Annotated in this window: 60 protein-coding genes and 2 pseudogenes (1 of these 62 running past the window's edge); all 62 read right to left on the reverse strand. The window is 40.8% G+C overall.

The window, feature by feature from the left end:
- Positions 1–267: pseudogene (locus tag ACFX4L_RS05140) on the reverse strand (hypothetical protein); the annotation flags it as partial.
- A gap of 304 nt (positions 268–571) precedes the next feature.
- Positions 572–1,330 carry a FliA/WhiG family RNA polymerase sigma factor gene (locus ACFX4L_RS05145; RefSeq protein WP_377383697.1) on the reverse strand — a complete coding sequence of 253 codons (759 nt, stop codon included), beginning with the start codon at positions 1,328–1,330 and terminating at the stop codon, positions 572–574.
- 132 nt (positions 1,331–1,462) lie between these two features.
- Positions 1,463–1,966, reverse strand: coding sequence for a chemotaxis protein CheD (locus ACFX4L_RS05150; RefSeq protein WP_377383694.1), 504 nt, complete (start codon positions 1,964–1,966; stop codon positions 1,463–1,465).
- Positions 1,959–2,597, reverse strand: coding sequence for a chemotaxis protein CheC (locus ACFX4L_RS05155; protein ID WP_284471266.1), 639 nt, complete (start codon positions 2,595–2,597; stop codon positions 1,959–1,961). The genes ACFX4L_RS05150 and ACFX4L_RS05155 overlap by 8 nt, the downstream gene beginning before the upstream one ends.
- A gap of 4 nt (positions 2,598–2,601) precedes the next feature.
- Positions 2,602–3,057 (reverse strand): chemotaxis protein CheW, encoded by a 456-nt coding sequence (locus ACFX4L_RS05160; protein WP_377383691.1) that lies wholly within the window; start codon positions 3,055–3,057, stop codon positions 2,602–2,604.
- Between the two features lie 111 nt (positions 3,058–3,168).
- Positions 3,169–5,211, reverse strand: coding sequence for a chemotaxis protein CheW (locus ACFX4L_RS05165; protein WP_377404102.1), 2,043 nt, complete (start codon positions 5,209–5,211; stop codon positions 3,169–3,171).
- A 20-nt stretch (positions 5,212–5,231) separates the two neighbouring features.
- Positions 5,232–6,330, reverse strand: a pseudogene (locus tag ACFX4L_RS05170) (protein-glutamate methylesterase/protein-glutamine glutaminase).
- Positions 6,331–6,340: 10 nt separating this feature from the next.
- Positions 6,341–7,207, reverse strand: coding sequence for a MinD/ParA family protein (locus ACFX4L_RS05175; RefSeq protein ID WP_377383683.1), 867 nt, complete (start codon positions 7,205–7,207; stop codon positions 6,341–6,343).
- Positions 7,191–8,339 carry a flagellar biosynthesis GTPase FlhF gene (gene flhF / locus ACFX4L_RS05180; RefSeq protein ID WP_377404105.1) on the reverse strand — a complete coding sequence of 383 codons (1,149 nt, stop codon included), beginning with the start codon at positions 8,337–8,339 and terminating at the stop codon, positions 7,191–7,193. Before flhF ends, ACFX4L_RS05175 begins: the two co-directional genes overlap by 17 nt.
- Complete coding sequence (gene flhA / locus ACFX4L_RS05185; RefSeq protein WP_377383677.1) at positions 8,336–10,372, reverse strand: flagellar biosynthesis protein FlhA; 2,037 nt, start codon at positions 10,370–10,372, stop codon at positions 8,336–8,338. The genes flhF and flhA overlap by 4 nt, the downstream gene beginning before the upstream one ends.
- Positions 10,373–10,412: 40 nt before the next feature.
- A complete protein-coding gene (gene flhB, locus ACFX4L_RS05190; protein ID WP_377383674.1) occupies positions 10,413–11,495 on the reverse strand; it encodes a flagellar biosynthesis protein FlhB in 1,083 nt (360 codons plus the stop codon).
- 1 nt (position 11,496) lies between these two features.
- Positions 11,497–12,273, reverse strand: a complete 777-nt coding sequence (gene fliR / locus ACFX4L_RS05195) for a flagellar biosynthetic protein FliR (RefSeq protein WP_377404108.1) — start codon at positions 12,271–12,273, stop codon at positions 11,497–11,499.
- A 3-nt stretch (positions 12,274–12,276) separates the two neighbouring features.
- Positions 12,277–12,546 carry a flagellar biosynthesis protein FliQ gene (fliQ, locus tag ACFX4L_RS05200; protein WP_061462420.1) on the reverse strand — a complete coding sequence of 90 codons (270 nt, stop codon included), beginning with the start codon at positions 12,544–12,546 and terminating at the stop codon, positions 12,277–12,279.
- Positions 12,547–12,560: 14 nt separating this feature from the next.
- Positions 12,561–13,226 (reverse strand): flagellar type III secretion system pore protein FliP, encoded by a 666-nt coding sequence (gene fliP / locus ACFX4L_RS05205; RefSeq protein WP_089362477.1) that lies wholly within the window; start codon positions 13,224–13,226, stop codon positions 12,561–12,563.
- Positions 13,223–13,882, reverse strand: a complete 660-nt coding sequence (locus tag ACFX4L_RS05210; RefSeq protein WP_377383668.1) for a flagellar biosynthetic protein FliO — start codon at positions 13,880–13,882, stop codon at positions 13,223–13,225. Before ACFX4L_RS05210 ends, fliP begins: the two co-directional genes overlap by 4 nt.
- A gap of 15 nt (positions 13,883–13,897) precedes the next feature.
- The gene (gene cheY / locus ACFX4L_RS05215) at positions 13,898–14,260 is read right to left on the reverse strand and encodes a chemotaxis protein CheY (protein ID WP_125161940.1); all 363 of its coding nucleotides are present in this window, start codon (positions 14,258–14,260) and stop codon (positions 13,898–13,900) included.
- A gap of 17 nt (positions 14,261–14,277) precedes the next feature.
- Positions 14,278–15,495: a flagellar motor switch phosphatase FliY gene (gene fliY / locus ACFX4L_RS05220; protein ID WP_377404111.1), complete on the reverse strand. Its 1,218-nt coding sequence runs from the start codon at positions 15,493–15,495 to the stop codon at positions 14,278–14,280.
- Positions 15,485–16,483 (reverse strand): flagellar motor switch protein FliM, encoded by a 999-nt coding sequence (fliM, locus tag ACFX4L_RS05225; protein ID WP_377383082.1) that lies wholly within the window; start codon positions 16,481–16,483, stop codon positions 15,485–15,487. Before fliM ends, fliY begins: the two co-directional genes overlap by 11 nt.
- A 52-nt stretch (positions 16,484–16,535) precedes the next feature.
- Complete coding sequence (fliL, locus tag ACFX4L_RS05230; protein WP_377383080.1) at positions 16,536–16,964, reverse strand: flagellar basal body-associated protein FliL; 429 nt, start codon at positions 16,962–16,964, stop codon at positions 16,536–16,538.
- The gene (locus ACFX4L_RS05235; RefSeq protein ID WP_284472096.1) at positions 16,961–17,176 is read right to left on the reverse strand and encodes a flagellar FlbD family protein; all 216 of its coding nucleotides are present in this window, start codon (positions 17,174–17,176) and stop codon (positions 16,961–16,963) included. Before ACFX4L_RS05235 ends, fliL begins: the two co-directional genes overlap by 4 nt.
- 48 nt (positions 17,177–17,224) lie before the next feature.
- The gene (locus tag ACFX4L_RS05240; RefSeq protein WP_377404114.1) at positions 17,225–18,490 is read right to left on the reverse strand and encodes a flagellar hook protein FlgE; all 1,266 of its coding nucleotides are present in this window, start codon (positions 18,488–18,490) and stop codon (positions 17,225–17,227) included.
- 75 nt (positions 18,491–18,565) lie between these two features.
- Positions 18,566–18,772: a hypothetical protein gene (locus tag ACFX4L_RS05245; RefSeq protein WP_377404156.1), complete on the reverse strand. Its 207-nt coding sequence runs from the start codon at positions 18,770–18,772 to the stop codon at positions 18,566–18,568.
- 188 nt (positions 18,773–18,960) lie between these two features.
- Positions 18,961–19,596: a flagellar hook assembly protein FlgD gene (flgD, locus tag ACFX4L_RS05250; protein ID WP_284471279.1), complete on the reverse strand. Its 636-nt coding sequence runs from the start codon at positions 19,594–19,596 to the stop codon at positions 18,961–18,963.
- A gap of 8 nt (positions 19,597–19,604) precedes the next feature.
- A complete protein-coding gene (locus ACFX4L_RS05255; protein ID WP_377404117.1) occupies positions 19,605–20,918 on the reverse strand; it encodes a flagellar hook-length control protein FliK in 1,314 nt (437 codons plus the stop codon).
- A 28-nt stretch (positions 20,919–20,946) separates the two neighbouring features.
- Entirely contained in the window at positions 20,947–21,564 is a 618-nt protein-coding gene (locus ACFX4L_RS05260; RefSeq protein WP_377404120.1) for a MotE family protein, read from the reverse strand.
- Positions 21,565–21,568: 4 nt separating this feature from the next.
- On the reverse strand, positions 21,569–22,015 hold the full coding sequence (gene fliJ / locus ACFX4L_RS05265; protein WP_089362467.1) for a flagellar export protein FliJ: 447 nt from the start codon (positions 22,013–22,015) through the stop codon (positions 21,569–21,571).
- A 2-nt stretch (positions 22,016–22,017) separates the two neighbouring features.
- Positions 22,018–23,337: a flagellar protein export ATPase FliI gene (fliI, locus tag ACFX4L_RS05270; RefSeq protein ID WP_089362466.1), complete on the reverse strand. Its 1,320-nt coding sequence runs from the start codon at positions 23,335–23,337 to the stop codon at positions 22,018–22,020.
- Positions 23,327–24,106, reverse strand: coding sequence for a flagellar assembly protein FliH (fliH, locus tag ACFX4L_RS05275; RefSeq protein WP_377404123.1), 780 nt, complete (start codon positions 24,104–24,106; stop codon positions 23,327–23,329). Before fliH ends, fliI begins: the two co-directional genes overlap by 11 nt.
- Positions 24,099–25,118, reverse strand: coding sequence for a flagellar motor switch protein FliG (gene fliG / locus ACFX4L_RS05280; protein WP_377404126.1), 1,020 nt, complete (start codon positions 25,116–25,118; stop codon positions 24,099–24,101). Before fliG ends, fliH begins: the two co-directional genes overlap by 8 nt.
- 13 nt (positions 25,119–25,131) lie before the next feature.
- Positions 25,132–26,727, reverse strand: coding sequence for a flagellar basal-body MS-ring/collar protein FliF (gene fliF / locus ACFX4L_RS05285; RefSeq protein ID WP_377383071.1), 1,596 nt, complete (start codon positions 26,725–26,727; stop codon positions 25,132–25,134).
- 95 nt (positions 26,728–26,822) lie between these two features.
- The gene (gene fliE / locus ACFX4L_RS05290; RefSeq protein WP_377404129.1) at positions 26,823–27,131 is read right to left on the reverse strand and encodes a flagellar hook-basal body complex protein FliE; all 309 of its coding nucleotides are present in this window, start codon (positions 27,129–27,131) and stop codon (positions 26,823–26,825) included.
- A 23-nt stretch (positions 27,132–27,154) separates the two neighbouring features.
- On the reverse strand, positions 27,155–27,613 hold the full coding sequence (gene flgC, locus ACFX4L_RS05295; protein ID WP_284471287.1) for a flagellar basal body rod protein FlgC: 459 nt from the start codon (positions 27,611–27,613) through the stop codon (positions 27,155–27,157).
- On the reverse strand, positions 27,613–28,008 hold the full coding sequence (gene flgB, locus ACFX4L_RS05300) for a flagellar basal body rod protein FlgB (RefSeq protein WP_284471288.1): 396 nt from the start codon (positions 28,006–28,008) through the stop codon (positions 27,613–27,615). Before flgB ends, flgC begins: the two co-directional genes overlap by 1 nt.
- 701 nt (positions 28,009–28,709) lie before the next feature.
- The gene (gene codY / locus ACFX4L_RS05305; protein ID WP_053345318.1) at positions 28,710–29,489 is read right to left on the reverse strand and encodes a GTP-sensing pleiotropic transcriptional regulator CodY; all 780 of its coding nucleotides are present in this window, start codon (positions 29,487–29,489) and stop codon (positions 28,710–28,712) included.
- Positions 29,490–29,592: 103 nt separating this feature from the next.
- Entirely contained in the window at positions 29,593–31,002 is a 1,410-nt protein-coding gene (gene hslU, locus ACFX4L_RS05310) for an ATP-dependent protease ATPase subunit HslU (protein ID WP_061462401.1), read from the reverse strand.
- Between the two features lie 12 nt (positions 31,003–31,014).
- Positions 31,015–31,542, reverse strand: a complete 528-nt coding sequence (gene hslV / locus ACFX4L_RS05315) for an HslVU peptidase proteolytic subunit (protein WP_054396900.1) — start codon at positions 31,540–31,542, stop codon at positions 31,015–31,017.
- A gap of 20 nt (positions 31,543–31,562) precedes the next feature.
- Positions 31,563–32,465 (reverse strand): tyrosine recombinase XerC, encoded by a 903-nt coding sequence (xerC, locus tag ACFX4L_RS05320; RefSeq protein WP_284471289.1) that lies wholly within the window; start codon positions 32,463–32,465, stop codon positions 31,563–31,565.
- Between the two features lie 59 nt (positions 32,466–32,524).
- Positions 32,525–33,832 carry an FADH(2)-oxidizing methylenetetrahydrofolate--tRNA-(uracil(54)-C(5))-methyltransferase TrmFO gene (trmFO, locus tag ACFX4L_RS05325; protein WP_061462399.1) on the reverse strand — a complete coding sequence of 436 codons (1,308 nt, stop codon included), beginning with the start codon at positions 33,830–33,832 and terminating at the stop codon, positions 32,525–32,527.
- Positions 33,833–34,245: 413 nt separating this feature from the next.
- Positions 34,246–36,321, reverse strand: a complete 2,076-nt coding sequence (topA, locus tag ACFX4L_RS05330; protein ID WP_061462398.1) for a type I DNA topoisomerase — start codon at positions 36,319–36,321, stop codon at positions 34,246–34,248.
- Between the two features lie 266 nt (positions 36,322–36,587).
- Positions 36,588–37,454 carry a DNA-processing protein DprA gene (gene dprA / locus ACFX4L_RS05335; RefSeq protein ID WP_377383067.1) on the reverse strand — a complete coding sequence of 289 codons (867 nt, stop codon included), beginning with the start codon at positions 37,452–37,454 and terminating at the stop codon, positions 36,588–36,590.
- A 130-nt stretch (positions 37,455–37,584) separates the two neighbouring features.
- Positions 37,585–38,487, reverse strand: coding sequence for a succinate--CoA ligase subunit alpha (gene sucD, locus ACFX4L_RS05340; protein ID WP_061462396.1), 903 nt, complete (start codon positions 38,485–38,487; stop codon positions 37,585–37,587).
- A gap of 18 nt (positions 38,488–38,505) precedes the next feature.
- The gene (sucC, locus tag ACFX4L_RS05345) at positions 38,506–39,666 is read right to left on the reverse strand and encodes an ADP-forming succinate--CoA ligase subunit beta (protein ID WP_061462395.1); all 1,161 of its coding nucleotides are present in this window, start codon (positions 39,664–39,666) and stop codon (positions 38,506–38,508) included.
- A gap of 494 nt (positions 39,667–40,160) precedes the next feature.
- Complete coding sequence (locus ACFX4L_RS05350) at positions 40,161–40,433, reverse strand: EscU/YscU/HrcU family type III secretion system export apparatus switch protein (RefSeq protein ID WP_318680848.1); 273 nt, start codon at positions 40,431–40,433, stop codon at positions 40,161–40,163.
- Positions 40,430–42,343 carry a hypothetical protein gene (locus ACFX4L_RS05355; RefSeq protein ID WP_377404132.1) on the reverse strand — a complete coding sequence of 638 codons (1,914 nt, stop codon included), beginning with the start codon at positions 42,341–42,343 and terminating at the stop codon, positions 40,430–40,432. Before ACFX4L_RS05355 ends, ACFX4L_RS05350 begins: the two co-directional genes overlap by 4 nt.
- A 12-nt stretch (positions 42,344–42,355) precedes the next feature.
- Positions 42,356–43,141: a ribonuclease HII gene (locus tag ACFX4L_RS05360; protein ID WP_377383063.1), complete on the reverse strand. Its 786-nt coding sequence runs from the start codon at positions 43,139–43,141 to the stop codon at positions 42,356–42,358.
- Positions 43,142–43,329: 188 nt separating this feature from the next.
- Positions 43,330–44,202, reverse strand: coding sequence for a ribosome biogenesis GTPase YlqF (gene ylqF, locus ACFX4L_RS05365; protein WP_061462388.1), 873 nt, complete (start codon positions 44,200–44,202; stop codon positions 43,330–43,332).
- A gap of 17 nt (positions 44,203–44,219) precedes the next feature.
- Positions 44,220–44,780 carry a signal peptidase I gene (gene lepB / locus ACFX4L_RS05370; RefSeq protein ID WP_284471296.1) on the reverse strand — a complete coding sequence of 187 codons (561 nt, stop codon included), beginning with the start codon at positions 44,778–44,780 and terminating at the stop codon, positions 44,220–44,222.
- A 215-nt stretch (positions 44,781–44,995) separates the two neighbouring features.
- On the reverse strand, positions 44,996–45,343 hold the full coding sequence (gene rplS, locus ACFX4L_RS05375) for a 50S ribosomal protein L19 (protein ID WP_034313702.1): 348 nt from the start codon (positions 45,341–45,343) through the stop codon (positions 44,996–44,998).
- 130 nt (positions 45,344–45,473) lie between these two features.
- The gene (trmD, locus tag ACFX4L_RS05380) at positions 45,474–46,208 is read right to left on the reverse strand and encodes a tRNA (guanosine(37)-N1)-methyltransferase TrmD (protein ID WP_061462386.1); all 735 of its coding nucleotides are present in this window, start codon (positions 46,206–46,208) and stop codon (positions 45,474–45,476) included.
- Positions 46,208–46,726, reverse strand: coding sequence for a ribosome maturation factor RimM (gene rimM / locus ACFX4L_RS05385; protein ID WP_061462385.1), 519 nt, complete (start codon positions 46,724–46,726; stop codon positions 46,208–46,210). Before rimM ends, trmD begins: the two co-directional genes overlap by 1 nt.
- A gap of 10 nt (positions 46,727–46,736) precedes the next feature.
- Entirely contained in the window at positions 46,737–47,123 is a 387-nt protein-coding gene (locus tag ACFX4L_RS05390; RefSeq protein WP_061462384.1) for a YlqD family protein, read from the reverse strand.
- Between the two features lie 222 nt (positions 47,124–47,345).
- A complete protein-coding gene (locus ACFX4L_RS05395) occupies positions 47,346–47,576 on the reverse strand; it encodes a KH domain-containing protein (protein ID WP_048684915.1) in 231 nt (76 codons plus the stop codon).
- A gap of 13 nt (positions 47,577–47,589) precedes the next feature.
- Complete coding sequence (rpsP, locus tag ACFX4L_RS05400; RefSeq protein ID WP_034313715.1) at positions 47,590–47,862, reverse strand: 30S ribosomal protein S16; 273 nt, start codon at positions 47,860–47,862, stop codon at positions 47,590–47,592.
- 153 nt (positions 47,863–48,015) lie between these two features.
- On the reverse strand, positions 48,016–49,356 hold the full coding sequence (ffh, locus tag ACFX4L_RS05405; RefSeq protein WP_377404135.1) for a signal recognition particle protein: 1,341 nt from the start codon (positions 49,354–49,356) through the stop codon (positions 48,016–48,018).
- An 11-nt stretch (positions 49,357–49,367) separates the two neighbouring features.
- Positions 49,368–49,700, reverse strand: a complete 333-nt coding sequence (locus ACFX4L_RS05410) for a putative DNA-binding protein (RefSeq protein WP_061462382.1) — start codon at positions 49,698–49,700, stop codon at positions 49,368–49,370.
- Between the two features lie 225 nt (positions 49,701–49,925).
- Entirely contained in the window at positions 49,926–50,942 is a 1,017-nt protein-coding gene (gene ftsY / locus ACFX4L_RS05415) for a signal recognition particle-docking protein FtsY (protein WP_089362441.1), read from the reverse strand.
- A gap of 25 nt (positions 50,943–50,967) precedes the next feature.
- Positions 50,968–54,531: a chromosome segregation protein SMC gene (gene smc, locus ACFX4L_RS05420; protein WP_377404138.1), complete on the reverse strand. Its 3,564-nt coding sequence runs from the start codon at positions 54,529–54,531 to the stop codon at positions 50,968–50,970.
- 24 nt (positions 54,532–54,555) lie between these two features.
- Positions 54,556–55,296, reverse strand: a complete 741-nt coding sequence (gene rnc / locus ACFX4L_RS05425) for a ribonuclease III (protein WP_284472097.1) — start codon at positions 55,294–55,296, stop codon at positions 54,556–54,558.
- Between the two features lie 265 nt (positions 55,297–55,561).
- Positions 55,562–55,795, reverse strand: coding sequence for an acyl carrier protein (locus tag ACFX4L_RS05430; protein WP_034313729.1), 234 nt, complete (start codon positions 55,793–55,795; stop codon positions 55,562–55,564).
- Positions 55,796–55,852: 57 nt separating this feature from the next.
- On the reverse strand, positions 55,853–56,596 hold the full coding sequence (fabG, locus tag ACFX4L_RS05435; RefSeq protein WP_284471299.1) for a 3-oxoacyl-[acyl-carrier-protein] reductase: 744 nt from the start codon (positions 56,594–56,596) through the stop codon (positions 55,853–55,855).
- Positions 56,593–57,540, reverse strand: coding sequence for an ACP S-malonyltransferase (gene fabD / locus ACFX4L_RS05440; RefSeq protein ID WP_089362438.1), 948 nt, complete (start codon positions 57,538–57,540; stop codon positions 56,593–56,595). The genes fabG and fabD overlap by 4 nt, the downstream gene beginning before the upstream one ends.
- Before the next feature lie 24 nt (positions 57,541–57,564).
- Positions 57,565–57,671, reverse strand: partial view of a phosphate acyltransferase PlsX gene (gene plsX, locus ACFX4L_RS05445; RefSeq protein ID WP_061462377.1) — the 3' portion only. It continues 883 nt past the right edge of the window; 107 of the gene's 990 nt are visible here — the last part of the coding sequence; the start codon falls outside the window, past its right edge; the stop codon is at positions 57,565–57,567.

Here is a 57,671-nt window from a genome sequence, read left to right on the forward strand (position 1 = left end):
GAGTCTCGCACTTCCGCTCCAATCAACCTTAAATAGTTTCGTTTTAAAAACAACAATCTTTACGAAAAGAGCCTTTTCATAAAAATGGGCCGGAAGCTTTCGTTCTTCACCTACAACGGTCCTTTGTTTTCGTTCTGAATCCTTTTGGACTTGATGGGCAGCATGATCTTGTTGGATTAACTTCTTTTGTTGATTTTGCTCTTGGATTTTCCCTGCATCCTGTGTTCGTGGGATTGCAATTTGCATCTCAATCGCTTTTAAACTCATATGGAAACCGCCTTTCCATTTCCAATAACCAGACAAAACCGAGCTGAAAGTGAGTTCTCATTGGACTTCTTAATAATATTTATGATTACCTTACAATGGAGTAAGGGACACTTGAACTGCTCTTCGTGACCAAGTTCAGTTCGAAATTCTGTGATTTCGAAACATTTATTGAAGTGATGGGTTCCTAAGTCCTTTCAGGCTGCCCCTGACTTTAAAGAAGGCATTTTTCGTTCAACCGGATCTATGATCAACTGGATGCATCTCTGGCTCCATTCCCTTTTCAAACAAAATATGATTAATTCTTTTAATTTTGCATCGAGTTTCTTAATTTATATATCGCTTTCGAGTGAATCTGGGATATCCGAGACGTAGATAGGCTCATCACTTGTCCGATTTCGGTTAATGTCAGTTCTTCTTTATAAAAAAGTTGTAAAACCAACTGTTCTTTTTCATTAAGCGTTTCTATGACTTTGGCTAATTCCACATTCAGTTCTTCCCTTAAAACATGTTCCTCAGGTAAATCCGCCTTTTCATCTTTAATATGAAAATTCGTGCTTTCTTTGTCGTCTTGTTCTTGGGGATTTTCATCCATCGAAAGTACATTGGCAAAGAAATTCCCATTTAACGCAGCATATACTTCATCTTCCGGAATATTCAATTCCGCAGCAATCTCGTTTGGAGAAAGGTTTCTCATATATCGCTGTTCTAGCTTTTCTATTGCAGATTCAATTTTCTTGGCTTTATCTCTTGCACTCCGTGGAAGCCAATCCTCTTTTCTTAATCCATCTAAAATAGCACCACGAATTCTAAATGAAGCATATGTATCAAATTTCAGGTCACGCTTCGTATCAAAACGTGCCAGGGCATCGAATAATCCCATCATCCCTAAACTCCTTATATCATCCCGGCTCACATTTTTAGGAAGGCTTACTGAAATGCGTTGAACATGATACGATACGAGAGGGGTGTATTTCTTAACTAAAATGTCCCCGGCTTGCGGATCCCTGCAATCAACCCAATTTTTCCAATATATCTGCTCTTCTTCGATGGTCAGACGAGACATTGGACATCCTCCTTACATTATAAACGTCATGTGATCAAAATTGCTCTTAAAGGCCATAAATGCAACAATAATTTGATTGCAAGTGTCCTGTCATATTTTCAGCTGTTCTTTTTAAGTAAAGCCTAATCGTTACTATATGTTTTTTGTCCCTTTATTAGCGGTCCGTATATTCAGTAAACAATCGTTCAAATTGAACTCGATCGTTCTCCCGCTATTACCGCCTAAATCTTCTGCAACGACTTGAATGCGCAAGTCAGATAACTCTTTCCGGACAGCATCCACATTTCGGGGTCCTATTCTCATTAAATCTCCTCCTGAAGCAAATTGAAACATTTGCGCACCACCAGCCAACTTCGCTTTTAGGAATCGAATTCTTGCTCCTTCATTTACTAAAAGCTGCACTAATTCCTTTATCGCCGTATCAGCAAATTTGGCAGCGTTGATCTGTCCTGATTTAGCGAGTGAAGAGTCAGGCAGCATAATGTGAGCCAAACCGGCAATCCCCTTTTTTTGGTCATATACTACAACACCAACACATGACCCCAGCCCTGAAGTGCGAATCGAATATGGAGGTTTTATAATATTCATATCCGCTATTCCAACCTTCACAACCTTGACCTTTATCAATTCAGTCATTAAGTGACACTCCTAAAGCGGAAAAAATGGTATCAAAAAATCCGGGATCAGGTAAAAGAAAGAAATGACCGTCAATGGATTCAGCAAAATGCTGATCTTTTTCAAGTACAGTATCAATGACAATGGCTGCGTCACTTACTTGAGATAATTCCAATAAACCATAACTGATTGTGGCCCCTACCATATCAATGCTCAATGACGGTACGGATGGATAGATATTCAATCGAGTGAAATCAGAAAGTGAAGAAAGATAGGATCCAGATAAAATATTCCCTAATTCCAAAAGGCAGGAGAGTGCCAATTCGGTATAGGGTGTGGAATCTATCAAAAAGGTTCCATCACCAGTCATTTGACGAATCAAGTATTCAGCTACTTGAAGCGAAAGGATAAAAAACATACTCCCGGAAGCATCTCCTTCTATTCTAAGGAAAACGCTGGCAACGACGTGATCGGCCCCGCCAGCCATTTCCATCATTTCATCAAAGGAAACGACCCGAGCATTTGGAACATTCATATCAATTTTCCTATTAAGGATGGCAGAAAGAGCCGTTGCTGCGTTGCCTGCACCTATATTGCCAATTTCCTTCAAAATATCGAGTTGAAGAGGATTGATTTTCTCAATGAACGACATGTGATTATCCTTCTTTTAACATATTTTCAGTCACTTCTAGACTTAAAGCCTTTTCCAAATTAATCAGGACGAGCAGACGCTTTTCAATTTTAGCCACTCCGCTTATGTATTCTGAAGCTAAATGTCCCACAACTTCAGGCTGCGGCTCGATACTATCCACCGGAATATCCAAAACATCATTGGCAGAGTCCACTATCAACCCAACTTCCATATCATCCAAAATGACGATGATGATCCTTGTTGATTCATCATAAGCCACCACTTCGAAACCAAAACGTACCCGTAAATCAATGATTGGAGTGATAACACCCCTTAAATTTATGACTCCCTTAACAAACTGAACAGCCTTTGGAACTCTGGTAATATGCAGAAGCTTTTCGATACCGCTGACCTTTTCCACCGGAATGGCATATTCTTTATCCTTAATTTGAAAAACGATTACTTTCATATCCTGCGACATCCGTTCACCTCCTCTAAAAAAACTTCATGATGACAGGTATAACCTTAATGAGAACCTGAATGCGGCACGGGCGAGCAAACGTCCCATTACCTTGCCCTCTTCATCTATCATTCAATGAATCAATGTGTTGCAATCTATGATTAAAGCAACTTGTCCATCTCCAAGAATCGTTGCCCCCGATATTGCAAATGCACTTGTTAAATAATTCCCCAGTGATTTCAATACAATTTCCAGCTGCCCGATAAATGAATCAACGACTAACCCAGCTAATTTATCTCCTTTTCTTACAATGACCACAGAGAGAAACTCTTCTTCTTCCTGACTGATAGGCACTTCAAAAATATCTTTCAGGAACAGAAGTGGCAGCACCTTCCCCCTGAAGTCAATAACTTGTTGATTATGGGCATTCATGATATCTTCTTTTTTTATGATCGCTGTTTCTATAATGGATGAAAGCGGTATGGCATATTTTTCGTTTTGGATTGCAACCAGCATGACAGAAATAATAGACAATGTAAGTGGAAGCTGAATAAGGAAAATGGACCCTTCGTTCTCCCTGGAATCAATCGTGACAGATCCACCGAGAGACTCAATAGTATTTTTAACTACATCCAGACCCACACCGCGCCCCGATACATCCGAAATGGTTTCCGCTGTTGAGAAACCAGAAGCGAATATCAATTCATAGATTTGCTTATCCGTTAGAGTGGCAGCAGTTTCCTTAGTTAATATCCCATTGGAAAGCGCCTTGTTCAAGACTCGCTCTTTATTGATGCCTGCACCATCATCATCGAATTCAATGAAGACATGATTGCCGCTGTGATATGCTTTTAATAGGATTTTACCTTCTTCATTCTTCCCTTTCGCCAACCGTTCTTCAGGCGTTTCAACTCCATGGTCCATGGCGTTTCTTAATAAATGGACGAGAGGGTCACCGATTTCATCAATGACTGTACGATCAAGTTCCGTTTCAGCTCCGATGATTTCCAAATCGACTTTCTTGTTTAAATCCCTTGCTAATTGACGAACCATTTTAGGAAAACGATTGAATACCGTTTCCACGGGAACCATCCGCATATTCAATACGATTGTTTGTAAATCACTTGTTATACGGGACATTCTTTCAACTGTTTCATGCAATTCTTGATTATCCAAATCACTAGAAATTTGATCAAGCCTGCCTCTATCGATTACAAGTTCCTCGAATAAATTCATTAATATATCAAGCCGCTCAATGTTCACCCGAATGGTCTTGCTTGATTCCGACTTAAAGGATGCCTGTTTTTTCTTCTCATTATTATCAGTTGGGAGCTTTGCATTGGTTGTCTCTTGTTCCTGAACTTCAGCAACTTTATCCTCTTTAGCATTGGCGGTATGTCGCAAGCCTTCAAAATCAATGTCATTTATAACAACGTGACCCACTTCTGAAACCTTCATGATTTTTTTCTTTATCTCTTCACTCGATTCTTTTGATACCATCGTGACTGTAAATTGCTGATCGAACTGCTCTTCTTCCAAAACTTCAACAGGTGGGTGTGACTTGATTATTTCACCTGATTTTTCAAGCACCTCAAATACCATAAATACCCGGGCAGCTTTTAAAAGACAGTCTTCACGCAAAGCTATCGAAATTTCAAAGCTGTTGAAGCCTTGATCTTTGGACTGCTGAAGCACTGTCCATTCAAATTCATCATACTGTCCCGCAGTCATTTCCTCCTTTTCAAGAACGACAGAAGCTGCTGCAATCTCTGCACTGGATGAAGAAACCAGCGACTCTCCTTTTCCAATCAATTCCAGCTGCCGAACAACCCTCTTCACATCTCTCTTTCCATCTCCACCTTCAGCAATGGACATGACCATCGCTTCTAAATCATCAACCGCTAAAAATATCACATCAAACAATTCAGGTGTAAGGATGATTTGACTGTTTCGGATCGCATCCAAAACATTCTCCATTTTATGAGTTAAATTAGCTAAGTCCTCATATCCCATAGTTGCCGACATCCCTTTTAGGGTATGGGCTGAACGAAAGATTTCGTTCACAATCGAGAGGTCTTCCGGGTTCTTTTCGAGTACCAGCAACTGTTCGCTGCACGTTTGAAGATGTTCTTTACTTTCCTCTATAAATACCTCTAGATACTGGTTCATATCCATACAAACTCCACCTCCATATGTTAACAAAAGCTTATTATCGTTTTAGCTATTTTTTCTACATCCTCTATGCAATCTATTAAATTGGTTTTAATTGCCGCTTTCGGCATACCAAAAATGATTGATTTCTCCTGTGATTCGGCTATAGCTTTTAAAGGACCCCTTTGCTTCAGCTTAATAAGCCCCGCCGCCCCATCCATGCCCATCCCGGTCATGATAACGGCTATTTTCGCAAGATCCTTCATTTCACTTACCGATTCAAATAGCACATCAACCGACGGCCGATGTCCATTTCGCAATTCGGATTGATCCAAAAGGACTGCCAAGCTCATTCCGACTTTTTTCACTTTTAAGTGAAAACCTCCAGGTGCGATGTAGGCGACACCTTTTTGTATCAGTTCACCCTCTTCTGCTTCCTTCACTTTAATCTTGCATAATGAATTCAGGCGTGTTGCCAAAGATTTTGTAAAACCGGGGGGCATGTGCTGGACAATGAGTATGGACGCATCAATATCTAGTGGGAGTTCTGTCAAGACGGTCTGAAGCGCTTTTGGACCTCCAGTAGATGTACCAATGACTATTATCTTCCCGTTCCTATAGGACCATGTTTTATTATTTTTTTCTTTTTTTTGTCGTTACTATTGAATCTATTTTACTATATTTTTCCCAAAATGATGGGCTTATCTCCATATTCAACGCATTTTTTTGTAGTTTGTGAACATTTGCCCTGCTGGCAGCCATAACTTTTTCAAGGAGTTCTGTCTTAATTTTATGTAAATCCAATGAAATGGCACCTGTTGGTTTAGCCATAAAGTCAAAGGCTCCACTGTCCATGGCAGCAAATGTATTTTCCGTTCCTTCTTTCGTTGTGCTCGATAACATGACTACAGCGGTTGGACATTCATTCATGATCCGGTTTAATGCTTCCAATCCGTCCATAACCGGCATTTCTACATCCAAAGTCACGACATCGGGTTTTAAAGCCTTTATTTTATCTAAAGCATCTCTTCCATTCCTGGCAGTCCCGATGACTTCAACTCTGCTATCTTCTGTTAAAAACTCTGAAATTAACTTTCTCATAAACGCAGAATCATCCACTATCAGCACTTTTACGATATCCATGAAAGGAGACCTACTTTCCAAGAAAATATCTCTTCATATTTCGGAGGAAATGGCTTCTTTGCAAAGTCAATTCTCCCCCAAATGAATGATTTGCATATCTCGACGCAATGTCCATAATAGCTTTGGAAACATCTGCTTCAGAATCGAAAAGAATGAAGGGCATTTGTTTGGTAACAGATTTTGATACTATTCCATCGTTTGGTAAGTACCCTAGAGCAACTGTTTCCAGACCCAAAAATTTCACTAGTGCATTTTGGAGCCGCTTAATCGCTTCTTTGCCGTCCTTACTCGTGAAAACCCTATTGCAAACAAGGAACAACGGAACCTCTTTATTTACTGAATTAATATATTTCATTGCGGAGTATGCATCCATAATAGAAGTAGGTTCAGTCGTCGTGATAACGACTAATTCATCCACACATAACATGAATTTCATAGAATCCTGAGTAATACCTGCTCCCATGTCAAATAAAATATAATCGTAGTTCGCCAACAATAAACTGAATTCTTCATTAAAACGGGTATACTTATCTTCATCAAGTGAAAAGAGATTCGTCAGTCCCGTTCCGCCGTTAATGATTGAAATATTCCCCGGTCCTGCTGTGATGATATCTTTTAAACTACAATCACTTTCAAAGAAATCAATAATACTGTAGGGGGAGTGTTCCCCAATCAAAATATCAATATTCCCCATACCAATATCCATGTCGAACAACAGGACCTTTTTCCCCCTCTGGGATAAGGCAATGGAAAAATTCAAGGAAAAGTTTGATTTTCCCACTCCTCCTTTACCGCTTAAAACGGCAATCGTCCTGGCCATTGATTGATTATGGCGGGCTTCCAATCTTCTTCGTAAGTTCTCAGCTTGATCTTTCATATTTTTTAGCCCCAAAAGCCATTTTCAATAGCTGTGATGATGTAGCTATTTCCATATCGTCTGGCACATTCTGTCCATCTGTTATATAAGCGGCTCCTACTTTATGAGAGTGTATAAAATTGAATATCGCCCCGAAAGTGGAGGTTTCGTCCGCTTTTGTAAAAATGACCTGTTTAATCGGTATGGTAGCAAACTGTCGATAAATATCTTCCATATCCTTTTGTTTTGAGGTTAATGACAACACTAAATAGGTTTCCATCTCATCTGTAAAATGAATAATTTCATTAAGATCCTTGACGTATAGCGGGTTACGGAAATTCCTCCCGGCCGTATCTATAAAAACATAATCATAATGGGAGAAACGTTCAGTCGCCCTTTTGAAATCCTCCAAATTATAAGCGACTTCGATCGGAACGTTCAAAATCTTCGCATATGTCTTAAGCTGATCTATTGCAGCAATCCTGTAAGTATCCGTCGTAATGAATGCCACCTTCTTATCATGCTTCAACATGGTTTCCGCAGCTACTTTTGCTAAGGTCGTTGTCTTTCCCACACCTGTTGGACCAACAATATTAATATATTTTTTTTGGAGCCCGGGTTTTCCGTTTTCAACCTTTTCCAAAATATCGAACATGGCTTCCTCCAACCAAACTTGAATCTCTTCATCCGTTGATTGTTGTTTGTAAACGAACCATTTCTCAAGTAGTACATCCATGATTTGCGACCGAAGTGATATATCTACTTCTTGCTCCATTAGGTAATCGTGGATTACCTGCAGTTTCCCCGGATATTCTCTATCAGGTGAATAGATTTGTATACTCTTGATCATATCTTTCAAACCTTCTATTTCTTTTAATAAATCGGCACTTTCCTTATTGCCCTCATTAATATGACTTGCCATTTTCGGCTTCGATGGCAACTTCTTCGATTTCTGTTTCACTATCGTTTCGATAGGCTGGGAAACCGGATCTATGGCTGCAATGACTTCAATACTCCTCTTTTTGAATAATCCTAGGAAACCGCCATTATACACAGCCTTTGAACTTAAGATGACCGCATCACTGCCTAGTTCCCCCCTTATTCGCTTCATCGCCTCGTTCATTGATGGTGCCAAATATTTTTTTACCTTCAATCGATATTCACCACCCCTACACTTTGTACTTCTACATTCGATTCTAGTTCATTGTATGAAAGAATCGGTACATTTGGAAAATAACGTTCAGTTAATTGCCTGGCATACATCCTTACCGCAGGAGAGCATAGTAAGATCGGTTGGTGATCCATTAACGTCAGCTCTTCCAATTTGGCTGCAATTGCCTCCAATATGGATTGCGATATAGTTGGATCCAATGATAAAAAGTTACCATGCTCGGTTTGCTGCACACCATCGGCAATGGTCTTTTCCACTTTCCCCGATAATGTTATGACTTTAATTCTATTTTCATCCGCAATAAAAGAATTCGTTATCTGTCTGGCTAAATTCTGCCTTACATATTCAGTCAGCAAATCTGTGTCAGTCGATAACTTTCCATAATCAGCAAGTGTTTCGAAAATGACCGGTAAGTTCCTTATAGAAACTTTTTCCTTCAATAATTTTGCCAATACCTTTTGAACATCACCTATAGACAAGGGATTCGGAGTGACTTCCTCTACTAGTATAGGTGAGGATTCATGGAGGTGATCGATTAATTGTTTCGTTTCCTGCCTGCCCAATAGTTCCTGTGCATTGGCCTTTATGACTTCCGTCATGTGTGTGGATACTACACTTGGTGGGTCTACTACCGTATAACCCATCATCTCCGCATGTTCTTTCATTTCATCCGTGATCCATTTGGCTGGTAAACCGAAGGATGGTTCTATCGTATCGATTCCTTCTATTGACTCATCCTCGTTCCCTGGACTCATGGCCAAGAAATGATTAAGGAGCAACTCCCCCTTTGCCATGACACTTCCTTTAATTTTCAGCCGATACTCATTAGGATTCAACTGAATGTTATCACGTATTCTGACGACAGGAATCACGAGCCCCAATTCAATTGCAAGCTGCCTGCGAATCATGACGACCCGGTCCAGCAGGTCCCCGCCTTGGTTGGCATCCGCAAGTGGAATCAAACCATATCCAAACTCAAATTCGATCGGGTCGACATTTAAAAGGTTAACGACGCTTTCTGGACTTTTCATTTCATCCGTTTCCAGCACTTCTTCCATTTCTTGTATTTCACTTTCGTCCTGCTGTGGTATCCTTGAAATCGTATAACCTCCAACGACTAATAAAGCAGCAATCGGCATGGTGAATAAGTCGGAAATGGGAGTGAATAATCCTAAAAGGAAAATGGTCGCTGCTGTCAGGTAAAGCATCTTAGGAAATTGAAATAACTGTTCAACAATATCCGCTCCGAGGTTTCCATTTGAGGCAGCCCGGGTTACGACGATTCCCGTAGCTGTGGAAATCAATAAGGCAGGTATCTGACTTACGATACCGTCACCAACCGATAACATAGAAAAATGTACGGCGGACTCTCCAAAACTCATGTCCAATTGCATGATGCCAATGATCATACCAAAAATCAAGTTAATGATGACAATGATGATTCCTGCTATGGCGTCACCTTTAACAAACTTACTCGCTCCATCCATGGATCCATAAAAGTCTGCTTCGTTACTTATTTTTTCCCTTCTGGCACGTGCTTCGTTTTCGGAGATCATCCCAGCATTTAAATCTGCATCAATGGCCATCTGTTTCCCTGGCATCGCATCCAGCGTAAATCTTGCGGCAACCTCCGAGACCCGTTCGGATCCTTTCGTGATGACGATGAAATTGATGATGACCAAAATGATGAATACAACTAATCCAACAATCACGTTTCCTCCGACTACAAACGAACCAAAGGTTTCTACAACTCCACCAGCATCACCATAGGTCAAAATGGCACGGGTCGTCGAAACGTTCAACCCCAGCCTGAACAATGTAAATAAAAGGAGCAAGGAAGGAAAGATTGAAAATTCGAGAGGTTCTTTCATATTCATCGTAGTCAATAGAACCAGCAGCGCAAGAGAGATATTTAAAAGGAGTAAAATACTTAACAACCAGGTTGGCAATGGAATGATCAACATGGCAACGATCATAATGACGCTCGAAATAACAACTAAATCTCTTGCTCGCATGTTTTTTCTCTCCTAACTAGCGGGTTACCCTGTTACTTCTTTACAGTTTACCTTTGGTTTTATATACAAAGGCTAATATTTCAGCGACCGCCTTAAAGAACTCCTCAGGTATCGCTTGACCTAATTCAGTTTGATCATATAAAGACCTGGCCAAAGGCCGATTTTCTACCATGATCACATCATTTTCTTTAGCAATGAATTTAATTTTCTGAGCGACAAAATCAACGCCTTTTGCCACTACATACGGAGCCTCTGCCTTATCTTCATCATATTTTAGAGCAATTGCAAAATGCGTCGGGTTAGTGATGACGACATCCGCATTGGGAATTTCCTGCATCATTCTTTGAGCGGCCATCTGCCTTTGCTTTTGCTTAATCTTGGATTTGATAAGCGGGTCCCCTTCGGAATTTTTATATTCATCCTTAATATCCTGTTTGGACATACGGATGTTTTTTTCAAAGTCATATTTTTGATACAAATAGTCTAATAGAGCAATGAACAATAAAGCCACGGCAGCATAAAATCCTGCTTTAATCGTAATATCCGCCAATGTTGCCATCGCTGCTTCCAAAGAAATCTGTGATAACATCATAATCTCGCCCATGCGCTGCCATAGTACATAAAAGGCAACAAAACCAACAAAAGATATTTTGAGAATGGATTTTAATAATTCAACAATGGCCCGCATTGAAAAAATACGTTTGAACCCTTTAATGGGATCCAATTTTTCAAGTTTAAACTGAATGGATTCAGTCGAAAACAAAAAACCAATTTGCATGACATTAGCCAATACCCCAGCCACTATCGCGGCAGCAAAAACGGGTCCAAGGACGAGACCCATCTCCTTTAAAACCTCAATCATGATAATTTGTACATTCTCCTCGCTGAATCCAGTCAATGTAAAATGTTGCAGATATTCTTTCATTAGACCCAGCAAATGATTATACATGTACGGCCCCATCAGCAATAGCACTGAAAACACTGCAATTAAATTTACAGAGGTATTTACATCCTGACTCTTTGCCACCTGACCCTTTTTCTTCGAATCCTGACGTTTTTTTGGAGTCGCCTTTTCGGTCTTCTCACCAGCAAAAAACTGTAAATCCAGCTGAAACCTCTCCATATCAAACGCCTCCAATCAACTGCATTAGATGACGCATCGTCAAAAGCAAAAAATTGAAAAGTTGGGTGACAGCCGTCATCATCATCCCCATCACCAGTACTATAACCGCTAACCCGGCTATGATTTTCACTGGAATTCCGACCACGAACACATTTAATTGAGGGACTGTCCTAGCAAGGATTCCTAGCGTGACATCCACTAAGAAAATACTTCCCACTACTGGTATGGACATTTGAAAAGCAATCATGAAAGCTTTACTGAATGCTTTCGCCAAATATTCCATTAGTGTATGATCTCCGAATGGCACAAATAATTGGTCAATCGGGATGAACTGATAGCTATAAAAGATTCCATCCAAAAGCAAATGATGGCCGTTAGTACTCAATAGGAATAATAAGGCGATTGTATAAAGGTATTGTCCCATCAACGGGCTTTGAGCCCCAGTTTGGGGATCGATGACATTGGCAATTGAAAAGCCCATTTGAAAATCAATCAATCCACCAGCGATTTGAACGGCCGATAAAATCATATAGGCTGCAAACCCAATGAAAAGCCCAACAAGCGCTTCCTTTATGATTAATAAATAAAATGTGACATCCAAGTCCAGAACCGGGGCTTCAATGGCATAGTACATGATCCAGGCAAGGAAGATTCCTAGCCCCACTCGATGTTGTACCGGTATAGAACGGTAAGAAAAAATCGGCATGGCCACGAAAAACGTAGTGACCCTTACTACAATTAATAAAAAGGCGGGAAAGTGCAGAAATATTTCCTCCATGCCCTACCCTACAAATCGATTCAGATTACCGAATATTTCATTTGCGTATGATAATAGATGGCTCAGCATCCATGGAGCCAATATTATGAGTCCCAATAAGACTGCCACGATTTTTGGAACGAATGCCAAGGTTTGTTCCTGAATCTGTGTAGTCGCCTGAAAGATGCTTACTAATAGCCCTACAATAAGAGCAATTACCATCAATGGACCAGCGATAATTAAAACTGTATAAATTCCTTTTTCTGCTACATCAATAACAAACTCTGCACTCACTTTTTCTCACCTGCTTAAAAACTCTGTAATAATGACTTCACTACTAAATACCATCCGTCAACAAGAATGAAAAGGAGGATTTTAAATGGAAGGGAAATCATGACTGGCGGCAACATCATCATCCCCATCGACATCAGGACACTTGCAACGACCATATCAATAACCAAAAATGGAATGAAAATCATAAAACCTATTTGAAAAGCCGTTTTGATTTCACTGATTGCAAAAGCTGGTACAAAGGCAGTCAAGGGAATGTCCTGTATCGTTTCCGGTTTATCCATCTTGGCATACTCCAAGAATAACGCCAGATCCTTTTGCCTTGTATGGGCACTCATGAATTCCTTAAAAGGTATCGAGGCCTGTACATATGCCTCTTCTAAATCTATTTCCTCATTAAATAACGGGGTTAATGCCTTTTCATTCACCTCCTGAAAAGTCGGTGCCATTATGAAGAATGTCATGAAAAGAGCCAGGCCGACCAGCACCTGATTCGGCGGCATCTGCTGTGTAGCTAGCGATGTTCTCACAAAGCTCAGGACAATGATGATTCTTGTAAAACAGGTCATCAAAATCAATATGCTAGGGGCCAGTGATAAAACGGTCATTAGTAGAACAAGTTTGACGGAAGTAGAGACATTGGCGGGGTCACTGTTATTAAAAAACTCCATGAACTCATTCATTCATTGCCTCTTCCTTTCCTATCAAGCTCGTTCAACAGCTTCTTCCTGCTATCAGACATTTGATCGAGTTGATTTTTGAACTCTGCAGGGAAACTGGCGGTTTCGGATTCTCTTTTATTCAACCACTTATTTTTCAACTTCATTGCAAATTCCCCAGGCTGGATCATTTGATCGATCTTATCGTTGTAATCTCTCAAAAGCTGTTCATATTCCTCAGGATTATCTATTTCTTTCAAGAGTTGAATATTTTCGCCAACCCCAATCACCAATATTCGCCCGCCGACTTTAACAAGCTGGACAGAACGATTTGCACCAAGGCTCGTGCCGCCTAAATTCTCAACTGAATTTGCTTTTTGATACGATTTACTTTTTTTATTGATGAACTTTAATAGGATATATAGAAGAGACACTACAAAAATAGTAGCAAATATCATCCTAAGAAACTCCCAAACGGTTATCCCAACTTTATCCGGATTCGAAGCCTGTTTGGTAGATTGCAAGTCTTTTGATTCACCCTTATCCACTTTTAAATCATCAGGCTTTTTATAAACATCCTTCACTGTTTTTTCAAGATCTTCCGCATAGGCCTGTATGGCCCCAGAGAAGAATACTGCAATCATCAGTGAGACCTGAAGCCATTTTTTAATAAAAAACAATATGAAGACACCCTCTTAACTTAATGCTTTATTTATGGCTTCCAATACCCGGTCTGCCTGGAATGGCTTCACGATAAAGTCTTTTGCGCCCGCCTGGATTGCATCAATGACCATGGCTTGTTGCCCCATCGCTGAACACATAATGACCTTAGCTTGAGGATTTACCTTTTTAATTTCCTTTAATGCAGTAATTCCATCCATTTCAGGCATGGTAATATCCATCGTTACAAGATCAGGAAGCGTTTCTTTATATTTGTCCACTGCTTGGGCTCCATCTGCTGCTTCCCCTACAATTTCAAAGCCATTTTTAGAAAGGATATCCTTTATCATCATTCTCATAAATGCTGCATCGTCCACAATTAAAATTCTATTAGCCATTATTTTCGTCCCCCAAATTATCTGATTTTATTTAATCGGTCACTTTGACTCATGATATCCGTAACACGTACGCCAAAGTTTTCATCAATCACCACAACCTCACCTTTTGCTATCAAGCGACTGTTTACCAGGATATCCACTGGCTCGCCGGCTAATTTATCCAATTCGATGATAGATCCGGAGGACAGCTCCAGAATATCCTTGACAGAGCGCTTCGTTCTCCCAAGCTCCACAGTTACCTGTAGAGGGATATCCATCAGCATGCTGAGATTTTTCGTTTCAGCCTCTTGAAGCTGAAAGGGCTGAAAACTAGTGAAACTAGCAGGCTGAACATTTACCGGCTGCCCTGTTGGTACGGATGAAACTCCAAAATGTTGCGGCATATTCAGTATTTGGTTCGTAGGGTGGGTTTGGTAACCGACTTGCCCAAAAGATTCATTTGCCGATTGATTAGACCCGGCGTCTTGGAATGGGGCCGGCTCCCGAGGTGGAATGTTCGTTACTGGATCACTTAGTACTTTTTCCATTTTCATATCGGTCGGTTCACTATCGCCCGTTCCATTCAATAATTCAGAGACTAACCCTTTAGCAAATTCTAAAGGCAACAATTGCATAATACTGGAATCAATTAAGTTACCGACACGGAGTCGGAACGAGATTTTTGCAAATAAATCTTCGTCCGGTATCGCATTTTCCCCTTCACCATTTAAAAAGTTAAGTAAATCTATGCTAGGAGGGGAAATATCCACTTTTTTACTGAAAATGGACGACATTGATGTAGCAGCAGAACCCATCATTTGGTTCATGGCTTCCTGGACTGCACTCAATTGAATTTCTCCCAGTATGTCAGAAGGATTCTCCCCATCACCGCCAAGCATCAAATCTGCAATGATTGCAGCATCGCTCTGCTTGATGACCAGCATATTAATACCTGAGAAACCCTCGGTATATTGCACTTGAATCGCTACATACGGATGCGGAAACTCTTCCGCAATCTGTCCCCTTTCAATTAAGGTAACCGTCGGGGTGGTGATATCCACTTTCTGATTCAACAAAGTGGATAAGGCAGTGGCCGAACTTCCGAAAGAGATATTACCAATTTCCCCGAGGGCGTCGAGTTCCATAATTGATAAATAATCGTCAATCATATGAGACTTCATCTCATCTTCTATATCACTTGTACCTTTTAAAAGGGCATCTATTTCGTCCTGTGAAAGCATTTGATCACTTACCATCTTCGTCTCCCCCTTTCAAAATATCAAGAATCTGGATGGCGTGTTTTTTTCCTACTTTTCCTGGCTGCCCATTGAATTTTGGGACCCCTCCAATTTTAATGGTCAAAGGTTCATCGATTGCCTTATTTAAATCGATGACATCACCAACATCTAGCAGTAAAAAATCCTGGATGGTGATATCCGTAGAACCAAGTTCGGAAATAACGGGAAGGTCTGCATTTCGAATACGCTTTTCCAAAATCATGATTTCCTCTGGAATTTTTTCCTTTTGGGAATTTTCCAACCAATAATGAGCAGATAACTTTGGTATGATTGGTTCTAATACGACGTGAGGAATACAAATATTAATCATTCCACTCGTTTCGCCGATTTGTGTATTCAAGGAAATGACAACAACCGTATCGTTGGGCGAAACCAATTGAAGAAATTGTGGATTCACCTCAAACTCTGTCATCACCGGTTCGATTTCAACAATCGTTCCCCAGGCCTCCTGTAAATTTTCAAAAGCCTTCTCGAATAAATTCGACATGATTTTCGTTTCTATTTCCGTTAAAGTATCTACCTTATTCACGCTTTTGCCCCGCCCGCCCAAAACTCGATCCATCATGGAATAAGCTATATTCGGGTTGACCTCAAGAATGATACGGCCATCCAACGGCGGCACCTCAAACACATTCAGGATGGTAATTTTCGGGATCGATCTAATAAACTCTTCGTATGGTATTTGATCTGCCGAAGCAACGGATATTTGAACATATGTCCTAAGCTGAGCCGAAAAGTATGTGGTCAGCAACCTTGCAAAGTTCTCATGTATCCTGGTCAAACTTCGGATTTGATCCTTTGAAAACCGAAGTGCCCTTTTAAAGTCGTACACTTTCACTCTTTTTTCTATTTCTTCTTTCTTTAAATCATCTGCATCCATTTCACCTGTGGAAATGGCCGATAATAAAGCATCGATTTCATTTTGCGATAATATTTCCCCGGACATTAACACTCACCTCCAAAGCTTCCCCTTCTTATTTAATGAAGCAAGGAAGTTCTTATTGAAGAATCAAGGAGGTTATATAAACCTTTTCAACTTTTCCTTCTTCCATTAATTCATTCATTCTAGTCTTTAGCTCTTCTTGAAGCTTTTCCTTGCCTTTTTTACCGGTTAACACTTCCGCTTTCATTTCGGATAGTTCGGTAATAATGATATTTTTCACTTGAAAACTTCTTTTTTCCAATTCTTCTTTTGCTTTTTTATTTTCTGTTTGGACCATAAATGAGATTTTGATATAATCATTGCCAGCAAGATTCGTTGTAATTTCGGGAATTTCAACTGATGATTTGACAATTTCGTCAATGCTAGGTTTTTCTTCTGCAGATGTGGGGTCAGATAACTTTGTCACAACCACGAATGCTATGACACCAACAAGCGTTATGGCCACGAATATAATCAACATAATTGATAATAGACTTTTTTTCATGATTTTTCCTCCACATCATTACGAAAACCGAGAATATTCACGGTACGATAAAAATGTATAATAGCTTCAACCATTTCCTCTTCTTTCTCAAGCACAACGATTTTCTTACCATTTGTAAAAGTAATGGTCGTATCTGGCAATGACTCGACTGTATCTATGTACAATGCATTGATATGAAAGCATTTTCCATTGAGCCTTGTGACTTTGATAATGATATTTAGGAGCCAGAGCAATAAGCACCTGGCTCCTCCCCCCTTAACCTATCGTTTTAAGTTAACTAATTCTTGTAAAATTTCATCCGATGTCGTTATAATCCGGGAATTCGACTGGAAACCACGTTGCGCAACGATCATTTCAGTAAACTCTTCCGATAAATCCACATTGGACATTTCCAAGGAACCTGATGCAATCCCCCCCCGGCCCTCACCTGCGATATTGATGTTTGCAGTACCTGAGTTGATTGATTCCTGAAAAGTATTACCACCTGTTTTCGTCAAGCCTGATGGATTGGAAAACTTGGCAACGGCCAGTTGGCCTAATGTTGTGATCATACCGTTGGAATAAACGCCATTTATTTCCCCTGATGCACCAATGTTAAAGCTTTCCAGTTTCCCTTCTTTATTACCATTTGGATTGACAAGAGCAGTCGTAGCACCTTTAGATTGAGTAAGTTTCGAGAAATCAAAATCCAATTTGATTTTTTGAACGCTTTCATCAGCTTCCGTATCCGGGTCATTCGCTTTGCCACTTGAAATGTTAATGTTTAGGCCTTCCTGAGTTTTATCAGCTTCCACTATCTGACCATTAGCATCGAAATTCAGAGAAGTGAACGGTTTTGGTTTAGTAGCCGAAGTATCCCCCAAAGCAGCAGGTTCCCCATCAAAAATCTCCCATTTGTTATCAGCTGTTTTTTGGAAAAAGATAGTTGCCGTTTGTTCTTTACCCTTTGCATCCACGATTTTTATTTGCTGACTAAATACGGTACCGTCAATTGCATCAGCAGCTAAATTTTCACCTACTGTTATTTTAGTTGTTGTTACAGCAGGTAAAATTGCATTAACGTTAACAGCCACATCACCGATTGTTTTTGATTGTTTTCCGTTTTCATCAATCTTGTAAGCCTGCACTTTCAAACCATTCGAGTTGACAAGTGTACCGTTATTATCAAGATAAAAGTTTCCAGCACGAGTGTATGATAGTGCATCGCCTTGCTTGACGATGAAACAACCATCACCAGAAATTCCCAAGTCAAGATCACGGCCGGTCGTTTGCAAGCTTGACTGTGTATGGATGGTATCGATTGTAGCAATCGTGGAACCCAACCCAATTTGTTTAGAATTAGTTCCACCTCTATTGGCTGTTGCTGCACTTGCCCCAGATACCGTTTGATTCATGGCATCGCTGAATGTTACACGGCTTTTTTTGAAACCATAAGTATTGACATTGGCTACGTTATTACCGATAACATCCAATTTTGTTTGTAAGTTTTTTAACCCGCTTATTCCCGAATACATTGAACGAAGCATGTAAAAGCTCCCCTTTCATATAGCGACTGCTTCAGTCATTCCACAGTCTAGACTTCCTATTCTAGGTCCAGCCTATTAATCCAAAATTATAGTTCCATTGATGTTCGTAAAAATTTGAGCTGATGCTTCATCCCTGTCCATGACTGTGATGACTTTATTTTTTTTCGTGCTTACTATGAGTGCCGCATTATTTGTAATGATAAGAGATTCGGTCACGCCCATCTTTTTAGCCTCATTAGCTTTATCGGTTATTTGTTTCCAGGTTTGTCGTGGTATTTCTATATTTCTTTAATTTATCCTCATTTGAGCATGTTTACTAATGATCAATTTTTCGTTAGTGGAAACAGCTGATTGAAAATGCTGTTGAAAACCTTGTTGGATCAACTGCCCTTGCCTTAACGGTAATTTTGTTTGAGCCATCATCTGAGCGGAATTTGCCTAAAAATCAAGTTTACTCATATTCCCGCCTATTAAGCTTCAGCGATTTTGATCAATTGCTCTGATGATAGCTTGGTGTTGCTTTCATCATCCACTTCAATTTGCAGCCTGCCATTATTCAAGGATACAGCGATAACGACAGCCGATGACTCTCCATTTTTTTCATCCATCCAGGAAACACGTTTGCCTATTAATTCACTTGCCGTCGTTAAGCTATTTACCGTGGAACTTGTTTGTTTCATTTGTGAAATATTGGCGGGTACAAGCTTTGTGCCATCTTCTAAAATGAAATAAACACCATCACCTTTATATTGGATCGACTTCACGATGCCTGTTCCTTCTTCTACCGCAAGATCACCATCGCCCCCATCCAATTTATGCCAAGTGACTTCCTTACCGACAAAGGAGTTAAAGTTCATGATACTATTTTGTTGACTGATCCCGATTATTTCTTCCATTTGGGCTCCCATATTCATCATCTGTTCTAGAGATGAAAAAGTGGCCATTTGGGCGATGAATTCCGTGTTGTCCATCGGATTTGACGGATCTTGGTTTTGAAGCTGTGTAAGCAACAATTTCAAGAAATCATCCTTTCCTAATGCATCCCCGTTTTTTCTGTTTTCAGTTTGAAATTTTGATAATAATAGTGACGTATCAATGGTCGTCATTTTAACACCTACACTTCCAGATTTAACAGCGCTTCGGCAAGGGATCCCATAAACTCACTATCCGTCTCGTCATTGCTTTCTTCCTTACTCTCTTGTTGTTTATTTTGTTCATCCGCATCTTTCTGGCTGAATTTCTCGGGGTTAAAAGCATTGAAGGCCTGTGATATTTCAATTTTTTCAATTTGAATATTTTGACCGCTAAAGGCTTGTTTTAAGCCATGAATCTGTTTCTCCAGCATATCTTTGGCCTGAGAAGTAGTAGCCATAATCTTGGCTGACAGCATACCATCCTTTTGAATCAACTCGATTCTAAGTGACCCTAGATGTTCAGGATTCAATCTGATCAACAGTTTATTTACACCGTTTTTTCCGCTAAAATTCGCCTTACTCAAAATATTTTCAAATTGTTTAACAAACTCTTCATGACTGACAATTTGCTTACCTATGGAAGCAGTCAAGACGAATTGCTCCAACTTAGTCATGAGAAAAGGCATACCTGAACCTTGATGGTCACCGCTATCCGCATTTTGCAAAGTCACACTGCTGGTTATTGTCCTGTCTTTACTTACCTTGTCACTCCCAGATAATTGCAAGTGTGGGTTTTTCAATGTTTCTATTGTTTTATTTTGCCCTTTTTCCGAAATGTTGGATTGACCATATTCTGATTTTGGTTCTGACTGATTGGACAACATTTTATCCAGTTTCCCCGTTATCCCTTCAAGCAGGTTTTTCATTTGTTTCTGGATGGCCGCTTCATCTTGTGTCATATCCTTACTCTCTGAAAGAAGATCTTGAATCCTAGCCAGTTTCAAAAGATTCACCACACCAGATAGTGGGAGCTCATGCCATTCTTCTTCATTCAATACAGTAACCTTTTTTAGAATTGTATACAGTTCCATGACATTGGCAGATAACAAACTTTGTGGATTCATGCTGAAGTCATCCAATTCTTGTTCTACATCCATTTCCTCTATGCTCGCAAAGAAATCCTTAAGGGCACCCTCATCTTTGCCGGCTACATTTTTTAGTACCTGTAATAGAAGGGTGCTGAATTCTTCATGGTTGTTTACAGAAATATCTTCAACAATACTCTCTTTCCCTTTATCACTTAACCTTTCAAGTTTCAGAAAACCAAGCAAATCCTTTATAAAAGACAATCGTCCTTCAGTGATGTCGCCTATATCCGCTGGAGCGGGAGGTTCTGCCACTAAGGAGGATTGAAGGACTGAACCAAACCCGGAATTGGTTTGCTGATTTTGTTTAATTGGTGCCTTTTGACTTAATGATGCCAAGGGGAGTAAAGAATTAATGGCTGAATTCATATATTATTCACCTCCTTAATCTCTTCTCTTAAGGACTTTGTTCCGTTAGTTTCTTAGTTAACCTTGCAGCATCAGCCGTTGTCATTTGCTCCAATACCTTAGCTAAAGTGGCTGCTTTCATACTTGAGAGAATCTCCACTGCGTCATCATCATTCATTTCAGTAATGATAGGTGCAGACTTCTTAGGAGCCATGGTTTCATAAGTGCGGATTATATTTTTGAACGCCTGTTTACTACCATTCTGACTATCCTTAAGTTGATTCATTTCAGTTTGAAGCTGCTGTTTTTCCGCTCCTGCCTTTAAAATGGCCTTGTCACGTTTATCAATGATGCCCTCAAGCTTGTCTATCTCTTTTTTCTTGTTTTCAATCTCAGTTTCTAATTTTTCGAGCTTCATCGAAACTTTCTCATTTTCCTTGGCTGGATTACCTTTCTCTTCATTCTTATGATTTGATTCAATGAAGGGTATTTTCTCAGACATTCCTTTGGCCTTTTCCACAACATTGACACCTGCAACTGTAAAAACGATCAACGCTACAGTTACCGCAAAGATTAAAGAAATGAAGATGACAAGGAACCATTGGAACTTACTTATCTTGCTTTTTTCCAATTCTTCCAATCCATTAGATTCACTTTTTTTACGCATTCTATCACCTAACGCCTTTGCTTAAGAATTGCCGGATAGAAATTTCATCCATTTGCTTATTCTCGACTTCCTTTAAGACATCAAGGAATTTAAGAAAATCATTTTCTTTCATTTTCTCGTACTTTTTAACCTCAATATTTCTATCCATTAATAAATCCCGTTGAACATTCATCTTGTATCGAGCTTCAATGACTTCCTGTTGACAATGGCTTAAGAGTTTTTCCAAGTTGTCCATAAATAACTGATGATGGCGAATTTCCTGAACGGATAATCCATTTCGCAGCTTTTCCTGTTGAAATTCAAGCAACTCTTCTTTTTTCTTTAAAAGCTTATATAACCTTTCTGCCACTTCTTCAAATTTTTTTAACGCAGTATTATATTTAGCTAGTGCATCTTTTTTTTCTTTTTCCTTGATGTTCAGGATCTTCTCGAATTTATATTGATAAATCATAACTAATCACCTTTCCCCATCAAATCGACAAGGGCGTTAATACTATTATCCTTTGGAGCTTTTTCATGGGTGCCTTGCTTTAAAAATGAAATGATCTCAGGATAGCGTGTAATAGAGTTATCAATTGGTTTGGAAGAGCCCTTCTTATACGCTCCTATATTAATCAAATCTTCTGACTCCATATAGGTTGATAAACTTGCCCGTAATTTTTCTGCGGAACTTTTATGTATGTCCCCAACAATATTGTTCATGACACGGCTTATACTCTTCAAGACATTGAGCGCTGGAAACTGTCCTTTATTGGCTAAGTTACGATCTAGTATGAAGTGACCATCCAATATTCCCCTGACAGCATCAGCAATCGGCTCATTCATATCATCACCGTCGACTAGAACCGTATAAAACGCTGTAATGGTACCCAGCTGATTTGTTCCCGTTCTTTCGAGTAATCTTGGAAGGATGGCAAAAACGGAGGGCGTATAACCTTTGGTCGTCGGCGGTTCCCCGATAGCAAGCCCAATTTCCCTCTGGGCCATTGCGACCCTCGTGACCGAATCCATCATCAGCATCACGTTCAATCCCTTATCACGAAAATATTCAGCGATGGCAGTTGCCGTTAAAGCACCTTTTATCCTCATCAACGCTGGCTGATCAGATGTCGCCACAACAACGATTGATCGTGCCAGCCCTTCTGGTCCAAGATCTTTCTCAATGAATTCACGAACTTCACGTCCACGTTCTCCAACAAGACCGATTACGTTCAAGTCAGCCGTCGTATTCCTTGCTACCATGCCAAGCAATGTACTTTTCCCAACACCGCTCCCAGCAAAGATACCAACACGTTGACCTTTTCCAACTGTTAATAAACTATCAATCGCACGCACTCCTACATCTATCGGCTCATTAATGGGAGGGCGTTTCATCGGATTTGGCGGATCTTGATCCACAGGAACGGTAGCTAGACCCTTTGGGAGCAATGAATCATCAATGGGATGTCCCAATGGATCGACTACCTTGCCAATGAGCCCTCCTCCCACCTTTATCTCAAGGCTCCGTCCGCTTCCTTCCACGATACATCCCGGTGCTATATCACTAACAGCTGTAAATGGCATTAAAATAACCATTTCATCACGGAAACCGACAACTTCGGCTAATATTCGGTTTTTCTTTTTTTGTATACCTGTATAGATATAACAAACGTCGCCAACAGAGCTTTCAGGGCCTTGAGATTCTATCATTAACCCTACGACACGTTTGACCCGTCCATAATGTTTGAATGAATCAACCTCATCAACTAAGGGCAATAGGTCTCTAGTTTTCATCGTTACTCCCCTCCCACAGCAGCTCAGTTAGTTTCACTTTTATTTCCTGCAGCTGACTGTTGACACTGGCATCTATCCTTCCATTTTCTGATTCGATAATACAGCTGTTTTCTTCAATTTCATCATCCGGAAAGATATACAACTCAGTATCTTTTGGAAAGATTGCAATCAACTCTTCCTTATGAGATAGAATCGATTGATATTGGACCGGATGGATATGCAATTGCACTTCACGGTAATCCCTCGCCTCTTTGATGGCTCTCTTGACAATGGATAAAAAAGACTCTTCATCTTTTTCAAGCTGGTGCCCGATAATTTTCTCCGCGACCTTCACGGCAAGATTCAAAATAACGGTTTCAGATGATTCGATATGTTGACGATAATCTTTTTTAGAGGACTCCACCACTTCTTTTGCAAAAGCTATATCCCCTGCAATCTCGTTATAACCCTTTTGGAAGCCACCTTCGACTCCTTGCTGATACCCTTCCTTTTGAGCTTGTTCAATAAACATCACTTTTTCTTGATTCTCCCAATGTTCTCGGTCTTGCTGGATTTCAGCAGCTATCGCTTGGGCTTTTTGTTTAGCATCCAGTAATAACCTTTCGGCTTCCTGTTTAGCATCCCTCTGAAATTGATCAGATTGAAAATGTTGAAGGTTTATCCCCTCATCTGCATTTTCATTTTGAAGAAAGTCAAACGTGCGAACTTTTATCGCTATCTTTTTGCTTTTCTCCTGATGAGCTTGCTGGGATTTTATAATCCTAGACAATGATATCATCCCCTCCGCCGCGGGCAATCACAATGTCCCTAGTTTCTTCCAAATGGCGAATAACAGCAACGATTCTCGATTGTGCTTCTTCTACATCACGCAAACGTACAGGCCCCATATATTCCATTTCTTCCTGGAACATTTCGACCATACGTTTTGACATGTTTCGGAAAACGATTTCCTTCACTTCATCACTTGCCACCTTAAGAGAAAGTTTAAGGTCTTCGTTATCAGATTCCCTGACTACGCGCTGAATCGCTCTGCCATCAAGTGTCACGATATCCTCAAAAACAAACATGCGTTTCTTGATTTCCTCGGCAAGCTCTGGATCTTGAATTTCGAGTTCTTCCAAAATCGTTCGTTCCGTCGAGCGATCCACACCATTCAACACATCTACAACCGCTTCTACTCCACCAGTCTGTGTATAATCTTGGGTCACGGTCGCAGAAAGTTTCCTTTCGAGTATTTGCTCCACTTCATTGATGATTTCTGGCGACGTGCCATCCATCAAAGCAATCCTTCTTGCAATATCGGCCTGCACCTCTTGCGGAAGTTCAGACAATATTTGTCCAGCCTGTGCAGGATCAAGATAGGATAAGATTAATGCAATAGTTTGCGGATGCTCGTTCTGGATGAAATTCAAGATTTGTCCAGGATCCGCTTTTCGTGCAAAATCGAATGGACGAACCTGTAAGGAAGATGTTAACCGGTTAATGATCGCAGTTGCCTGATCAGAGCCAAGTGCCTTTTCAAGTACCTGCTTTGCGTATCCTATCCCGCCCTGAGAGATGTAATCCTGTGCTAAAGCAATATTATGGAATTCTTCCAGAATTTCTTCTTTATCATGGGAGTCCACTTTTCTCACCCCAGAAATTTCAAGGGTCAATCTCTCAATTTCCTCTTCAGAAAGATGCTTATAAACGGATGCAGAAACATCCGGCCCTAAGGAAATAAGGAGGATGGCAGCTTTTTGTTTGCCAGTCAATCTGGCCTTTTTTTTTCTATCGGTCACTTTCTAAAGCCTCCTAGTCTTCTGCTATCCAGCTTCTTAATAATTTTGCAAATTCATCTGGCTTTTCTTTTGCAAGTTTCTCAAGTTGTTTTCTTTTTAAAGATGCTTCCGTTTCCTTCTCTTTGTTTAAATCAGGAAGATCGAATGCAACTTCCTCTTCTTCGACCACGTATTCCTCTTCCAATTCAACTTGCTTTCGGGAACGGAAGAATAAGATTAAGAGAATGATAATGGCAAGTATTAGCACTCCACCGACGATGTATGCCCATATTGGTAACAATGGACTCGTTTCCTCTATTGGCAACGTCATTTTTCCGTTAAACGGTTGAACGGAAATTGCAATTTTATTATTAAGCTCCTCGTCCGTAAGTTCTTCCCCTTCAGCTTTTTTCTCGATTGTCGTTCGTATTATCGTACCAAGGATTTGTGTGATATCATCCACACTCTGTTGAGTTAAAGAATTCGGATCGTCAGCGGTGGGCGGTTCGACCATGACCTGAATACCTAAATCCTTAACTTTATACGGGCTTTCGACTATTTCCTTCTTGATTCGGTTCACTTCACTATTTATCGTTTCATCCACTTTTTCATAATCACCGGAACCGTTTGTGCCTTCAGCATATTGGGTTCCCAATGAATCTGAGGAATCCTCACTTTGCGGAACGCCTCCTGCACCTGCAGCGTCCCCACTATACGATTCATTGATCCTTTGCGCAGAAATCTCGATTCCAGCCATATTTTCTTCATCGACCGGTTCGACTAAATTCTCTTCTCGGTTTTCTTGAGTGAAATCAATGTCTGTCGTGACAGAAACAACAACTTTGTCTCTACCCATTATCGTTCCAAGCATATTTTGTACCTGTCTTTGAATATCGCGTTCTATTTCTTTTTTTATTTGATTTTGAGTAGCAAATGCGGACGCGAAAGATGAATTTTCATTTTCAAGGTCAAAGTACTCAAATTCTTGATTCATAATGACGATATTATCTGTAGGAAGATTCGGTACACTTTTTGAGACCAGATGATAAAGGGAGTTGATTTGACTTTCTTCAAATTTATAACCGGATTTCGTTTTCAATACAATGGATGCGGACGCTTCCCCAGTCGTATCACTGACAAAAACTCCTTTATCAGGAAGAGTGATCATTACGCTGGCATCTTCTACTCCATCAATCTTTTTTATTAAACTGGCCAATTCCGTTTGCATCGAGTCCAGTTTTATGACGTTGAATTCATTTTCAGTCATTCCGATACCAGCACTTTGACTAAAAAAAGAATAGTCGATACTCCCCGAGTCCGGAACTCCTTCAGCTGCCAGTTCCACTTTAAGTGAATCCAGGCTTTCTTCAGGAACCTTTATGGTCGTACCATTTTCAGAAACTTCGTTTTTAATCCCTTTACTGTCCAAATTTTCTTTGATGCTCCCTGTCTCCGATGGAGTTAAATTTGAATATAGGGGCACCAGCGTCGTACGCGTGGTTAAAAGTGAAACAGCCGTAATGATGATGATAATCAATGCTGCTGATCCAATCATCATGATTTTTTGTTTTTTACTGCGGCTCATCCAGTAAGCAGCCACTTTATTTTTAAACTCTATTACTTCATTCATTTAAATCCCCCGGTCAGTCTATGAATTTATGAGTGGGAGATTCGTTTTCCCCCTGATCATTTTTTCTCTATATTAATGAGGTTTAAAAATGAATGCTATATGCTCATTCTCATCATTTCCTGGTAGGCTTCTACAACCTTATTCCGAACCTCTAATGTAGCCTGCATGGTAATGCTGGCTTTTTGTGAAGCTATCATCACCGAATGCAGCTCAACATCATCTCCATTAACCAGTTTGGTCGTAAGGTCATCTGATGCCATTTGTGTTTCGTTAACTTTATTTATTGATTTTTTTAATACGGACGCAAAATTCCGCTGTGATTCGTATGGTGTATTAGTCTTGTTCTGATCTTTTTTCAGCACATTACCTGCATTATTCACTGCCGAAAGAGAAATCCCCTCCATATCAACACTCTCCTTTCAAACTGTTATTTTCCGATTTCCAACGCTTTCATCATCATTCCCTTTGATGCATTTAAAACTGTTACATTTGCTTCATATGAACGTGTTACACTCATTAAATCGACCATTTCCCTAAGTGGGTCGACATTCGGCATTTCAACATAACCATCTTCATTGGAATCAGGGTGTTCCGGATTGTAATCCAGTTCAAAGGGTGTTCTGTCCTTTACTATTCCAGTCACCTTTACTCCATTCCCTATCCCGCTAGTTTTTCCGGATGCTGCGTTTAAGAAGCTTGAAAAACCTTCTTCCTTACTTTGCAGCACTACCGCTTTTCTTGTGTATGGCTTCCATGTTTTCAACTCCGCGTCATATTCCGCCCTGGTCGTATCGGCATTTGCCATATTCGCAGAGATTACATCCATCCTTAACCTTTGACTGGTCAAGCTAGATCCAGCCATGTTCATACTTTGGAAGATTCCCATCACTTACCTCCTCTAATTACATTCTCCAATGATTGAAACTTTCCTGAAAGCCTATCAGAGACTGCATTATAATAAATCTGATTTGCAGCAAGATCCGTCATTTCCTTATCAACGTCCACACTATTTCCGTTATTGTTATATTGGACATTTTTCTGAAATACGTTGGGAGAAGCATGACCCCCTTCTGATTTGAAGGTATAATGTCTTTCATCGGTCCGATATGACTTTAGGGAAGATCCCAGCTCTGCTTTAAATGATTGTGTTTTGTCGACCTCTTTAGCTTTATAGTTAGGCGTATCCGAATTGGCTATGTTCTGTGAAATGACTTTTTGTTTTGTATTAGAATAATTAAGAGCATTTTCTAGTGATTGAAAAGTACTTGAAAATAGTTCCATATCGATCACCTCTTTCAATATTTAGTAAATAGTTGCTTTATCAATAAATTAACCCAATTCATTTATGGTTTAATTTTAAAGAAACATAATAACTAAGTCCATAAAAACACAAAGACTTTAGACCTATTACGGTCGAAAAATGTCACATTTTGCTCAAATCTGACGTTTTTCTTAGTATTATTCAAGGATTAACATTACCTTATATTACATTTTATTAGTGCATTCTACACTTTAACCAAATTTTACTTGTATTATCTTATTTAGCATATCGAAAAACGAACCAATATACCTGATACTTTAGAACTAATTTTAATGATTAATTTCAAGTAATTATTTCCACTCACCTGATTCCACCCTTTAAAATAAAGGATTATTAAAAAACAAATGGTACATGTCCTTTTTTGTTAAAAACACTTTTTTCAAAATGGCGGTCCATTCGACAAATTCCTCTTATCATAAAGAAAGGCCGTCCCGTTCTATTATTACTGTTTGCATATTTCAAAAGTTATAATTATATATTTACCTTTTCATAAAAAACCACGCATATATTCACATTTCCATTTAAGATCTTTATTCCGAATTACCTCTTTTTTCTTCCTTCCTTTCGCTCTCCACCATAGCTTTTCAGTCCTAGACAACTTACCCCAATATACGCACACAAAAAAAGGCAGCCCTATTTAAAGGACTGCCTTTTTTGTTTGTTAATTATTTTTAAGCTTTTCTAATTCAAGTAGGAATTTATCGTTCAATACTTTTATATAAGTACCTTTCATTCCAAGAGAGCGTGATTCAATTACTCCTGCACTCTCTAGCTTTCTAAGCGCATTAACGATTACGGATCGAGTGATGCCTACACGGTCTGCGATTTTTGAAGCTACAAGCAGACCTTCATTACCTTTAAGCTCTTCAAAAATGTGCTCAATAGCTTCCAATTCGCTGTACGATAACGAGGAAATTGCCATTTGAACAACAGCTTTACTACGAGCTTCTTCTTCAATCTCTTCTGACTTTTCACGAAGGATTTCCATACCTACCACTGTCGCGCCATACTCAGCCAAAATTAAATCATCATCATGAAATTTTTCTTGTAATCGAGCAAGAACCAATGTTCCTAAACGTTCTCCCCCACCCATAATCGGTACGATAGTTGTTAATCCCGTTGCGAAAAGCTCTTTGTTTTCAACTGGGAAAGCAGTGTATTCGCTTTCGATATCAAGATTGGAAGATGTTTCGGGAATATTAAATAGGTTTTTTGTGTACACTTCAGGGAATTGTTTATCTTCCAACATTTTGTACATGCGTTCATTTTCGATTTGCTGACTTACCGCTATGCCTAGTAATTTCCCACGGCGGCTGACGACGAATACATTTGCTTCGATAACTTCACTTAAACTTTCAGCCATTTCCTTAAAGTTAACTGCTTTACCTGCTGCTTTTTGGAGCATTGCATTGATTTTTCTTGTTTTTGCTAATAAGTTCATTTGATTTGTTCCTCCTAAAAATACCATGGTTCACAATAACTATGAAGTTGTATTTCCGTAATTTTATTTTCATGCTAGGCAAATTATTGCCATTGTTTCTTAATTAAAGGATAAACTGGCTTAAATCTTTGTTCCGGGCGATAGAACCAAGCTTTCCTTCGACATATTGGGGAGTAATTGTAATCTTCTCCATCGTAATTTCCGGTGCTTCAAAAGATAAGTCTTCAAGCAGCCGTTCTAAAATGGTATGAAGTCTTCTTGCACCAATATTGTCTGTGTTTTGATTCACTTCGAAGGCCACTTCAGCTATCTTACGAACAGCATCGTCAGAAAATTCAATTTCTATACCTTCTGTTTCTAACAAAGCAACATATTGTTTTAACAAGGCATTATCCGGTTCATGAAGAATCCTTACAAAGTCATCTACTGTCAGTTTGTTCAACTCTACACGGATCGGGAATCTACCTTGTAATTCAGGGATAAGGTCGGAGGGCTTAGCCATATGGAAGGCCCCTGCCGCAATGAATAAGACATGATCCGTTTTAACTGAACCGTATTTAGTCACGACTGTCGAGCCTTCGACGATTGGCAGGATATCCCTTTGGACACCTTCCCTTGAAACATCCGCTGATGAACTTCCGGACTGCTTACTGGCAATTTTGTCGATTTCATCAATGAAAATGATCCCATTTTGCTCAGCTCCGTATACTGCATCAGAAGTGACTTCATCCATATCGATCAATTTTGCCGCTTCTTCATTTGTTAAAACGATTCTCGCTTCACTTACTTTCAATTTGCGCTTCTTGCTTTTTTTCGGCATCAGGCTTCCTAAAGCGTCCTGCATGTTCATCCCCATTTGTTCCATTCCCGAACCTTGGAGCATATCAAACATCGAAGCAGCCTGTTCTTCCACTTCAACCGTAATCATTTCACTTTCCAGCTCACCATTAGCCAGCTTTTCGGCGACGATTTTCCTTTTTTCCTGCAAACTTAAATCTTCGGAATTATCTTCCGAATCCTGTTCGTCTTGATTGTTATTGCCTCCAAAAAAGACTTCAAGAGGATTCTTGAAATTACTCTGTTTTTTTGTTGATGGCACTAATAGCTCTATTAAACGGCGATTTGCATTTTCTTCTGCCCGTTCCTTTACGCTCGCCATCTTTTCTTCCTTCACGAGGCGAACGGAAGTCTCCACCAAATCACGAACCATGGACTCCACATCCCGGCCGACATATCCGACTTCCGTAAATTTCGTTGCTTCAACTTTTATAAAAGGAGCACCTACCAATTTAGCCATTCTCCGAGCTATTTCTGTTTTCCCAACGCCTGTCGGTCCAATCATTAATATGTTCTTCGGAACGACTTCATCACGAAGTTGGTCCGAGAGAAGGGAACGTCGGTAGCGATTCCGAAGAGCCACTGCCACTGCCCGTTTTGCTTCACCCTGCCCAACGATATACTGATCCAGTTTTTCAACGATTTGCCTCGGTGTTAAATTAGCTTTTTTTGACATTTGCGCTCCTCCTTACAACTCTTCCACGATTATATTCGTATTCGTAAATACACAAATTTCCGCTGCAATTTGTAAAGATGATTGAGCGATTTCCTTTGCCGATAAATGGTCACTTGAAAACCGCATTAATGCCCTGCCGGCAGCCAGTGCATAATTCCCTCCAGATCCTATGGCGAGAATCCCGTCATCCGGCTCAATTACTTCCCCGGTACCAGAAACGAGCAGTAAATGGTTCTTATCCATCACGACCAGCATGGCTTCCAGCTTTCTCAGTACATTGTCACTTCTCCATTGCTTTGCCATTTCGACGGCAGCACGCTGAAGATTGCCATTATACTCTTCAAGCTTAGCTTCGAACATCTCAAATAAAGTGAATGCATCTGCAACAGAACCTGCAAAACCTGCAAGAACATTACCTTTAAAGATTTTTCTTACTTTCCTTGCTGTATGCTTCATCACTACTGAATTTCCTAAAGTAACCTGCCCATCACCGGACATGGCACATTCACCTTTATGATGCACTGCAAATATCGTTGTCATAAAGTGTCCCCTTTCAACATTTAAGGCCGCGGATGTGTTGCATTATAGACTTTTTTTAATTGGTCTTTTGTAACATGCGTATACACTTGCGTTGATGAAATTTTAGAATGACCAAGCAATTCCTGAACCGTGCGAATGTCCGCCCCATTATTCAATAGGTGTGTAGCAAAGGAATGCCTTAGCATATGGGGATGAAGACTTCCATCTGCGGCTGACTTTTTAATCAATTCATTCAATATATAGCGAACTCCCCTAGGTGTCAGAGGGTCTCCACGAAAATTAACAAATAAATAAACATTCGCTTTGGCGTCAGACGAAGTCATTTCCATCCTGGCTGTACGTATGTATATATCTATCGCTTCTTGAGCATATCTACCAACCGGAACGTAGCGATCTTTTTTTCCTTTTCCATGAACCAGTACTGTACCTAAGGAAAGATCGATATCCTGCAATTTAATCTCACAACATTCACTTACGCGAATGCCTGTCGCATACAGTAATTCCAGTAATGCATTGTTCCTTATTCCTATCGGTGAATCTTTATTTAAAGAAGAAAACAACTGTTTCATTTCCTTCTCATATAGAAAACGTGGCAGTCTTTGATCCTTTTTAGGTAAAGAAACAAGAGAAAAAGGATTATCCTTCACATCACCTTCACGTAATAAAAATTTATAAAAGCTCCGCAAGCAAGAAGTTTTTCTTGCTACAGTGCGCTTAGAAAGTTTTTTCTCATATAAATTCGTTAAAAACAACCGGACATCAAAATATTCAACAGACGTGATATCGATGATACCCTGTTCATTTAGGAACAGGAAAAATTCGTGAATATCACGTTTGTAATTTTCAATGGTGTAATGTGAACTGTTTTTTTCAATTTGTAAATATTCGATGAAGGATGATAATGCCTTTTTTTGATTAATCATGGAAACACCTCGCAAAGGCTAATAAATAGTATCATACTTTAAAACAGCAGGCAAATATTTTACAAATTTTTCACAAAGTTCTGAATTGTGTCCAAAGCGCGTTTAGCATGTGTTTCGTTCCGTTCTTTTTTTGATTTGATTCTCACTTCAAGGTCTGGAAGCAATCCGAAGTTGGCGTTCATCGGCTGAAAGCTCTTTCCATTTGTCGATGTTATATACCTTGCCATGCTGCCCATTGTCGTCTCAGCAGGAAAAATGGCGGGCTCCAACCCTTGGACGATCCTTGCAGCATTGATACCTGCAACCAGTCCTGATGCTGCCGATTCTACATAACCTTCGACGCCAGTCATCTGACCTGCAAAGAATAAATCGTCCCGATTTTTGAATTGGTACGTAGGCTTCAGAACATTAGGTGAGTTTATGAAAGTGTTGCGATGCATAACTCCATAACGGACAATTTCCGCATTTTCCAATCCAGGTATGAGCTGCAATACTTCTTTTTGCGGCCCCCATTTCAAATGTGTCTGAAAACCAACAATGTTGTAGAGTGTTCCTGCCGCATCATCTTGGCGCAATTGAACTACTGCAAAAGGGCGCTTTCCTGTTTTCGGATCTTCTAATCCGACAGGCTTCAATGGACCAAATAACATCGTTTTCTTCCCACGTGATGCCATTACTTCAATCGGCATGCAACCTTCAAAAAAGATTTCTTTTTCAAATTCTTTAAGTGGGACTGTCTCGGCAGCAATCAATGCTTCATAAAAGCGGTCAAACTCCTCTTCCGTCATCGGACAGTTCAAATAAGCTGCTTCCCCTTTATCGTAGCGGGATTTTAAGTATACTTTATCCATGTTGATGCTGTCTTTTTCAAGAATTGGAGCGGCAGCATCATAGAAATACAAGTATTCTTCATCCATGATTTGCTTTAAGCTGTCAGATAGTGACTGACTTGTAAGTGGTCCTGTTGCAATGACGGTAGGGCCTTCCGGAATTTCCGTCACTTCTTCATTAATGACCGTTACATTGGGATGATTTTTGACCTTTTCCGTCACAAGACCGGCAAATTCATGGCGATCGACAGCTAAAGCACCGCCAGCCGGTACAGCACAAGCATCTGCTGCGGACATGATGACCGAATCCAATATACGCATTTCTTCTTTTAAGACACCAACCGCATTTGTTAACGTATTTGCCCGAAGTGAATTGGAACAAACAAGTTCAGCGAATTTATCGGTATGATGTGCTGGCGTTTGTTTTACCGGGCGCATTTCGTATAGATCGACTTTGATTCCTCTTTTAGCTAACTGCCACGCCGCTTCACTTCCAGCAAGCCCAGCACCGATTACACTTACTTTTGTTTCTTTCATTTTTCGAACCTCCATGTATAGATATGATAAGACAGGAGCATTTATCATTAAAATTGCTTTCATAAGTGTTTCATTTTTAACGATATCTATGTATTTATACCCAAAATACCCATTCCTGCTACGAAAATTTCAAGCATATGCCACAAATCCAGCATTTCATCTGTACTAAAAGGGATAATGGACACAAAGAGGAATTATATCTTTAAAAGAATGCACTTGTCCACTGAATTTTACATCACATCACCTAAATAAAAAAGTTTCAAGCTTTATCCATTTTCTTCAAAGAAGTAAATCCACACGTTACCATGATATCATACTTCGCTGAACATAAAGAAACTCGGCAAATGCCGAGTCAATTTAATTTAGAGTTTCTCAAATGTACAAAGGGAAAGTAAACGATTTCACAGACTTTTCTATGCTTGAGGAGTTTCTTTGAAGTCACAATCCATGCACTGGACCTGGACTCCTTTTTTGAGTTTTTTCTCAACAAGTGTACCTTCACATTTTGGACAACTCCGCGGTAGCGGTTTATCCCAAGAAATGAAGTCACATCCAGGGTAGGTATCACACCCGTAAAATAAACGGCGTTTTTTACTTTTCCTTTCAATGATGTTTCCTTCCTTACATTTCGGGCATTTCACACCTATTTCTTTTACGATTGGTTTTGTGTTACGGCAATCGGGGAAATTACTGCATGCCATGAACTTACCATAACGCCCCATCTTAAAGACCATCTCATGTCCGCATTCTACACAATCTTCACCTGCAGGCTCATCTTTGATTTCAATTTTCTCCATTTCGACTTCAGCTTTAGCCAAATGAACAGCAAATTCTTTATAAAATTCATCGATGACCTTAATCCATTCGATGCTTCCTTCTTCGACGCTATCGAATTCCTGTTCCATCTTGGCAGTGAACTCTGCATCAAGAATATCCGGGAAGAATTCACGTATCAATTCAAGAACGATCTCACCAAGCTCTGTGGGGATGAACCGTTTATTATCCAAAGTAACATAACCACGTTTTTGAATCGTATCCAAGGTAGGAGCATATGTGGAAGGACGGCCTATTCCCAGTTCTTCTAGGGTTTTGACAAGACGTGCTTCTGTATATCTGGGTGGAGGCTGTGTGAAATGCTGCTTAGGCTCTACATCTTTTGAAAAGAATTGATCTCCTTTTTTCACATCAGGGAGAGCATTTTCCTTTTCTTCCACTGAGTCATCGGATCCCTCAACATATACCTTCATGAAGCCCGGAAATTTAATTTTTGAACCATTGGCCCTGAAGATGACATCTTCGTTATGCAGGTCGATGCTCATCGTATCCATGACCGCCGAAGACATTTGACTTGAAACGAATCGCTCCCAAATCAACTTATATAGACGGAATTGATCTCTGGATAAGAACTCCTTGACTACACCCGGTTCACGTAATGTGCTCGTTGGTCTTACCGCTTCATGGGCATCTTGGGCATTAGTCTGTTTTTTCTCTTTCCGCTGCTCAACCTGAACATAATCTTTACCATAACTATTTTCAATGAAGGTATGGGCTTCCTGTTTCGCAACATCGGAAATCCGGGTCGAATCGGTTCTCATATACGTGATTAACCCGACTGTCCCTTCCTTTCCAAGCTCGATTCCTTCATAAAGCTGCTGAGCAAGCATCATTGTTTTCTTTGCACGGAAATTCAATTTTCGAGCCGCTTCTTGTTGCAGGGAAGAAGTCGTAAAAGGTGCAGCTGGATTACGCCTTCTTTCCTTTTTAGCCACTGCCCCTATCGTAAATTCGCCGCCATTTAAAGAACCGAGTACTTTTTTGACGTCCTCTTCTGTATTTAATTCTTTCCGCTCACCGCCCAGGCTGAAAAAGGAACCTTCAAACTGTTCTTTTCCTTTTACAAAATCTGCCTTGATTGTCCAATACTCTTCCGGGATAAAATCTTTGATTTCTTTTTCCCGGTCAATGATCATCCGTACAGCAACCGATTGGACCCGTCCCGCACTTAAGCCTTTTTTCACTTTTTTCCACAAAAGCGGGCTGATATTGTATCCGACCAAACGATCCAAGACCCTTCTTGCCTGTTGCGCATCAACCAATTTCATATTTATTGGCCTCGGTGATTTAAATGATTCTTTGATAGCCTCTTTCGTGATTTCGTTGAATACCACGCGGCAATCAGAATTAATGTCAACATCGAGACTGTGAGCCAAATGCCAGGCAATGGCTTCCCCTTCTCTGTCGGGGTCAGCCGCGAGATAGATTTTTTTCGCTTTTTTTGCAGCAGTTTTCAATTCTTTTAAAACCGGGCCTTTGCCGCGGATAGTTATATATTTAGGTTCATATTCATGTTCAACATCGACACCCATTTGGCTTTTAGGCAAATCGCGTACATGCCCCATGGAAGCCTTTACTTTATATTTTTTTCCCAAGTAACGTTCTATTGTTTTCGCCTTTGCGGGCGATTCCACAATCACTAAGTATTCTGACATCCAATAAATCCTCCTCAAAGAGGTAATATAAATCTTCACTATTATTAATCATTCAAAAAACATTTGTCAACACCTCTTTACTTTTCAAAGCATGTCATTTTATTTATTTATAAGTATTTTGACAAGAGGTGCCATTTGCAAAACTTATAACAGTTTTACAATATTTTCAACCTTTTTGTCTAAAATTTCAACAATTCCTTTTAAAAAAACACCTTTTTTTTCTATTTTTCCGTTTAATTCTCCGTCTATCTTCTATATTATATCGTTCAAAATTCTTCCTCAATCTGCTTAGAACTCAAAACAAGTTTGGCACCATCTTGAATCAATTGATTGGTCCCTAATGATTCTGGACTCGTTACATTGCCAGGAAGCGCAAATACCTCCCTGCCATGTTCCAAAGCAGATTGTGCCGTAATAAGGGAACCGCTTTTTTCTTTGGCCTCGACCACGAATATTCCCAGTGATAATCCACTGATGATTCGATTCCTAAGCGGAAACATCCAAGGTTCCGCTCTCTTTTCCGGTGGAGTCTCAGATAAAAGTAACCCTTTATTGATGATTTCCCCTGCAAGGGAAATATTGGATTTTGGGTATATTTGCAAATGACCTCCTCCTAAAACCCCAATCGTATCTCCGCCTTCCCCCAAAGTGATTTTATGTGCCTCTGCATCGATTCCAGCAGCCACCCCACTTATGATCACGAATTTTTTCTTTACAAGTGGTAATAGAATCGTTTTTAAGGCCTCCAGTCCATACGAGGTTGGCTTACGTGTTCCAACAACACCTAGCGTGCTCCTCCTCGTTAGAAGCTTCTTATCGCCTTTTAAATAAAGAACCCATGGGGGATCGAATATTTGCTTCAGCAAAAAAGGATAATCATCATCGAAGATCGTCAAGCAATGAATTTGGCAATCTTCGTATCGTTTAAGTTTATCGATGGTATTGAGTGAATGTAAATCTTTGAGAAAGAGGGTAAGCTTATTTGAAGGGATAGGGAGGATTTTTACCCATTCCTCCTGATTCATAGTGAAAAGGGAAGATAAGGACGGGTCATTTGACATGATAATTTGGATTGTTTTCCATCCTGCTCCGCGGCAATGATGGAGGTGGATTAATTTTTCTGTTTTATTCAATTGGAAGCACCCCTAATCGGATATTTTTAAAGGTAGGTTGATTGTGATGGTCAAAGTAATCGAAATGTGTTTCCCGAGGAATTTGGAGTGAAATAAAGGCCGACCCAAAAAACAGGTCGGCCAACTTAAATCAATGCGTTTTACAAGGTTCGTAGATTTCTTTTTCCTTCAGGACGGAGATCAATGTTTCACCCATTACGGATGGAGTCTCGGCAACTTTAATTCCACATTCGTTCATAACGCGGATTTTCTCGTCAGCTGTACCTTTTCCTCCTGAAATTATGGCACCAGCATGTCCCATACGTTTACCAGCTGGAGCTGTACGGCCACCAATGAAACCTACAACTGGCTTAGTCATATTTTCTTTCACCCAGATTGCCGCTTCTTCTTCTGCCGTGCCGCCGATTTCCCCGATCATGATCACCGCATGTGTTTCCGGATCTTCATTGAATGCTTTCAGTACATCAATGAAGTCCGTTCCGTTAACGGGATCCCCACCGATACCGACAGCCGTAGATTGTCCAATGCCTGCTTGTGATAATTGGTGAACGGCTTCGTACGTTAAAGTTCCAGAACGAGAAACTACACCTACATGGCCTTTTTTGTGGATATATCCTGGCATGATACCAATCTTACATTCTTCCGGGCTAATGACACCCGGGCAGTTCGGTCCGATCAAGCGAGTCTTTTTACCTTCCATGTAACGCTTCACCTTGACCATATCCAGGACAGGAATATGTTCCGTGATACAAATAACAAGATCTAGTTCTGCGTCAACGGCTTCAAGAATCGCATCTGCAGCAAATGGAGCCGGTACGTAGATAACCGATGCATTCGCTCCGGTTTCAGTGACAGCTTCGGAAACTGTATTGAATACAGGTACCCCTTCCGCTTCTGTTCCGCCTTTGCCCGGAGTGACTCCTCCAACGATTTTCGTGCCGTATTCCAACATTTGTTTTGTATGAAATAATGCTGTTGAACCAGTGATTCCCTGAACGATCACTTTCGTATCTTTATTAATATAAACGCTCATTATGTTCCCCCCTGCCTATTATCCTACAAGTGATACTATTTTTTGTGCTCCATCTGCCATTGATTCAGCAGCCGTAATATTTAAACCTGACTCTTTAAGTATCTTTTTACCAAGGTCCACATTCGTACCTTCAAGACGAACAACAAGAGGGACATCCAGGCCAAGCTCTTTAGCAGCAGCTACTACGCCTGTCGCGATGATGTCACATTTCATGATCCCCCCGAAGATATTAACGAAGATGCCTTTAACATTTTGATCGGATAGGATGATTTTGAAAGCCTCTTTTACTTTTTCCTCAGTAGCGCCGCCACCAACGTCAAGGAAGTTAGCCGGATCTCCCATATAATGTTTAATGATGTCCATCGTTGCCATAGCAAGTCCGGCACCATTAACCATACATCCGATATTTCCGTCAAGCGATATGTAACTAAGGCCATGTTTTGATGCTTCAATCTCTTTCGCATCCTCTTCATCCAAATCACGGTACTCCGCGATGTCTTTATGGCGGTAAATCGCATTATCATCGAAATTCAATTTAGCATCCAGTGCCATTACATTGCCATCGCCCGTTACCACTAATGGGTTGATTTCAGCGATTGAGCAATCTTTTTCAACGAAAGCTGTATATAAGTTAACCATCAGTTTGGAAGCTTTATTTATAAGTGAAGCCGGAATATTGATATTGAATGCAATCCTACGTGCCTGGAAGCCAGTCAGGCCGACAACCGGATCGATTACTTCTTTGAAAATTTTCTCTGGTGTCTTTTCAGCCACTTCCTCAATTTCCGTTCCGCCTTCTTCAGAAGCCATCAATACGACACTGTTCGTAGCACGGTCAAGGACCAGCCCGATATAATATTCCTTCGTAATGTCGCAGCCTTCTTCAATAAGTAAACGCTTAACTTCCTTGCCTGCCGGTCCTGTTTGATGGGTCACCAGCGTCTTACCAAGAATCTCTTCTGCATATGTACGTGCTTCATCAAGATTTTTCGCTACCTTAACTCCGCCGGCTTTCCCGCGGCCGCCCGCATGAATTTGAGCTTTGACGACAACAACTTCCGTACCTAATTCCTTCGCTGCTTCCACTGCTTCATCTACAGTAAAGGCAACCCGGCCATTTGGAACGGATACCCCGTATTGTCGCAATATCTCTTTTCCCTGATACTCATGGATATTCATTTCCCATCCTCCTTATCTACTAAAAACCAACTTTTAAATTTAATGCCTGTTTTCTCTACCATATTACAACAAAATTCTCCTTGGTGCATAATATTCTTTCACATAATTTTGTGAATATTATCATAATATACTTTTTTTACTCTTGTATTAAATGGAAAAAAACTGCTTGGCCGTTGTGTTTCTTTCAAGTGAAAATCCATTATTTTTTTTCTATTATTCTATTCTTTTAAAAAGCCTTTTCTCTTATAAGTCCAGTGAAAACACACCCTGCTACACCCTTTTCCACCATATTAATCCAGAAAACACCTCAGGGAAATTACGTTTATCCTTGTTTTGACTCAAAGGAAAAGCAAAAGGACAAAGCCATGGCTTTGTCCTTTTGCTGATAGTTTAGTATGTTTTTAATATAATGAAAATTTATTAACGATTTCCCTAATTTTCTACAAAAACCAACAAGAATCCATTTTGGTGAAATCACTTGCATAATCAGGCCCCTACCGATTCATGTCCTTGTCGACTTTATAAATGAATGCAAATACCTCCGCAACAGCTCCGTACAATTCTTCCGGTATCGTTTGATTTATATCCAATTGACTTAAAAGTGCAGCAAGCGACTCATCCTTTTGGACCGGTATATCCAGCTTCATAGCCCTTTCCAGGATATTTTCAGCCGTTTTACCTTTCCCCTTCGCCAATATGACGGGAGCTTTGGATGTCTTTTGATCATACTTTAAGGCAATCGCTTCTTTTCGCCTATCATTTTTCATATTCGAATATCCACTCCACTATATGAACCAGATTCTGAAAAAGGAACGGATTTCAACCCGTGGCCCCTCTCTTTTCCGCTTCCCATGTTTACAAATGAAACACCTGACAATCTGTAATCCATTTTTTCCAGATTCTCTCTCATGAGTTCAAGATATTGATTTGCTGTCTCTTCAAGGACTGCTCCATGCCTATTAATGACCGTCACCTTTATGATTCGATTTTGTACCTGCATATCGATGATAATCTCTTTAAGGCGTTCTAATTCTAAATAAAATAGGACGCGGCAGTATTCCGGGTCTATCTTGCCATCTTTTGTTTTCCTTCCGCTCCATTGTAACGTTAGGTCCGTTTGTGTAGAGCCCAGATTGATTGGAAGTGTAAGGAGCAAATTCTGAATCGGCCCATTTTCTTGTGCAAGGATCTGTTGGGCAGTGACCCGATTTAGGATTTGTTCTGCGATCTCCTTAATGGCTGCCGGAGTTTGCTCATTCAGCAATTTAAGCAGCAGCGGTTTAAGTGTATCCAAATCCTTCGAGAACTCCATTTCATCTCTAGTAAGATTAACAAGTGCATGTTCCAGCTGAAGACCAAGGATCTTCGTCCACTCTTTTAGTTGGTGTGCAACAGATGGACCATTAGTAAAATCGATTGTTTGAAACTCAGCTTCAAATACCTGGGCAAGGACCAGCCTCTCATTATTCCTAACGAACTGGGCCTCAGACAGCTGTTTAAGTGACTGAAACAGTAGTTTGGCCGCCTTACCCTTCGACTCAACTACCTGCTCTCTATCCATATTCAAATAGCCTAAAAGGTCATTCACTTCTACATTTCCGCCTAATGCTTTTTTTCCAGCTGTTGCTTCTGCAAAAGCACTCTCAAGCAAATGAAAGGCAAGAGGGGAAAGTTTTTCTGCAGAAATTTTTTTCTGAAACGATTGGATATCAGTTGGCATTTTTGTCGCTTTATGATCAACGCCGTTCAATATCCGATTTATATTAATTTCGATTTCGTCAACTTTTCCAAATGCTCCGCTTTTTGCCTTGGAAAGTACATGCAATCCTTGGTGTAATTTTTCAATCGCTGAGTTCTTAGGAATTCCGGACCTCGCCTCAGCTCCATCAATTAACTTCGCCAGAAAGACAGATTCTGTAATTCCCTTTGGGACAAAACCTGTCTTTTTAAGCAGGGAAAATGCGCCGGATTTCATTTCAGGTGTTGAATCCGAATCCAGCCAAATGGTCACTAGTTTTTGCAAACCGAATTGTTGAAGCTGGCTCTGTTTAGCCACATGCAAGGAGTCCAATACCTCCATAAGCTTGAAAGCCGTCCTCGTTACAACTCCCCCATCCTGCAGTTGCTGCTTGAGGCCGCTGAGCAATTTGTGAAAAGGTTCGCCTTTGGCATGTGAAAATAATGCATCATATACATCTTTTACAAACGGCAATTGCTGAATGAACATTGTTTTTATCAGAGGCAGACCAACTTCTGCATCAGCAGTTTTCAGCCATTGCAAAGCGGACTGAAAAGTTTCCTTGGTTATCGGGAGACGGTTTTTCAGGAGATATTCGGCAAGCTTTGCCGCCGCAGGTTCGGGCGTTATGCCGAGATGAGCGATCAATTGTGCAGCTGTGCCATCTAAGCTGGAACAGTTCAAATTCGGGGAATCTAAAGCTTTTAACACGACCTTCCCCTCATTTGGTGGCTGAATTTGAAACCAATACCTTTCTCCTGCCCGAAGCGGGATATCGAGAGCGGCAATCATTTTTTGATGGCCAATCTGTACCTCGGCCGTTTGGTTAGGAAAAACCTTATTCACTTTCCCGAAAAGGATTTGACCGTTTTTCAAACTCGCAGTTCCTTGTATTTCAATTGGTGAAGATACGGGTTGACCGCTTGTTGTCGATTGCATCACTCATCCTCCCTAGTCCTTCGTACGTGCAGCGATTTCCTTAACTGGTGCAAAACTTCTTCTATGCCAAGGTGTAAGCCCGTGCTTATCGAGCGCTTCTAAATGTTGACTTGTCCCATATCCCATGTGCTTTCCGAAACCATATTCCGGATATTCTTCACCATATTCCTTCATCATCCTGTCACGAGTCACTTTCGCTATAATGGAGGCCGCAGAGATGGTAATGCTTCTTGCATCCCCCTTTATGAGTGAAAGCTGCGGAATCGGCACATCCAGTTCCATCGCATCAATCAACAAATGATCAGGAAGTTCTGACAGATCGTTCACTGCGGCCACCATTGCCTTTTTCGTAGCTTGATATATATTGATTTCATCAATTACTTCGCTATGTACAACACCCACACCTATGGAAAGTGCTTCCTTAAAAATCATCTCATAAAACAGTTCCCTTTTTGACTCTGGAATCTTTTTAGAATCATTCAGTCCTGGCAAATAAAAAGATTCCGGCAAGATGACAGCACTTGTCACAACTGGTCCTGCCAACGGTCCTCTTCCTACTTCATCGATACCTGCAAGAATGGAAAACCCTTGTTTGCGCAATTGCCGTTCAAACTCCGTCATTTCCGTGAAAGCATCCTTTACCTGTAGCTCTTTTTCATAGGCTCTTTGCCATTTGCTCACTAAGTCAGTTACTCCCTTTCGGCTGTCTTCCCGGCATTCTTGTAAAAATAAATCTTCTGGCTCTCTTATAGTCTTTAACTTTGAGGAGATTTCCTTAATGCTCATTGCAGTTTTCATCATTTATCACCCATCATATTAATTATCGGCAGTCTTGCTCCTTTTCTACAGTTCAAACAAAAATACGGAGCGGAAAAGAGACATCAAAAGTTAAAAACCTTTTCGACATCCAACTCCAGCTCCGTATCAACCCTTTTCACTGACCTTCTTCAAAAATCAGGTCAGTGTCTTGCAATCTCTACTTAATGTTATTCGGGGATATTATCCTCTTCATAATCCTTAGGGACCTCAAACGTAAGAGGGCCCATCTTTTCTGAACGGATTTCACGTACGACCAACTCTGCGGTTTTGTCATAATCAATGAAGCCACCAGAAGCTAAACAGCCCCTGAACTTTCCGACGGCATCGAATAGTTCAAGCGTTTCCTGAGGAATTGCACTCAGGTTATAACGGGATTTCAATCTATCCGGATATTCCTTTTCCAAAAAGCGCAGACCGTATAAAGAGACCTCGTGCAAGTTTAAGATCGTATCCTTGATCGCTCCCGTCAATGCAAGCTTCAAGCCCACTTCCTGATCCTCGAATTTAGGCCAGAGGATCCCCGGCGTGTCCAACAGTTCCAATTCCTTACCAACTTTTATCCATTGCTGCGCCTTCGTGACACCAGGTGTATTCCCTGTTTTGGCAATGTTCTTTTTGGCAAGTCGATTGATTAAAGTTGATTTCCCTACATTCGGAATCCCGACTATCATGGCGCGGATGGCTCTTGGCTTTATTCCTCTTGATTCCATCCTGTCATACTTATCTTTTAAAAGTTTTTTAGAAGCAGCTGTAATCTGGTTTAAACCGTTTCCTGCCTGCGAGTTAATGGCAATCGCCGTTTTCCCCTGTGATTTATAATATTCAAGCCACATATTCGTTTTCACCGGATCGGCCATATCAGCTTTATTCAAAAGGATAACCCTCGGTTTATGCTGTATGATTTCATCGATCATCGGATTTCGTGAAGATGCCGGAATCCGGGCATCCACAAGTTCAAAGATGATGTCGATCAGTTTTAATTTCTCTGTTACTTCCCGTCTTGCTTTGGCCATATGGCCAGGGAACCACTGTATTGTCAATGGAATCCACCTTCCTACTATTCCGCCAATCGAAAGTCTTCAATCGGCCAATAAACTAATTTAGTTTTTCCTAACACTTTATCGTAAGGAACGACGCCAACGCTAATATAGCGGCTATCCTTACTAACACGACGATTATCCCCTAAGACAAATAGATGGTCTTCAGGCACCGTTCCTTGTTCTATGACATCACTTAATGTAAAAGGTTCCGTCAAAGCCCCGCCATCTATCAATTGTTTTTTATATTCATCCAAGTATGGCTCATCATAAGCTTTTCCATTCACGTACAGAGTATCATCTTTATATTCCACTTTTTCCCCTGGCAATCCGATGACCCGCTTTATGTAATCTTTGCCTTCTGGAGCTTCAAAAACGATAATGTCGAATCTTTTCGGTTCACCAATCGAATAGGAGATTTTATTAACGAGCATGCGGTCCGTATTCTTTAATGTCGGCATCATGGAATTACCGTCCACAACAATTGGAGCCAGGAGGAAATAACGAATCAGTGTCGCAGCTATAACCGCGATTATGACCGCCTTTGTCCATTCCCACAATTCATTTTTCTTTTTCGCCATCCTTACCCACCCTTTTAGAAAGCATATCAACAATTATTTTAACATGTTGCGGACGCTATAGCGAGCGGGATTCTATATAGTTTTCACCGTATATGTGCATTAATGGTTTCTTGCAGTGCAAAAAGGGAGCCTGAAAAACAAGCTCCCTTTTTGATACTGTTTGGTTATTCACCTTATGTGGATCATGGTAAACCCGCATGAAGATATTCGAAGAATTAACGACGAATTTCTTTAATACGTGCTTTTTTACCACGAAGTTCGCGTAGGTAATAAAGTTTCGCACGACGTACTTTACCGTGACGGATAACTTCTAGTTTCGCAATTTTTGGTGTGTGAACAGGGAAAGCACGTTCTACTCCAACGCCGTAAGAGATCTTACGCACTGTGAAAGTTTCACTAACTCCGCCGCCACGACGTTTGATTACAACGCCTTCAAACAACTGGATACGTTCGCGAGTTCCTTCAATAACCTTTACGTGTACACGTACTGTGTCACCAGGTCTGAATGATGGAAGATCTGAGCGAAGTTGTTCTTTTGTGATTTCGTTAATAAGATTTTGCATCGATTTCAACTCCTCCTGGACGCTCTTGCAAATACTTATTGTTTGCAGCGGAACATCGTTATAAGACTGAGCATTTTGCCCAAGTCACAAGGTATATCCTATCATACTATAAACGTCGATGCAATAGGCATCAGTCTTCTTTTTTAATCTCGGACAATAATTTTTTTTCAAGTTCCGATAGTTCATAACTATCGAGCAAATCAGGACGCCGCATCCACGTTCTGCGCAGAGATTCCTTCATCCGCCATTCATCGATTTTTTTATGATTTCCGGATATTAGCGGATCGGGAACTTTCATCCCCCGAAAATCTGCAGGTCTAGTATAATGGGGATGCTCTAACAAACCAGAAGAATAGGAATCAAGAATCGGGGAGTCAACATTTCCTAGAACGCCGGGAAGCAAGCGAACTACGCTGTCAATAATGACCATTGCGCCCAATTCCCCGCCTGTAAGAACAAAGTCACCAATCGATATTTCATCCGTGACGACATGCTCCCGGATGCGCTCATCGTATCCTTCATAATGTCCGCATATGAAAATGAGATGTTCTTCATTTGCATACTCTTCAGCTTTTTTCTGCGTGTAACGCTCTCCCTGAGGACAAAGCAGGACTACCCTTGGGGTTAGCTCAGCTTGGCCTTTTAGAGCTTCTACAGCATCAAAAATCGGTTGTGCCTTCAATACCATTCCGGCACCTCCGCCATACGGATAATCGTCTACCGTCGAGTGCTTATTATCTGCATAGTCTCGAAAATTGGTCACCTTATAGCTGACAGCCTGCTTTTCCGCAGCCTTTTTTAAGATGGACGAGCCAAATACCCCTTCGAACATTTCTGGAAAAAGCGAAAGCACATCGATTTTCATCAGTCTAAAAGTCCTTCCATCGGTGTAATGATGACCTTTTTAGCGGAAATATCTACTTCTTTTACAATTTGTTCAATATACGGGATCAGAATATCCTTACTGCCAGCTTTCTTAATGACCCAAACATCATTGGCACCAGGCGTAAGAACCTCAATGATTTCCCCAACTTCCAAACCTTCATCCGTAAATACAGAACAGCCGATGATTTCATGGAAGTAGAACTCACCTTCGTCCAATTTACCAAGCTGTGCTTCCTTCACTTTTAGTACCCCGTTTCTAAAAGCCTCGACCTGTCCGACGTTATAATAGTTCTCGAACGTCAATAGGTTAAAGTTTTTATGGGTACGGTGTGACCTGATGATAAGCGGCAAAGGCTTTTTATCAGTGTCCCTAAACAAATGCAGTGTATTTCCCACTTTGAATCGTTTTTCCGGAAAGTCTGTTGAAGAAATGACACGCACTTCTCCTAAAAGACCATGTGTGTTGACAATTTTACCTACATTAAACCATTTTTCCATTCTTTCACCTCTAACGAATTTCCGAGACGATTCCATCTTTAATGACAATAGTCTTCGTTGCCATAATATCGTCCCAATCTGCCCCAATTTCCACATCAATGATACTTTGAACTTCCCGTTCCTTCAATTCGCTTCCGGTGGGAAGGATCTCCAACTGCTCCATTTGAAATTCAAGCAGTTTAATTTTTTCTTGCCTCTGGTTTATTTCTTTTTCGAAATGAGCACGGAGACTAGCAGGCTGGAGATTTCTTGTTTTTTCAAGCTTTTTCAGTTCAAAGCGAAGCTGTTCACTCTCTTTTTGAAGCTGAAGGCGTTTTGACTTGTACTTCTCGAGGAGCTGATTCTTGCTGGATTCCGTTAATACTTGGTTAACGATTACATTTTGGAGAATTTTCATTCCAGCACCTCCTATTATCTATGATTTCTTATTTCCTTCAAAAAATATGTATGATAGGGTAATCTTTTTGAAAAGGGGGTCATTCTCTTAAGTATAACGTAAATCGATAAAAGATGCGTCTTAAAAAGGCGTAAAGTTTAAACTCCGGTTCAGATCCAAATAGGATCAAAGTCGGAATTTCACTTTCTTGAAGTACAAAAAAAGGAGGGGTATTAGCCCTCCTTATTCGGAAATCTCCAAATAGATTTTCTTCTGCTGTGAAGATCCTGCTGCATATACCACAGTCCGAATCGCCTTAGCAACACGCCCTTGTTTACCGATGACCTTGCCCATGTCCTCTTTATGAACGGAGAGGATATAAACAATCCGGTCGGACTCTTCCTTGGAGGTCACGATGACCTCCTCCGGATAATCCACAAGTGCTGAAACAATCGTTTCAATTAGTGCTTTCATCAACTACCGTCGATTACTTGCTGTTTTTTGCAACATGGAATTTTTCCATGATGCCTTGTGTTGAGAATAAGTTACGAACTGTATCAGATGGTTTAGCTCCATCTTGTAACCATTTAAGAGCAAGCTCTTCGTTGATTTCAACTTTAGCTGGTTGAGTCACCGGGTTATAAGTTCCTACCACTTCAATGTAACGTCCGTCACGTGGTGAACGAGAATCTGCAACTACAATACGATAGAAAGGAGATTTTTTAGCTCCCATACGTTTTAAGCGAATTTTTACTGCCATTTTAAATAAGCACCTCCGAATAGTTTCACACAAGATAGTATAATATCAAATGTCTTGTATGTTTGTAAAGGTTTTTTTCTTAACAGGTGAAAAAAGTGTTGAAACACATGGCTTTAACCCGTATTTCTCCTTAGTTTCAACCTAAAATAAACCTTACATGAACGGGAATTTGAATCCCTTTTTCTTCCCTTTTTGCATGTTCGTAACCTGTTTCATCATCTTTTTCATTTCTTCGAATTGCTTCAATAGGCGGTTCACTTCTTGAATCGATCTGCCGCTTCCTTTGGCAATCCGTTTCTTACGGGATGCATTCATGGTTTCTGGATGTTCCTTTTCCTGCGTCGTCATTGAACGGATGATAGCTTCGACATGACCGATCTGTTTCTCATCGATCTGAAGGTTATCCATCCCTTTCATTTTGTTCGCACCAGGAATCATTTTCAGAATATCATCAAGCGGACCCATATTCCGCACCTGACCAAGCTGATCAAGGAAATCATCAAAGGTAAAAGTGGCTGTACGCATCTTTTTCTCTAATTCTTTCGCTTTTTCTTCATCTACATTGGCCTGTGCTTTTTCGATAAGGGTCAATACATCACCTATGCCGAGGATCCTTGACGCCATCCGTTCTGGATGGAATGCTTCAAGTGCATCCAATTTTTCTCCCATACCGACGAATTTTATCGGCGTGTTGGTGACTGAACGAATCGAAAGTGCCGCACCACCACGTGTATCCCCATCAAGTTTCGTAAGTACGACTCCAGTCAGGCCTAACTGTTCATTAAAGCTTTGGGCCACATTGACCGCATCCTGACCTGTCATCGCATCGACAACCAGGAAGATTTCATCGGGTTTTGTCAATTCTTTGATATCCTTCAGTTCACCCATCAAGTTTTCATCAACATGAAGGCGGCCTGCGGTATCAATCAACACATAATCATGATGTTCTTCCTTAGCCTTTTCAATCGCCTGTTTGGCAATTTCAACAGGGCTGACCTGGTCCCCAAGGGAGAAAACAGGCATGCTTAATTGTTTGCCAAGTGTTTCAAGCTGCTTAATCGCCGCCGGACGGTAAATATCAGCCGCAACGAGCAATGGCTTGCGGTTGTATTTTTTTCTAAGAAGATTGGCAAGCTTTCCGGTGGTCGTCGTTTTACCAGCACCTTGAAGCCCTACCATCATAATGACGGTCGGTGGTTTCGAGGCAACGGCAATCTTGCTTTGTTCGCCGCCCATCAGCTCCGTCAATTCTTCCTTAACTACTTTAATTACCTGTTGACCGGGGGTTAAGCTTTTCAGCACTTCCTGACCTACCGAACGTTCACTAACACGTTTTACAAAATCCTTCACGACTTTAAAGTTAACATCCGCTTCAAGCAGGGCCAATCGAACTTCACGCATCATTTCTTTAACGTCCGCTTCGTTGACCTTACCTTTTCCACGGATCTTTTGCATCGTGCTCTGCAGTCGGTCGGCCAATCCTTCAAATGCCATATTGCCGCCTCCTAATCCAACTTCTCAAGCGTTGTGATTGCGTCTAGCAGCTTCTCTTTTGAAAAGGAATCCTTTTCTATGAGTCCCTTCATATTCGCAATCCACTGGTTACGCTCTTGAAATTTTTGAAATAACAATAGCTTCGCTTCATATTCCTCAAGCATCGCTTCTGTTCTTTTTATATTATCATAGACTGCCTGCCTACTTACTTCGTATTCATCGGCAATCTCGCCAAGAGAGTAATCATCCAGATAGTAGAGGGACATGTAGCTCTGCTGCTTCTCTGTTAACAACGATTGGTAAAAGTCATACAAATAATTAATCCGCGTTGTCTTTTCAAGCATCTTAGCAAGCCTCCCTGCTGTTAAGTGAAAACCCTTTACAAGTTTATATTGTAAAGCCTTGTTTATTTGATGTCAAGTCAAACTCCTTACCACTTGTTTGCAAAGCATTATTTTTTTCGTTTTCTTGCTTCTAGAAGTTCACAGTGAACCCTGTAACAATGTTGGTGCCTCATTAAAAAATGGCAAAAATCCGGAAGAGAAAAATCTCTTCCGGACATTTTTTGCTTAAACCTCTTCTTTATCGATGATATCAGCAAACAGGCCATAAACATATTTCTCTGCATCGAATTCCTGCAGATCGTCCATTTTTTCACCAAGCCCGACAAATTTAACGGGAATGGCCAGTTCATTGCGAATTGCCAAAACAATTCCACCTTTTGCCGTGCCATCAAGCTTTGTTAAAACAATACCGGAAACATTGGTCGCTTCCTTGAATGTCTTGGCCTGAATAAGTGCATTTTGTCCAGTTGTTGCATCAAGGGCAAGCAACACTTCATGTGGTGCACCAGGTATTTCACGTTCAATTACACGTTTCACCTTTTCCAATTCCTTCATTAAATTCACTTTATTTTGTAAACGTCCAGCTGTATCACAAATCAGAATATCCGCTTTACGAGCCTTGGCGGCCTGAATGGCATCGAACATGACCGCAGCAGGGTCAGAGCCTTCTCCTTGCTTGATTACACTGACACCAACACGTTCTCCCCATACCTCGAGCTGTTCAATTGCACCTGCACGGAACGTATCCCCGGCTGCCAATACGACAGACTTGCCTTCTGCCTTGAATTTATGAGCAAGTTTACCGATTGTCGTCGTTTTACCTACCCCATTAACCCCTACGAACAAAATGACCGTCAAACCTTCTTCTTGTATATTCAGGCTCGGAGTCCCTTCTTCATCACCTTGGTAGATTTCGACAAGCTTTTCGGAAATGACGGATTGCACTTCCCTTGTATCAGAGATATTGCGAAGCTTGACTTCCATTTTTAATTGATCAATTAGTTCCATCACAGTATCAAAGCCTACATCAGCCTGTATCAGGATTTCTTCAAGTTCTTCAAAAAAGTCCTCATCCACTTTCCGATAACGGGCAACAAGTTCATTAACCCTTCCAGTAAAGGAATTCCTTGTCTTTGTCAAACCTTGCTTGAATTTTTCCCCTATGGATACTTCTGCTTCAACTTCTTTTTCTTTATCTTCCTGGTTCGTAAATTTCTCTTTTAGCTTTTTGAAAAAACTCATTGTCCCACTTCCTCTAATAATGAATTTAAACTTCAATAAAGTTTTCTGATTCTTCCATCCGGACGGAAACAAGTTTGGAAACGCCTGACTCCTGCATCGTAATGCCATATAGTACATCAGCCTCTTCCATCGTGCCTTTACGGTGAGTAATCACGATAAACTGCGTTTCCCTGCTGAACTTCCTTAAAAATTGGCTGAACCGGACGACATTCGCCTCATCAAGGGCTGCCTCGACTTCATCAAGAATACAGAAAGGCACCGGCCGCACTTTCAGAATGGAGAATAAAAGGGCTATGGCTGTCAGTGCCCGTTCTCCTCCGGATAAGAGGCTCAAATTTTGCAGTTTTTTCCCAGGCGGCTGTGCAATGATATCTACCCCTGTATTTAGTAAATCATCCGGATTCGTCAGTTTAAGCTCAGCTCTTCCTCCGCCAAATAATGCTTTGAAGACTTGTTCGAATTCTTCACGGATCGAATAAAAGGTATCTGCAAAGCGCCGCTTCATTTCATCATCCATTTCATCGATGACTTGGAATAATGTTTCTTTCGCCTGTTGAAGGTCTTCCTTTTGACTAAGGAGGAATTCATAGCGTTCAGCTACACGTGCATATTCATCAATCGCACCTAAATTTACCGTCCCTAATTCCTCTATTGCAAGCTTGATGAGCTTCACTTTTTTTTGGGCTTCTTCTGCAGGCATCATCAATGGATACTGTTCTTTTGCACCTTCAAAGGAAAGCGTATATTCTTCTCTCAAGTGGTCGAGACGATTTTCCAATTCCACATCCAGACGGGTTAATTTTACTTCTTCGTCCTTCATCACTTCAACAATGCCTCTATAAAGTCGGTTTTCTTCTTTCAAGGCCAGTTCAAGTGTTTCAACTTGTGTTAGAAGCTCGTTTTTTTCCTGTTTTTTTATAGTGATTCCTTCAATTGCCCCATTTTTATCGAGCAATTTCTGCTGTGCCATATCTTCCAGGGATTCTTCCCCGCTTGAACTGTCTGTCATTTCATTGGTCAGGAGCCCCAAATCATCTTTGTTTTCGTCAAGCCTGCTTGTTTCCTTTGAAAGATCCGAATCAATGCGTTCCATCTTCTCTTTTTGGTTTTGTAGCTGCCCACGCTTAGAGGCCAGTGTTACCCTCAGTTCATTCGTTTCTTCGGCAAGGTTCTCTTTTGAGGATTGTTGGGATTGCTTTTGTTCCGTCATGTCGGAAATCAGCCGGTCAAGCCCTTCAATTTCCATTTTACATGATTCCAAAAGCTCTTCCAGCTCTTCAAGTCTTGCCGTTTTTTGCTGTTGTTCTTCTAAATATGAATTTTTATCCAAATCATAAAGATGCAGCCGTTCATTCACATTTCTTTCCTGTAGCTCCACTTCACGAAGTTCGCCCTTCAGGGTTTGTTCTTGCAATCGAAGGCTCTCCCCTGTTTTTCTGGTTTGTTCAAGCGTTTGCTCTTGAACACCCACATCCACTTTGAGCTGTTTGACCTGCTTTTCTAGCTGATTCGTTTTCGCTTCCATGGCGGCTAGTTTTTGATGGAGCTCTTCCAATTCCGTTTTCCTTGAAAGCAGGGAGGTCGTTTTTTGCTTCAACGCGCCACCAGTCATTGAACCACCTGGATTGACGATATCACCTTCTAAGGTTACGAAGCGGAAACGGTGCTGCATCATTTTCGCCAAGTCATTTGCACCCTTTAGATCTGTCGTGATTATGACAGTCCCTAACAGGTTTTCCGCAATTGCTGCATGCCTGTCATCATATTGGATCAATGAGGAGCCCGTCCCCACAAAAGCTGAGTGGCTCTTTAGCATCGATAATTGGCTTACTGAAATCTCTCTTGCCTTAATGACTGATAAAGGCAAGAACGTCGCACGTCCATACTTATGTTTCTTCAAGAAGGAAATGGCTTCTCTTGCATGCTCTTCGCGTTCAACGACCACATGCTGCATCGCTCCGCCCAGAGCCGTTTCGATGGCCGTTTCATATTCCTTTGGAACCTTTATCAATTCCGCAACTGCCCCTTCTATGCCTCGAAGGGTTTCTTTCGCTTTTAAAACTTCTTTAACTCCCTGAAAAAAGCCTGCATAATCCTCTTCCATTTCTTCAAGAAGTTCCTTACGTGATTTTGCCTGTTGAAGGAATTGATAGGCCTTATAAAGAGTGGTTTCTTGTTTTTGATACGTATCCTTTGCCGCATTCAATTTGTTCTGCTGATTCCGGAAATAAGAGACATGCTCTTCAAGCTGCTTGGTCACATTTTCCATTAGCTTTGAATATTCCAATTTTTTAGCAGTGATACCCATTCGCTCGGTTAAGAACTTTTCATTTTCCATATCAAGTTTAGCATTTTTATGTTCCTGCTGTGTTAGCTGCTGAAGCAGGTACTGTTTTTCATTTTTAGCCGATGCCTGCTTGTTCAACCACTCAATATAGTCACTCTTTTTCACTTCAATCATCGCTTCGATATCACTATTGAATAGGCCTAAGCTTTTTTGTTTTTCATTTAAGGTTTCCTGTATCCCTTTCACTTCCGAGTTCAGGGCATTCAGGAGTTCCGTTTCTCGTTCCTTTTGCAGGGACAAGCGCTCGACAGCAGCCTCACCTTCCACAATCGCTTTTTCAAGCTGTGACTTGTTTTGGGCGGCATTTTTTTTCCGTTCTTTCAAAACTTCTTTACGGCCTTCAAGCTTTTCAAGTTCTTCACTGGCATTCAGGAGAATTTCCTGAAGTTCATTGATCGATGCCTCAAGAGTCGCAAGACTATCCCGAAGCTTTTTGAGATGCGCTTCCCTGTCATGAAGCTGCCCTGCCATTTGCTGTTCCATTTCATTATGTTTTTCGAGTTCCTGGGATAGATTTTCCCATTTTTCATAAAGTTCTTCTATTTCAAAAACGGTTAAAGCTACTTCTATTTGCTCAAGCTCTTCTTTCTTCTCCAAAAATTCCTTGGCGAGGGAAGATTGAATTTTCAGCGGTTCCACTTGCCCCTCCAATTCATGGAGGATATCATGGACACGGTTTAAGTTATCCTGTGTTTCCGTCAGCTTCGATTCCGCTTTTCGTTTTCTTGTTTTATATTTCAGGACACCTGCTGCCTCTTCAAAGATCACTCGTCTTTCTTCTGCCTTACTGCTTAGGATTTCTTCCACTTTCCCTTGGCTGATTATGGAAAATGCTTCACGCCCAAGACCAGAATCCATGAAAAGATCTATGATGTCCTTCAGTCGGCAACCTTGATTATTAATGAAAAATTCACTTTCTCCCGATCGGTATACCCGTCTAGTCACACTGACTTCATGAAAATCAATCGGCAGGGAATTCGTCTCGTTATCAAGGGTCAATGAAACTTCTGCAAAATTCAACGCTTTCCTCGTGTCACTTCCCGAAAAGATGATATCTTCCATTTTTGCTCCACGCAGCGATTTCGCAGACTGCTCTCCAAGTACCCATCGGACTGCATCGGTCACATTACTTTTGCCGCTTCCGTTTGGTCCAACCACTGCCGTGACTCCAGGTACAAAATCAATCGAAATTTTCTCTGCGAAAGATTTAAATCCTACAACGTCCAAGCGTTTGAGGAACATGACCTTTCCTCCTCTACTGTTCAACTATCTTGTTGATTTTTTTTCTTTTAAAACGATCAATGCATGCTCGGCAGCATGCTGCTCCGCTTCTTTTTTTGACTTTCCTATACCAGAGCCCAGTTCTTCTCCATTCAGAGAAACGGTCGAAACAAACTCCCGGTTATGGGCTGGTCCTTTTTCCTGCAAGATTTTATATTGCAGGACACCGATACCATCACGCTGAATCAGCTCTTGAAGCTGGCTCTTATAATCCATCACATGAGAAAAAGCACCCTCGTCTATCTTCGGAAATACAACATGCTTCAAAAACTGCACAACTGGCTCTAATCCTTGGTCAAGGTACAAAGCCCCAATATAGGCTTCGAATACATCCGCAAGCATGGCAGGGCGTTCTCGTCCACCTGTCATTTCTTCCCCTTTTCCGAGTAAAACATATTCCCCGAAAGAAAGGCTATTGGCAAAAGCGACAAGTGAAGGCTCGCACACTATGGCTGCCCTTAATTTGGTAAGTTCACCTTCGCTCATCATCGGATATTTTTGATATAAGTATTTAGAGATGGTCAGTTCAAGCACAGCGTCTCCCAAGAATTCAAGCCTTTCATTATCTTCATAAGGCTTACGGCGATGCTCATTCACATAAGATGAATGTGTAAAAGCTTGTTTCAATAAATTTTCATCCTGAAAATGAAAACCCAGACTTTCCTGCAACTGTTTAAATTTATTATCCTTGATTGATGGTTTACGATTATTTCCGTTCCTACGCATCACACAAAACCCTCCACAACGGTTCAAAAAGCATATTTTTCCAATATATTAAAAAGAAACCTGGCAGGAATTCCTGTCAAGCTTTCCTATGTACATCATACATTATAATCCGCTTAAAGAAAACTAACGGCAAAAGACCACCGCAATGCAGGCGGGGCTACCTGGGGCATGCTCATTCCCTTATATCTGCCGCTGCATCAAACCTTCTTTAAGAATAAGAGAAAGCCCCGTTAAAAAACGGAGCTTTTAGTCAAACGACAATACATTACATAGTGCTTTGTATGTAATTCACAGCATCACCTACTGTGGCGATTTTTTCAGCGTCATCGTCCGAAATTTCCATATCAAACTCGTCTTCGAATTCCATGACTAGTTCAACTACATCTAGGGAATCGGCACCAAGATCTTCTTTGAAAGAAGCTTCAAGTTTAACCTCTGATTCTTCTACGTTCAAACGATCTACAACGATTTTCGTTACTCTTTCTAATACATCTGCCAATGTGTTCACCTCCCCTCAAAACATTATAAATTAATTTCGGAAAAAATCAAAGAAAACTTACATGACCATGCCGCCATCTACATGAAGAGTTTGTCCAGTCATATATTTGCTTGCCTCAGAAGCGAGGAAAGACGCCACTGCAGCGATATCTTTTGGGTCACCGAACCTTGCAAGCGGAATTTGGTCCAACATGGCTTTTTGGACATCTTCAGGCAATTCCCCAGTCATATCCGTCGAGATGAAACCAGGAGCAATCGCATTTACCGTTATCCCTCTTGAAGCAAGTTCCTTTGCCGTAGTTTTGGTCAGTCCGATCACACCAGCCTTGGCCGCAACATAATTTGCCTGACCTGCATTTCCGCTGACGCCGACGATCGATGCCATATTGATGATCCTGCCGCTACGCTGCTTCATCATTTGTCTTGTGACCGCTTTTGTGCAAAGGAAAACTCCTTTAAGATTCGTATTGATCACTGAATCCCATTCCTCTTCTTTCATTCGCATCAATAGGTTATCTCGTGTGATACCGGCATTATTAACCAAAATATCCACTCTGCCAAACTGTTCGATGACCTCTTTGATCATGCTTGTCACCGAGTCACTATTTGCAACATCGCACTGGATGGCAAATGCTTTACGGCCCAATGCCTTGATTTCTTCCACCACTTCATTCGCTTTCGTTTCACTGCCAGAATAGTTGATGGCAACGTCTGCTCCTTGACGGGCAAGTTCTAATGCAACTTCCCTGCCAATACCTCTTGACGCCCCTGTTACAAGTGCTTTTTTACCTTCGAGGATCATGCTTTTGCCCCCTTCAATGTTTCAATTGTTTTAGTTAGTGTTTCTATATCGGAGACCGAGTGAATTTGAACGGAACGATCGATCTTCTTTATTAATCCACCCAATACTTTCCCAGGGCCTACCTCGATGAACGTATCCACTCCCAATTCAAGTAGGGTTTTCACACTGTCCTCCCAGAGGACCGGTGAATACAGCTGTTCGATTAATTTTTCTTTTATTTCAGCAGGTGCAGTAATGGGCTTAGCCGTTACGTTTGAAATGACAGGAATTTGTGCCTGTTTGAAGCTTACTTCATCAAGGACACCCTGTAACTTTTCTGCCGCTGGTTTCATCAATTCCGAATGGAACGGTCCACTCACTTCAAGAGGAAGAGCCCGTTTAGCCCCATTCTCCTTGGCTTTTGCACTTGCAAGTTTAACCCCTTCTGAAGTTCCAGAAATGACGATTTGGCCTGGACAATTAATATTGGCTAATTGAACGGATTCCCCTGTTGCTGTTATTTCAGAAGTCACTTCAGATAGAGCTTCACGGTCCATTCCCAGTATCGCAGCCATTGAACCTTGACCATTCGGTACCGCAGCTTCCATGAATTCACCGCGCTTACGCACAGTATAAACGGCATCTTCAAAAGAAATTGCACCTGATGCCACTAAAGCCGTATATTCACCTAAACTATGCCCTGCTGTATAATCAGGTTTGATTCCCGCTTCTTCTAACTCCTTGACAAAGGCATAGCTCGTGGTCAATAAAGCTGGCTGTGCATTATAGGTTACCGTTAATTCTTGTTGTGTGCCATTAAAGATCAGTTCGGAAAGTTGAAAATCAAGTTTTTCATCGGCTTTTCGAAAAATATGCTGAGCACGCTCGTTTTCCTGAAATAAGCCATGACCCATTCCTATTGACTGTGAACCTTGTCCTGGAAAGACAAAAGCAATTTTACCCATCTGTTACTCCCCTGCCTCTTTGATTTATTTTTGTTTTTCTATTGTCTTTGCAATGGTCGATATGACGTCATTCCCCACCATATCGCGAGTCTGGCGTATCGCATTATAGACCGCGTTCGCATCTGAAGAAC

It is taken from the genome of Peribacillus sp. YIM B13482 (assembly GCF_042787975.1).
GTDB lineage: Bacteria > Bacillota > Bacilli > Bacillales > DSM-1321 > Peribacillus > Peribacillus simplex_A.

Excerpts from the sequence above, each read along its gene's own strand:
- ACFX4L_RS05145 (WP_377383697.1), bottom strand. The coding sequence starts at position 1,330 with ATGTCTCGTCTGACCATCGAAGAAGAGCAGATATATTGGAAAAATTGG.
- ACFX4L_RS05150 (WP_377383694.1), bottom strand. The coding sequence starts at position 1,966 with ATGACTGAATTGATAAAGGTCAAGGTTGTGAAGGTTGGAATAGCGGAT.
- ACFX4L_RS05155 (WP_284471266.1), bottom strand. The coding sequence starts at position 2,597 with ATGTCGTTCATTGAGAAAATCAATCCTCTTCAACTCGATATTTTGAAG.
- ACFX4L_RS05160 (WP_377383691.1), bottom strand. The coding sequence starts at position 3,057 with ATGTCGCAGGATATGAAAGTAATCGTTTTTCAAATTAAGGATAAAGAA.
- ACFX4L_RS05165 (WP_377404102.1), bottom strand. The coding sequence starts at position 5,211 with ATGGATATGAACCAGTATCTAGAGGTATTTATAGAGGAAAGTAAAGAA.
- ACFX4L_RS05175 (WP_377383683.1), bottom strand. The coding sequence starts at position 7,207 with ATGAAAGATCAAGCTGAGAACTTACGAAGAAGATTGGAAGCCCGCCAT.
- flhA (WP_377383677.1), bottom strand. The coding sequence starts at position 10,372 with ATGCGAGCAAGAGATTTAGTTGTTATTTCGAGCGTCATTATGATCGTT.
- flhB (WP_377383674.1), bottom strand. The coding sequence starts at position 11,495 with ATGGAGAGGTTTCAGCTGGATTTACAGTTTTTTGCTGGTGAGAAGACC.
- fliR (WP_377404108.1), bottom strand. The coding sequence starts at position 12,273 with ATGGAGGAAATATTTCTGCACTTTCCCGCCTTTTTATTAATTGTAGTA.
- fliP (WP_089362477.1), bottom strand. The coding sequence starts at position 13,226 with ATGAATGAGTTCATGGAGTTTTTTAATAACAGTGACCCCGCCAATGTC.
- cheY (WP_125161940.1), bottom strand. The coding sequence starts at position 14,260 with ATGGCTAATAGAATTTTAATTGTGGACGATGCAGCATTTATGAGAATG.
- fliY (WP_377404111.1), bottom strand. The coding sequence starts at position 15,495 with ATGGTAAGTGATCAAATGCTTTCACAGGACGAAATAGATGCCCTTTTA.
- fliM (WP_377383082.1), bottom strand. The coding sequence starts at position 16,483 with ATGTCCGGGGAAATATTATCGCAAAATGAAATCGATGCTTTATTATCG.
- fliL (WP_377383080.1), bottom strand. The coding sequence starts at position 16,964 with ATGAAAAAAAGTCTATTATCAATTATGTTGATTATATTCGTGGCCATA.
- ACFX4L_RS05240 (WP_377404114.1), bottom strand. The coding sequence starts at position 18,490 with ATGCTTCGTTCAATGTATTCGGGAATAAGCGGGTTAAAAAACTTACAA.
- flgD (WP_284471279.1), bottom strand. The coding sequence starts at position 19,596 with ATGACGACCATTGATACGTCACTATTATTATCAAAATTTCAAACTGAA.
- ACFX4L_RS05255 (WP_377404117.1), bottom strand. The coding sequence starts at position 20,918 with ATGAATTCAGCCATTAATTCTTTACTCCCCTTGGCATCATTAAGTCAA.
- ACFX4L_RS05260 (WP_377404120.1), bottom strand. The coding sequence starts at position 21,564 with ATGCGTAAAAAAAGTGAATCTAATGGATTGGAAGAATTGGAAAAAAGC.
- fliJ (WP_089362467.1), bottom strand. The coding sequence starts at position 22,015 with ATGATTTATCAATATAAATTCGAGAAGATCCTGAACATCAAGGAAAAA.
- fliI (WP_089362466.1), bottom strand. The coding sequence starts at position 23,337 with ATGAAAACTAGAGACCTATTGCCCTTAGTTGATGAGGTTGATTCATTC.
- fliF (WP_377383071.1), bottom strand. The coding sequence starts at position 26,727 with ATGAATGAAGTAATAGAGTTTAAAAATAAAGTGGCTGCTTACTGGATG.
- fliE (WP_377404129.1), bottom strand. The coding sequence starts at position 27,131 with ATGGAGGGGATTTCTCTTTCGGCAGTGAATAATGCAGGTAATGTGCTG.
- flgC (WP_284471287.1), bottom strand. The coding sequence starts at position 27,613 with ATGGGAATCTTCCAAAGTATGAACATGGCTGGATCTAGCTTGACCAGT.
- flgB (WP_284471288.1), bottom strand. The coding sequence starts at position 28,008 with ATGGAACTATTTTCAAGTACTTTTCAATCACTAGAAAATGCTCTTAAT.
- codY (WP_053345318.1), bottom strand. The coding sequence starts at position 29,489 with ATGAACTTATTAGCAAAAACAAGAAAAATCAATGCAATGCTCCAAAAA.
- hslU (WP_061462401.1), bottom strand. The coding sequence starts at position 31,002 with ATGTCAAAAAAAGCTAATTTAACACCGAGGCAAATCGTTGAAAAACTG.
- hslV (WP_054396900.1), bottom strand. The coding sequence starts at position 31,542 with ATGACAACGATATTTGCAGTGCATCATAAAGGTGAATGTGCCATGTCC.
- xerC (WP_284471289.1), bottom strand. The coding sequence starts at position 32,465 with ATGATTAATCAAAAAAAGGCATTATCATCCTTCATCGAATATTTACAA.
- trmFO (WP_061462399.1), bottom strand. The coding sequence starts at position 33,832 with ATGAAAGAAACAAAAGTAAGTGTAATCGGTGCTGGGCTTGCTGGAAGT.
- topA (WP_061462398.1), bottom strand. The coding sequence starts at position 36,321 with ATGTCAGAATACTTAGTGATTGTGGAATCGCCCGCAAAGGCGAAAACA.
- sucD (WP_061462396.1), bottom strand. The coding sequence starts at position 38,487 with ATGAGCGTTTATATTAATAAAGATACGAAAGTGATCGTTCAGGGAATC.
- sucC (WP_061462395.1), bottom strand. The coding sequence starts at position 39,666 with ATGAATATCCATGAGTATCAGGGAAAAGAGATATTGCGACAATACGGG.
- ACFX4L_RS05350 (WP_318680848.1), bottom strand. The coding sequence starts at position 40,433 with ATGAAAAATGATAGGCGAAAAGAAGCGATTGCCTTAAAGTATGATCAA.
- ACFX4L_RS05355 (WP_377404132.1), bottom strand. The coding sequence starts at position 42,343 with ATGCAATCGACAACAAGCGGTCAACCCGTATCTTCACCAATTGAAATA.
- ACFX4L_RS05360 (WP_377383063.1), bottom strand. The coding sequence starts at position 43,141 with ATGAAAACTGCAATGAGCATTAAGGAAATCTCCTCAAAGTTAAAGACT.
- lepB (WP_284471296.1), bottom strand. The coding sequence starts at position 44,780 with ATGGCGAAAAAGAAAAATGAATTGTGGGAATGGACAAAGGCGGTCATA.
- rplS (WP_034313702.1), bottom strand. The coding sequence starts at position 45,343 with ATGCAAAATCTTATTAACGAAATCACAAAAGAACAACTTCGCTCAGAT.
- trmD (WP_061462386.1), bottom strand. The coding sequence starts at position 46,208 with ATGAAAATCGATGTGCTTTCGCTTTTTCCAGAAATGTTCGAAGGGGTA.
- rimM (WP_061462385.1), bottom strand. The coding sequence starts at position 46,726 with ATGGAAAAATGGTTTAATGTAGGTAAAATTGTCAACACACATGGTCTT.
- ACFX4L_RS05390 (WP_061462384.1), bottom strand. The coding sequence starts at position 47,123 with ATGAAAATTCTCCAAAATGTAATCGTTAACCAAGTATTAACGGAATCC.
- ACFX4L_RS05395 (WP_048684915.1), bottom strand. The coding sequence starts at position 47,576 with ATGAAAGCACTAATTGAAACGATTGTTTCAGCACTTGTGGATTATCCG.
- rpsP (WP_034313715.1), bottom strand. The coding sequence starts at position 47,862 with ATGGCAGTAAAAATTCGCTTAAAACGTATGGGAGCTAAAAAATCTCCT.
- ffh (WP_377404135.1), bottom strand. The coding sequence starts at position 49,356 with ATGGCATTTGAAGGATTGGCCGACCGACTGCAGAGCACGATGCAAAAG.
- ACFX4L_RS05410 (WP_061462382.1), bottom strand. The coding sequence starts at position 49,700 with ATGCTTGAAAAGACAACGCGGATTAATTATTTGTATGACTTTTACCAA.
- ftsY (WP_089362441.1), bottom strand. The coding sequence starts at position 50,942 with ATGAGTTTTTTCAAAAAGCTAAAAGAGAAATTTACGAACCAGGAAGAT.
- smc (WP_377404138.1), bottom strand. The coding sequence starts at position 54,531 with ATGTTCCTCAAACGCTTGGACGTTGTAGGATTTAAATCTTTCGCAGAG.
- rnc (WP_284472097.1), bottom strand. The coding sequence starts at position 55,296 with ATGCGTAGGAACGGAAATAATCGTAAACCATCAATCAAGGATAATAAA.
- fabG (WP_284471299.1), bottom strand. The coding sequence starts at position 56,596 with ATGATCCTCGAAGGTAAAAAAGCACTTGTAACAGGGGCGTCAAGAGGT.
- fabD (WP_089362438.1), bottom strand. The coding sequence starts at position 57,540 with ATGGGTAAAATTGCTTTTGTCTTTCCAGGACAAGGTTCACAGTCAATA.